The organism is Neisseria sp. (assembly GCF_030530745.1).
GTDB lineage: Bacteria > Pseudomonadota > Gammaproteobacteria > Burkholderiales > Neisseriaceae > Neisseria.
In genome coordinates this window covers 44,961-100,097 of record NZ_JAUMUI010000001.1, presented here as the reverse complement: position 1 = coordinate 100,097, position 55,137 = coordinate 44,961, and the positions used below count along the sequence as shown (strand labels likewise).

At 57.0% G+C, this 55,137-nt stretch carries 58 protein-coding genes and 1 pseudogene (1 of these 59 cut by a window edge); 35 read left to right on the top strand and 24 right to left on the bottom strand.

Annotated elements, in window-relative coordinates:
- Positions 1-120, top strand: partial view of an amidase family protein gene (locus Q3970_RS00490; protein WP_303098655.1) — the final stretch only. Its footprint begins 1,257 nt before the window's first position; only the last 120 of its 1,377 coding nucleotides appear in the window; its start codon lies beyond the left edge, outside the window; it ends in the stop codon at positions 118-120.
- A gap of 140 nt (positions 121-260) precedes the next feature.
- Here the strand turns inward: Q3970_RS00490 and Q3970_RS00485 are convergent, their stop codons facing one another.
- Together Q3970_RS00485 and dinB are read right to left on the bottom strand one after the other, a co-directional pair.
- Positions 261-1,163 carry an NAD(+) kinase gene (locus Q3970_RS00485; RefSeq protein WP_303098654.1) on the bottom strand — a complete coding sequence of 301 codons (903 nt, stop codon included), beginning with the start codon at positions 1,161-1,163 and terminating at the stop codon, positions 261-263.
- A gap of 124 nt (positions 1,164-1,287) precedes the next feature.
- Complete coding sequence (dinB, locus tag Q3970_RS00480) at positions 1,288-2,349, bottom strand: DNA polymerase IV (RefSeq protein WP_303098653.1); 1,062 nt, start codon at positions 2,347-2,349, stop codon at positions 1,288-1,290.
- 181 nt (positions 2,350-2,530) lie between these two features.
- Between dinB and rpsF the strand changes: the two genes are divergently transcribed.
- Genes rpsF through rplI form a run of 4 tightly spaced genes read left to right on the top strand, consistent with a single transcriptional unit; the run spans position 2,531 to position 3,920 of the window.
- Positions 2,531-2,908: a 30S ribosomal protein S6 gene (rpsF, locus tag Q3970_RS00475; RefSeq protein WP_303098652.1), complete on the top strand. Its 378-nt coding sequence runs from the start codon at positions 2,531-2,533 to the stop codon at positions 2,906-2,908.
- A gap of 8 nt (positions 2,909-2,916) precedes the next feature.
- A complete protein-coding gene (priB, locus tag Q3970_RS00470; RefSeq protein ID WP_303098651.1) occupies positions 2,917-3,213 on the top strand; it encodes a primosomal replication protein N in 297 nt (98 codons plus the stop codon).
- Positions 3,214-3,218: 5 nt separating this feature from the next.
- Positions 3,219-3,449 (top strand): 30S ribosomal protein S18, encoded by a 231-nt coding sequence (rpsR, locus tag Q3970_RS00465; RefSeq protein ID WP_003678863.1) that lies wholly within the window; start codon positions 3,219-3,221, stop codon positions 3,447-3,449.
- An 18-nt stretch (positions 3,450-3,467) separates the two neighbouring features.
- Positions 3,468-3,920: a 50S ribosomal protein L9 gene (rplI, locus tag Q3970_RS00460; protein ID WP_303098650.1), complete on the top strand. Its 453-nt coding sequence runs from the start codon at positions 3,468-3,470 to the stop codon at positions 3,918-3,920.
- Positions 3,921-4,180: 260 nt separating this feature from the next.
- Here the strand turns inward: rplI and Q3970_RS00455 are convergent, their stop codons facing one another.
- The gene (locus Q3970_RS00455; RefSeq protein ID WP_303098649.1) at positions 4,181-4,951 is read right to left on the bottom strand and encodes a TSUP family transporter; all 771 of its coding nucleotides are present in this window, start codon (positions 4,949-4,951) and stop codon (positions 4,181-4,183) included.
- Positions 4,952-5,582: 631 nt separating this feature from the next.
- Between Q3970_RS00455 and Q3970_RS00450 the strand changes: the two genes are divergently transcribed.
- From Q3970_RS00450 to Q3970_RS00440, 3 genes are all read left to right on the top strand, one after another.
- Positions 5,583-6,047: a Fur family transcriptional regulator gene (locus tag Q3970_RS00450; protein WP_303098648.1), complete on the top strand. Its 465-nt coding sequence runs from the start codon at positions 5,583-5,585 to the stop codon at positions 6,045-6,047.
- Positions 6,038-6,961, top strand: coding sequence for a GTP-binding protein (locus Q3970_RS00445; protein WP_303098647.1), 924 nt, complete (start codon positions 6,038-6,040; stop codon positions 6,959-6,961). Before Q3970_RS00450 ends, Q3970_RS00445 begins: the two co-directional genes overlap by 10 nt.
- A 180-nt stretch (positions 6,962-7,141) precedes the next feature.
- A complete protein-coding gene (locus Q3970_RS00440) occupies positions 7,142-7,468 on the top strand; it encodes a YegP family protein (protein WP_303098646.1) in 327 nt (108 codons plus the stop codon).
- A gap of 198 nt (positions 7,469-7,666) precedes the next feature.
- Here Q3970_RS00440 and serB read toward each other — a convergent pair whose 3' ends face one another.
- The 4 genes from serB to hpnD all read right to left on the bottom strand — a co-directional run bounded on the left by serB (position 7,667) and on the right by hpnD (position 11,713).
- On the bottom strand, positions 7,667-8,503 hold the full coding sequence (serB, locus tag Q3970_RS00435) for a phosphoserine phosphatase SerB (RefSeq protein ID WP_303098761.1): 837 nt from the start codon (positions 8,501-8,503) through the stop codon (positions 7,667-7,669).
- Between the two features lie 111 nt (positions 8,504-8,614).
- A complete protein-coding gene (locus Q3970_RS00430; protein ID WP_303098645.1) occupies positions 8,615-9,334 on the bottom strand; it encodes an SDR family oxidoreductase in 720 nt (239 codons plus the stop codon).
- Positions 9,335-9,539: 205 nt separating this feature from the next.
- On the bottom strand, positions 9,540-10,865 hold the full coding sequence (hpnE, locus tag Q3970_RS00425; RefSeq protein ID WP_303098644.1) for a hydroxysqualene dehydroxylase HpnE: 1,326 nt from the start codon (positions 10,863-10,865) through the stop codon (positions 9,540-9,542).
- Entirely contained in the window at positions 10,862-11,713 is an 852-nt protein-coding gene (gene hpnD, locus Q3970_RS00420) for a presqualene diphosphate synthase HpnD (RefSeq protein ID WP_303098643.1), read from the bottom strand. Before hpnD ends, hpnE begins: the two co-directional genes overlap by 4 nt.
- A 164-nt stretch (positions 11,714-11,877) precedes the next feature.
- On the opposite strand from hpnD, the gene hscA reads away from it, so the two are divergent.
- The 3 genes from hscA to Q3970_RS00405 all read left to right on the top strand — a co-directional run bounded on the left by hscA (position 11,878) and on the right by Q3970_RS00405 (position 15,191).
- Entirely contained in the window at positions 11,878-13,740 is a 1,863-nt protein-coding gene (gene hscA / locus Q3970_RS00415) for a Fe-S protein assembly chaperone HscA (protein WP_303098642.1), read from the top strand.
- Between the two features lie 200 nt (positions 13,741-13,940).
- Positions 13,941-14,282, top strand: coding sequence for an ISC system 2Fe-2S type ferredoxin (gene fdx, locus Q3970_RS00410; RefSeq protein ID WP_303098641.1), 342 nt, complete (start codon positions 13,941-13,943; stop codon positions 14,280-14,282).
- A 141-nt stretch (positions 14,283-14,423) separates the two neighbouring features.
- Complete coding sequence (locus Q3970_RS00405) at positions 14,424-15,191, top strand: TatD family hydrolase (RefSeq protein ID WP_303098640.1); 768 nt, start codon at positions 14,424-14,426, stop codon at positions 15,189-15,191.
- A 161-nt stretch (positions 15,192-15,352) separates the two neighbouring features.
- Here the strand turns inward: Q3970_RS00405 and hemE are convergent, their stop codons facing one another.
- The 5 genes from hemE to cysG all read right to left on the bottom strand — a co-directional run bounded on the left by hemE (position 15,353) and on the right by cysG (position 21,502).
- Entirely contained in the window at positions 15,353-16,417 is a 1,065-nt protein-coding gene (gene hemE / locus Q3970_RS00400) for a uroporphyrinogen decarboxylase (protein ID WP_303098639.1), read from the bottom strand.
- 81 nt (positions 16,418-16,498) lie between these two features.
- On the bottom strand, positions 16,499-17,725 hold the full coding sequence (locus Q3970_RS00395) for a heme biosynthesis HemY N-terminal domain-containing protein (protein WP_303098638.1): 1,227 nt from the start codon (positions 17,723-17,725) through the stop codon (positions 16,499-16,501).
- The gene (locus Q3970_RS00390; protein ID WP_303098760.1) at positions 17,722-19,002 is read right to left on the bottom strand and encodes a uroporphyrinogen-III C-methyltransferase; all 1,281 of its coding nucleotides are present in this window, start codon (positions 19,000-19,002) and stop codon (positions 17,722-17,724) included. Before Q3970_RS00390 ends, Q3970_RS00395 begins: the two co-directional genes overlap by 4 nt.
- 266 nt (positions 19,003-19,268) lie before the next feature.
- Positions 19,269-19,982, bottom strand: a complete 714-nt coding sequence (locus Q3970_RS00385; protein WP_303098637.1) for a uroporphyrinogen-III synthase — start codon at positions 19,980-19,982, stop codon at positions 19,269-19,271.
- Between the two features lie 116 nt (positions 19,983-20,098).
- Positions 20,099-21,502 (bottom strand): siroheme synthase CysG, encoded by a 1,404-nt coding sequence (cysG, locus tag Q3970_RS00380; RefSeq protein WP_303098636.1) that lies wholly within the window; start codon positions 21,500-21,502, stop codon positions 20,099-20,101.
- Between the two features lie 141 nt (positions 21,503-21,643).
- Between cysG and Q3970_RS00375 the strand changes: the two genes are divergently transcribed.
- Positions 21,644-22,291: a fumarylacetoacetate hydrolase family protein gene (locus Q3970_RS00375; protein WP_303098635.1), complete on the top strand. Its 648-nt coding sequence runs from the start codon at positions 21,644-21,646 to the stop codon at positions 22,289-22,291.
- 259 nt (positions 22,292-22,550) lie between these two features.
- Positions 22,551-24,539 (top strand): transketolase, encoded by a 1,989-nt coding sequence (gene tkt, locus Q3970_RS00370; RefSeq protein WP_303098634.1) that lies wholly within the window; start codon positions 22,551-22,553, stop codon positions 24,537-24,539.
- A gap of 281 nt (positions 24,540-24,820) precedes the next feature.
- Here tkt and nusB read toward each other — a convergent pair whose 3' ends face one another.
- The 4 genes from nusB to Q3970_RS00350 form a co-directional block, all read right to left on the bottom strand.
- Positions 24,821-25,246: a transcription antitermination factor NusB gene (nusB, locus tag Q3970_RS00365; protein WP_303098633.1), complete on the bottom strand. Its 426-nt coding sequence runs from the start codon at positions 25,244-25,246 to the stop codon at positions 24,821-24,823.
- Positions 25,247-25,342: 96 nt separating this feature from the next.
- Entirely contained in the window at positions 25,343-25,819 is a 477-nt protein-coding gene (gene ribH / locus Q3970_RS00360; protein WP_303098632.1) for a 6,7-dimethyl-8-ribityllumazine synthase, read from the bottom strand.
- Positions 25,820-25,890: 71 nt separating this feature from the next.
- Complete coding sequence (locus Q3970_RS00355; RefSeq protein ID WP_303098631.1) at positions 25,891-26,214, bottom strand: DUF2185 domain-containing protein; 324 nt, start codon at positions 26,212-26,214, stop codon at positions 25,891-25,893.
- A 57-nt stretch (positions 26,215-26,271) separates the two neighbouring features.
- Complete coding sequence (locus Q3970_RS00350) at positions 26,272-27,153, bottom strand: DMT family transporter (protein ID WP_303098630.1); 882 nt, start codon at positions 27,151-27,153, stop codon at positions 26,272-26,274.
- Between the two features lie 192 nt (positions 27,154-27,345).
- On the opposite strand from Q3970_RS00350, the gene Q3970_RS00345 reads away from it, so the two are divergent.
- From Q3970_RS00345 to Q3970_RS00325, 5 genes are all read left to right on the top strand, one after another.
- A complete protein-coding gene (locus Q3970_RS00345; protein WP_303098629.1) occupies positions 27,346-28,125 on the top strand; it encodes an FKBP-type peptidyl-prolyl cis-trans isomerase in 780 nt (259 codons plus the stop codon).
- A gap of 115 nt (positions 28,126-28,240) precedes the next feature.
- The gene (locus Q3970_RS00340) at positions 28,241-28,930 is read left to right on the top strand and encodes a Sir2 family NAD-dependent protein deacetylase (protein ID WP_303098628.1); all 690 of its coding nucleotides are present in this window, start codon (positions 28,241-28,243) and stop codon (positions 28,928-28,930) included.
- Positions 28,931-28,943: 13 nt separating this feature from the next.
- Complete coding sequence (locus Q3970_RS00335; protein ID WP_303098627.1) at positions 28,944-29,555, top strand: thermonuclease family protein; 612 nt, start codon at positions 28,944-28,946, stop codon at positions 29,553-29,555.
- 183 nt (positions 29,556-29,738) lie between these two features.
- Complete coding sequence (pssA, locus tag Q3970_RS00330; protein WP_303098626.1) at positions 29,739-30,494, top strand: CDP-diacylglycerol--serine O-phosphatidyltransferase; 756 nt, start codon at positions 29,739-29,741, stop codon at positions 30,492-30,494.
- 35 nt (positions 30,495-30,529) lie between these two features.
- On the top strand, positions 30,530-31,339 hold the full coding sequence (locus Q3970_RS00325) for a sulfite exporter TauE/SafE family protein (protein ID WP_303098625.1): 810 nt from the start codon (positions 30,530-30,532) through the stop codon (positions 31,337-31,339).
- Positions 31,340-31,456: 117 nt separating this feature from the next.
- On the opposite strand, the gene Q3970_RS00320 is transcribed toward Q3970_RS00325, so the two are convergent.
- Positions 31,457-32,089 (bottom strand): hypothetical protein, encoded by a 633-nt coding sequence (locus tag Q3970_RS00320; protein ID WP_303098624.1) that lies wholly within the window; start codon positions 32,087-32,089, stop codon positions 31,457-31,459.
- Positions 32,090-32,204: 115 nt separating this feature from the next.
- Between Q3970_RS00320 and Q3970_RS00315 the strand changes: the two genes are divergently transcribed.
- On the top strand, positions 32,205-32,561 hold the full coding sequence (locus tag Q3970_RS00315; protein ID WP_303098623.1) for an arsenate reductase: 357 nt from the start codon (positions 32,205-32,207) through the stop codon (positions 32,559-32,561).
- Positions 32,562-32,856: 295 nt separating this feature from the next.
- Here Q3970_RS00315 and Q3970_RS00310 read toward each other — a convergent pair whose 3' ends face one another.
- Both Q3970_RS00310 and rclC read right to left on the bottom strand, forming a co-directional pair.
- Positions 32,857-33,231 carry a rhodanese-like domain-containing protein gene (locus Q3970_RS00310; protein WP_303098622.1) on the bottom strand — a complete coding sequence of 125 codons (375 nt, stop codon included), beginning with the start codon at positions 33,229-33,231 and terminating at the stop codon, positions 32,857-32,859.
- Between the two features lie 86 nt (positions 33,232-33,317).
- Positions 33,318-33,893, bottom strand: coding sequence for a reactive chlorine resistance membrane protein RclC (rclC, locus tag Q3970_RS00305; RefSeq protein WP_303098621.1), 576 nt, complete (start codon positions 33,891-33,893; stop codon positions 33,318-33,320).
- A 235-nt stretch (positions 33,894-34,128) separates the two neighbouring features.
- Between rclC and Q3970_RS00300 the strand changes: the two genes are divergently transcribed.
- The 4 genes from Q3970_RS00300 to argF all read left to right on the top strand — a co-directional run bounded on the left by Q3970_RS00300 (position 34,129) and on the right by argF (position 38,579).
- The gene (locus tag Q3970_RS00300; RefSeq protein ID WP_303098620.1) at positions 34,129-35,070 is read left to right on the top strand and encodes an AraC family transcriptional regulator; all 942 of its coding nucleotides are present in this window, start codon (positions 34,129-34,131) and stop codon (positions 35,068-35,070) included.
- A 119-nt stretch (positions 35,071-35,189) separates the two neighbouring features.
- A complete protein-coding gene (fabI, locus tag Q3970_RS00295; protein WP_257066876.1) occupies positions 35,190-35,984 on the top strand; it encodes an enoyl-ACP reductase FabI in 795 nt (264 codons plus the stop codon).
- Between the two features lie 379 nt (positions 35,985-36,363).
- Positions 36,364-37,470 carry a class I SAM-dependent methyltransferase gene (locus Q3970_RS00290; protein ID WP_303098619.1) on the top strand — a complete coding sequence of 369 codons (1,107 nt, stop codon included), beginning with the start codon at positions 36,364-36,366 and terminating at the stop codon, positions 37,468-37,470.
- Between the two features lie 116 nt (positions 37,471-37,586).
- Positions 37,587-38,579: an ornithine carbamoyltransferase gene (argF, locus tag Q3970_RS00285; RefSeq protein WP_303098618.1), complete on the top strand. Its 993-nt coding sequence runs from the start codon at positions 37,587-37,589 to the stop codon at positions 38,577-38,579.
- Between the two features lie 45 nt (positions 38,580-38,624).
- Here argF and Q3970_RS00280 read toward each other — a convergent pair whose 3' ends face one another.
- Positions 38,625-38,987: a helix-turn-helix domain-containing protein gene (locus tag Q3970_RS00280; RefSeq protein WP_303098617.1), complete on the bottom strand. Its 363-nt coding sequence runs from the start codon at positions 38,985-38,987 to the stop codon at positions 38,625-38,627.
- Positions 38,988-39,161: 174 nt separating this feature from the next.
- Here Q3970_RS00280 and Q3970_RS00275 point away from each other — a divergent pair, with 174 nt between their 5' ends.
- Together Q3970_RS00275 and Q3970_RS00270 are read left to right on the top strand one after the other, a co-directional pair.
- Entirely contained in the window at positions 39,162-39,395 is a 234-nt protein-coding gene (locus Q3970_RS00275) for a DUF896 domain-containing protein (RefSeq protein WP_257066870.1), read from the top strand.
- 52 nt (positions 39,396-39,447) lie between these two features.
- A complete protein-coding gene (locus Q3970_RS00270) occupies positions 39,448-40,320 on the top strand; it encodes a pirin family protein (RefSeq protein WP_303098616.1) in 873 nt (290 codons plus the stop codon).
- 177 nt (positions 40,321-40,497) lie between these two features.
- Here the strand turns inward: Q3970_RS00270 and Q3970_RS00265 are convergent, their stop codons facing one another.
- On the bottom strand, positions 40,498-41,748 hold the full coding sequence (locus Q3970_RS00265; RefSeq protein ID WP_368494360.1) for an FAD-dependent oxidoreductase: 1,251 nt from the start codon (positions 41,746-41,748) through the stop codon (positions 40,498-40,500).
- 49 nt (positions 41,749-41,797) lie between these two features.
- Here Q3970_RS00265 and surE point away from each other — a divergent pair, with 49 nt between their 5' ends.
- The 7 genes from surE to Q3970_RS00230 all read left to right on the top strand — a co-directional run bounded on the left by surE (position 41,798) and on the right by Q3970_RS00230 (position 49,084).
- A complete protein-coding gene (gene surE / locus Q3970_RS00260) occupies positions 41,798-42,550 on the top strand; it encodes a 5'/3'-nucleotidase SurE (protein ID WP_303098615.1) in 753 nt (250 codons plus the stop codon).
- Entirely contained in the window at positions 42,550-43,209 is a 660-nt protein-coding gene (locus Q3970_RS00255) for a protein-L-isoaspartate(D-aspartate) O-methyltransferase (RefSeq protein WP_303098614.1), read from the top strand. Before surE ends, Q3970_RS00255 begins: the two co-directional genes overlap by 1 nt.
- Before the next feature lie 114 nt (positions 43,210-43,323).
- Positions 43,324-44,292, top strand: a complete 969-nt coding sequence (locus Q3970_RS00250) for a peptidoglycan DD-metalloendopeptidase family protein (RefSeq protein ID WP_303098613.1) — start codon at positions 43,324-43,326, stop codon at positions 44,290-44,292.
- Between the two features lie 339 nt (positions 44,293-44,631).
- A complete protein-coding gene (locus Q3970_RS00245; RefSeq protein ID WP_303098612.1) occupies positions 44,632-46,419 on the top strand; it encodes a Na/Pi cotransporter family protein in 1,788 nt (595 codons plus the stop codon).
- A gap of 57 nt (positions 46,420-46,476) precedes the next feature.
- On the top strand, positions 46,477-47,826 hold the full coding sequence (gene tilS, locus Q3970_RS00240) for a tRNA lysidine(34) synthetase TilS (RefSeq protein WP_303098611.1): 1,350 nt from the start codon (positions 46,477-46,479) through the stop codon (positions 47,824-47,826).
- A gap of 77 nt (positions 47,827-47,903) precedes the next feature.
- Positions 47,904-48,503 (top strand): RNA polymerase sigma factor RpoE, encoded by a 600-nt coding sequence (gene rpoE, locus Q3970_RS00235; protein WP_303098610.1) that lies wholly within the window; start codon positions 47,904-47,906, stop codon positions 48,501-48,503.
- A gap of 2 nt (positions 48,504-48,505) precedes the next feature.
- On the top strand, positions 48,506-49,084 hold the full coding sequence (locus tag Q3970_RS00230) for a sigma-E factor negative regulatory protein (RefSeq protein WP_303098609.1): 579 nt from the start codon (positions 48,506-48,508) through the stop codon (positions 49,082-49,084).
- A 523-nt stretch (positions 49,085-49,607) separates the two neighbouring features.
- On the opposite strand, the gene Q3970_RS00225 is transcribed toward Q3970_RS00230, so the two are convergent.
- The 3 genes from Q3970_RS00225 to cmk form a co-directional block, all read right to left on the bottom strand.
- On the bottom strand, positions 49,608-49,919 hold the full coding sequence (locus Q3970_RS00225) for an integration host factor subunit beta (RefSeq protein ID WP_303098608.1): 312 nt from the start codon (positions 49,917-49,919) through the stop codon (positions 49,608-49,610).
- Positions 49,920-49,930: 11 nt separating this feature from the next.
- The gene (gene rpsA / locus Q3970_RS00220; protein WP_303098607.1) at positions 49,931-51,616 is read right to left on the bottom strand and encodes a 30S ribosomal protein S1; all 1,686 of its coding nucleotides are present in this window, start codon (positions 51,614-51,616) and stop codon (positions 49,931-49,933) included.
- Between the two features lie 157 nt (positions 51,617-51,773).
- Positions 51,774-52,433, bottom strand: coding sequence for a (d)CMP kinase (gene cmk / locus Q3970_RS00215; RefSeq protein WP_303098606.1), 660 nt, complete (start codon positions 52,431-52,433; stop codon positions 51,774-51,776).
- Positions 52,434-52,533: 100 nt separating this feature from the next.
- On the opposite strand from cmk, the pseudogene Q3970_RS00210 reads away from it, so the two are divergent.
- The 3 genes and pseudogenes from Q3970_RS00210 to mutY form a co-directional block, all read left to right on the top strand.
- Positions 52,534-52,720 (top strand): annotated as a pseudogene (locus tag Q3970_RS00210) (lipoprotein signal peptidase).
- 125 nt (positions 52,721-52,845) lie between these two features.
- A complete protein-coding gene (locus Q3970_RS00205) occupies positions 52,846-54,081 on the top strand; it encodes a uracil-xanthine permease family protein (RefSeq protein WP_303098605.1) in 1,236 nt (411 codons plus the stop codon).
- A gap of 180 nt (positions 54,082-54,261) precedes the next feature.
- Positions 54,262-55,137 (top strand): A/G-specific adenine glycosylase (gene mutY / locus Q3970_RS00200; RefSeq protein WP_303098604.1); only part of this gene is annotated, 876 nt, incomplete at its 3' end.

Genomic DNA, 55,137 nt, shown 5'->3' with positions numbered 1-55,137 from the left:
GCCATGATGGTATCGGCGCCCTACGGGTGCGACGAAACGGTTTTGGCGGCAGGCAAAGCGCTTGCGCAATTGTTGACGGGCGATGAAGTTTTGAATGCCGTGAGGCTTCAAGGCGGCTGAAGCCGCGCACGGCAGGCGGCACAATAAAAAGCCGGATTCTGCTGCATACGGGATCCGGCCCGGACAGGCTGTTTGAAAAAAGGTTTTAAATTGTCCGAGAATTGGGGGCGGTTTAACTTTTTTCAGACGGCCTTCTCCGTTTAACGGAGTGTTTGAACCAATTGTTCGCCCCAATGCAGCTTCTGGCGCAAGGTTTTGTAGTATTGGTAATCGGTGGGGTGCAGTACGCGCAGCGGATGGCGGTAGCGGTGGATTTTGATGCGGTCGAAAGTCTGGATGTCGATAAACGACTGGCCGTCGAAATGGGCGCGGGCATCGCCGCCTTTGGTAACCAATATTTCGATTTCGCAAGTGTCGGCGACGGCAATCGGGCGGTTGGTCATGGATTGCGGGCAGATGGGCACCAACGTGAACGCGCGCAGGCTGGCCTGCATAATCGGGCCGCCGGCGGCGAGCGCATAGGCGGTGGAGCCGGTGGGGGTGGAAACAATCAGGCCGTCCGAACGCTGGGTGTAAACGAATTCTTTGTTGATAAACACTTCGAATTCAATCATCTGACCAGCGCCGCCGCGCGACAGTACCACGTCGTTCAAGGCCAGTGAAGCGGTAACGGCCTCTCCGCCGCGTATCAGGGTGGTTTCGAGCAGAATGCGTTCTTCGGGCAGGTATTTTCCCGAGAGCATGCCGTTGAGTACCGGGGTCATGTTTTCGCGCGGCACTTGGGTGAGAAACCCCAAATGCCCTTGGTTGACACCGATAACCGGCACGCGGAAAGGAGCGATGATGCGCGCCACCGACAGAAATGTGCCGTCGCCGCCCAACACAATCACCAAGTCGCATTTTTTACCGAGGCTGCCCTTATCGAGAATATGGCAGCGTTCCGCATCTTCGGCGCAGGCAGAACCGTCGCGCAGGCTGGCTTCGTCGAGGTAGATATCCAGTTTTTTTTCGTGCAGAAAATCCACCAGCGTGTGCAGGGTTTCCTGAATATGCGGCGTTTGGGGGCGGGTAACGACGCCTATATGTTTGAATTGGCTGATCATGGCACAGTGCGGACTGAGTAAGAACTTCGGATTATATCGGGTTTTGCCGCTGCGCTGAAAGTGCGTGTAGTTTCAAACGGCAATCTGCGTTGCGGCAGGTTTGCCAAAGGCCGTCTGAAAAGGGTTAATCGTTCCAAAGCTGCCGTTGCTGCCCCTCGGGCGTCAAATGGCCGACACCGATACCGATCATGCGGAACGCATCATCGGCTTGCGGCGGCACCCGCGCCAGCAAGGTGTGTGCCGCCTGCAAAAGCGCGGCAGGGTCGGGCAGGGCGGAGGAATAAGTCAGCGAACGGGTAATGATGCGGAAATCCGCCGTTTTCAGCTTGAGCGTTACGCTGCGGGCCGCCACTTTTTTGCGAACAATCTGCCGCCATAAATCTTCGGCCAGGTGCGGCAAATGCCCGGCCGCTTCAATCAGCGGCAAATCTTCGGGCAGCGTGATTTCGGTAGAAATCTGCAAACGCTCGCGGCCGGGCTTGACTTCGCGGTTGTCGTTTCCGCGCGCCAAATCATATAAGCGGTAGCCGTAGCGGCCGAAATGGTGCAGCAGTTCGCCGCGCTCGAAGCGGCGCAAATCACCGGCGGTGCGCATGCCCAGCGCATGCATTTTATGCAGCGTTACCTTGCCCACGCCCGGAATTTTTTCCAACGGCAGCGTTTCCAAAAAAGCCGCCACCTTCTGCGGCGGCAGCACGAACTGGCCGTCGGGTTTGCGCCAGTCGGAAGCGATTTTGGCCAGAAATTTGTTAGGCGCCACTCCCGCAGAGGCGGTCAGCCCAGTTTCCTGCCTGATTTCGGCACGGATCATGCGTGCCACCTCGCCGGCATAAGGGATATTTTGGAAATTCCGGGTAACATCGAGATAGGCTTCGTCGAGCGACAACGGCTCGATTAAATCGGTATGGCGGGCAAAAACCGCATGAATCTGCTGCGAAATGCGGCGGTATAAATCGAAATGCGGCGGAATATACACCGCCTGCGGGCAAAGCCGCTTGGCCGTCGCCACCGCCATCGCCGAACGCAGGCCGAACTGCCGCGCCTCATACGAAGCCGCGCAAATTACCGAGCGCGGCCCCTCCCACGCCACCACCACGGGCTTGCCGCGCAGGTGCGGCTGTTCGCGCAGTTCTACCGAAGCATAGAACGCGTCCATATCGATGTGGATGATTTTTCGGGTTTCCATGAGTTTTATAGTAGGCGGCGGCCGGAGAATAAAGCCGTCTGAAAAAATATGGTAGGCGCTATTGTAATCTTTTTACCGTGGCTTGCTTTGTCTTTGCAAGCCCGTTATAATTTCGCGTTTTCCAACCTTGCCTTCTGCTTTTCGCATGGCCGAAGGCTGTTTTAAACCGTAAGGAGATAACATGCGTCATTATGAGGTTGTGTTTATCGTTCACCCTGACCAAAGCGAGCAAGTGCCCGCCATGGTTGAACGTTATAAAACCATGATTACCGAAGCCGGCGGCAAAATCCACCGCCTTGAAGACTGGGGCCGCCGCCAACTGGCTTACCCGATCAACAAAATCCACAAAGCGCACTATGTTTTGATGAACATCGAAACTTCGCCTGAAACGGTTGATGAGCTGGAGACCGCTTTCCGCTTCAACGATGCCGTTCTGCGCCACCTGACCATCAAAACCAAACACGCCGTAACCGAAGCCTCTCCGATGCTGAAAGACGAAAAGTCTAAAAACCTGCTCGAAGGCGGTAACGCGGCTAAAGAAGAAACTGCCGAAGCGTAATTTAAGGATTGGATAATCTTTTTACCCTTACCGCACAGATTGCCCGATGCGGCGAACTGCGATATACGCCCGCCGGTATCCCCGTTTTAGACATTGTGCTGGTGCATGAATCTTGGCAGCGGGAAAACGGGCAGCAATGTTTGGTGAAGCTCGAAATGCCCGCCAAAATTATCGGTAAGGATGCGCTCAGTTGGCAGCACCGCGAACAAACCGTAGTAGAAGCAAGCGGTTTTCTGGCACAAAAAAGCCGGCGTTACAGCAAACCGGTGCTGCGGATACAAAACATTAAAGAATATAAAGGTTAAACGACATGGCCCGTCAATCATTCAAACGTAGAAAATTCTGCCGTTTCACGGCTGAAAAAATCCAAGAAGTCGATTACAAACAAGTAGATTTGCTGAAAGACTTCATTTCTGAAAACGGCAAAATCATTCCGGCCCGCATCACCGGCACCAAAGCGCACTACCAGCGCCAATTGGCTACCGCTGTGAAACGTGCCCGTTTCCTGGCTTTGCTGCCTTACACCGACCAACATAAATAATTTACGGAGATTCACACCATGCAAATTATTCTGTTAGAAAAAATCGGTGGCTTGGGCAATTTGGGCGACGTTGTAACCGTGAAAAACGGTTATGCCCGCAACTTCCTGATTCCTTCTGGCAAAGCCAAACGCGCTACCGAAGCCAATATGAAGGAATTCGAAGCGCGTCGCGCCGAGTTGGAAGCCAAACAAGCCGAAATTTTGGCCGATGCCAGAGCCCGTAAGGAAAAACTTGACGGCCAAACCGTTACCGTTGCCCAAAAGGCCGGTGTCGACGGCCGCCTGTTCGGTTCTGTTACCAATGCCGATATTGCTGCCGCAATTGCTGCCTCAGGGATCGAAACCTCTAAGTCTAACGTACGCCTGCCTAACGGTCCGCTGAAAGCGGTGGGCGAATATGAAGTGGAAGTGGCCCTGCATACCGATGCCGTTGCAACCATTAATGTTGCCGTGGTGGCTGCCACCGAATAAACTGCCCGGCTTCATATTGAGGCTGTCTGTCTGACAAAACTTGAACCGCACCTTTCATTAAGTTGTCTCGTCCCAACTTAGAAAGGTGCAGTTTTTATGGGTGAGTGGATTAGAGGCTGTCGACATTCAACGTAACGGCGGAGACCTTTGCAAAACCCCCGTCTGCGGCTTTGCCGCCTTATCCTCTTTTGAATTTAGCAACTATAATTAGCCACTATAAAATTTCCCGAGGCTCCGGTTTTTTTGCGTTGCTAAAGCGGTTATGCCGCATACAGTAAATCCCAACCGAATTTTCCGATCAACACGCACAGCAGAGCCATAAAGCCGTAGCGCAGAAAGCGGCTGCCGCCGCGTATGGCCAGATATGTACCGGCCAGCCCGCCGCACAGGTTGGCTGCGGCCAGTGGCAGTGCCCAAGCCCAGACAATATGGCCGTTGGGTACGAAAAACGTGAGTGCGGCCAGATTGGTGGTGAGGTTGATTACTTTGGCCGAGGCGGTGGCGGTAAGGAAGTCGTAGGCGAAAAAGCGTACAAATACGAATGCCAGCAGGCTGCCGGTGCCGGGGCCGAACAGGCCGTCGTAAAAACCGATAAGCGCACCGAAAAACAGCCCACAAGCGGTTTCTTTCCGGCTGAGCTGCGTGGTGCGGGCGGTCTGTCCCAAATCTTTTTTGAAGAACGTGTAAACAAACATTACCGCCATAATTGCGAGCATGGCCGGTTTGATGTGGTGTACGGGCAGATAGGCCACCAGTTTGGCACCGCTGTAGGAAGCCAGGAAAGCCAGAATGGCGGCGGGCAGCAGCATTTTCCACGGTACGCGGATTTTGCGGACAAACTGGGCCGAGGCAGTAACTGTGCCGCTGAACGAGGCGAATTTGTTGATGCCCATCACCGAAGTAACCGGTACGCTGTTGGGCAGGAGGTTGAACAGGGCGGGAATCTGCAACAGGCCGCCGCCGCCAACGGCAGCATCCATCAGGCCGGCCAGAAAACCGATGCCTAGAAGTGGAATAAGATAGAAATCCATGGTATTTCCGGTTTTGTTGTTATGGTGCGGGGGAGATACGACGCAGGATCTGCCGGCATAACGCAACGGCGGTTTTTTTGGCTGAAATCCCCGTCTGCGGCTTTAGGCTGCGTAGCGGATTTGCGAAGCTAAAATGCCCGCAAGGTGTTCGATCCTGCTGCGTTCTTGCCTTGCATACGCGGTTTTTGCCTCAAAAAACCGCTTCGTCGGTTAAATGTCGACAGCCCCTAGGCAAACGGCTGTTTCTGATGCGTAGGGCGGGAGGAGTATAGCAGAATTCAAAACAACGATACGGGCGGACAAACTTGTTCTGCTGCGCCGTTGTTGGGTTTTAGCCTGAATCAGCTTGAAGGGAACGGTTTTGTAAGTTGGCGAAGGAGCAGAACCTGCCCCGTATTGTATTGCCGTTCCTGTATCAAAGTAATTTTTTTATCCGCTACAAAACCCGTTTTACCCGCTATTTAGAGGCAGTTGACGTTCAGACGGCCTTTCGCTTCCGGGCAAGGTAGTTATAATAACCCGCTTCCTTAAGATTAAGGCCGTTTTTTGCAAACACAGATGTGCTTCGGTTTGCACGTTTTTGATTTTATCGGCAGTATTGCAAAGGCCTCTGGCCGTATGAAAGCCGCTTATGACCACGAAACAGAAAATCCTTGCCCAAGCCCGGCGCGACGGCGTGCAGGTAACCGCGTTGCGCGAACAGGTGCTGGATATTATTTTGCAGCAAACCGGCGTGATTAAAGCCTATAACGTGCTTTCGCAAATGCAGCAGCAGAGCGAAAGCGTAGTTGCCCCGCCCACCGCCTACCGCGCCTTGGATTTTTGGGCGGAGCAGGGCGTTTTGCACAAAGTGGCGGCGGTAAACGGTTATGTATTGTGCAGCCACGCGCAGCACGATTGCAGCGACCACTGCCACGGGCACAGTGAAGCCGCACACCACAGTGCCTTTATTTTAGTGTGTACCGAGTGCGGCGCAGTCGACGAACAAACCCTCAGCCAAGAATGGGCGGCCCTGCGGGCAGGTGTGGCCGCCAGCGGCTTTGCATTGAAAGAAGAACACGTTGTTTTAACAGGAACCTGTAAAAAATGCCAGTAAACAAAACCAAAGTGCACCTGATTTCGGGCTTTCTGGGCACCGGTAAAACCACCGCCCTCAAAAGTCTGATGGAGCAAAAAGACCCTAACGAAAAATGGGTGATTATCGTGAACGAGTTCGGCGAAATCGGCATCGACGGCGCCGTATTGAGCGATAACGGCATTCCCGTAGCCGAAATCGCCGGCGGCTGCTTATGCTGCACCGCCGGCGCACAATTGGGCACCACCGTGCAGAAAATGCTGCGCGACGCCCAACCCGCCCGCCTGATGATAGAAGCCAGCGGCCTGGCACACGCCGCCAGCGTGATTGACGATTTGAAAGTCAAACCCCTGCAAGATCAGCTCGAAATCGCCACCGTGTTTACTGTGGTCGATCCGCGCCAGTTCATCAATCCCGATTATGCGCAACAGGCGCTTTATAAAGACCAAATCGGTGTGTGCGACGTTTTGGTGGCGAGCAAAACCGATTTGTGCACCCCCGAAGAACTGGAGCAGTTCCGCGAAAATGCCGCCAAGCTGTTCCCGCCCAAAGCCAAAGTGGTGGAAGTGGAAAATGCCCGCATGGACATTGCCTGGCTCGATATTCCCGTTATCGAAAAACCGCGCTACCGCATCAAAGCACTGCCCGACAATACCATGGGTTTTCAGTCGCAAGGCTTTACCCTTCCCGCCGGAAAAGATTTCGACGGCGAGAGGCTCACCAATTTCTTCAACGACTTGCCCAAATTCACCGAAGGCTTGGTGCGCGCCAAAGGCGTGTTTCAGGTGATGGGCACCTGGGTGTGGCTCAACTGGGTGGACGGCAAATGGGGTGCCAGCCAGGTTTCGTGGCGGCGCGACAGCCGTTTCGAGCTGATTGCCAAATCGTTTGATGCCGATTTAATCGAAAAAAAACTGAACGAAGCGCTCGAATAAGTTTTCAGACGGCCTCTCGGAAAACAGGGAAAGGCCGTCTGAAAGAAGCGGCCCGAACCTACGCAGCATGGGGTGCGGCAAGCGTATTGACAAGCGGGCAGGGCGCTAATTATAGTAAGCGCCTAAAAGCATTTACCCTAACCCCAAAACTCTTTGATCCGAATAAAGAAGGAGACTGCAATGGCAATTTTTGAGTTGAAAAAAAGCGGTTCCGGCGAATTCCATTTTAATTTTGTGGACGGCAGCGATAAAACCATTTTGCGCAGCGAGCAATACGGCAGCAAGGCTTCGGCACAGAACGGTATCGAATCCGTGCGCAACAACGCAGGCAACGATGCCCGCTACGAGCTGAAAACCGGCGCTTCGGGCAAACTTTATTTCAACCTGAAAGCCGCCAACGGCCAGATTATCGGCACCAGCATGATGTATGCCGACGAAGCCGGCCGCGAAGCCGCCATTGCCGGCCTGAAAAGCAGTGCTGCCCAAGCAAGCGTGGTGGAGGGCTAACGGGCCGGCCGCGTTTTAAAAAGCCGAATAATAGAAAAACCGCACTTTTTCCGAATCGGATGAAAGTGCGGTTTTTCTTTCAGACGGCCCGAGACCTTTGCAAAACTATCTTAAAGGCCGTCTGAAATACCAACCGTCGTCAAGCCCGGGTATGACGATTCGGGGTGAAAGTACGGGCTTTAACCCGCCGTCCTCCCGTCAGCGGAACCAGCCGCGAACGGCTTCGAGGCCGCCGAAATTGATGCAGGCGTCGGCGTGTTGCTGTGCTTTCGGTTTGGCGTGGTAGGCAATGCCCGTGCCGGCCTCGAGCAGCATGGGAATATCGTTGGCACCGTCGCCCACCGCAACCACCTGGTGCGCGGCCAGCCCCAGTTTTTCGCGGTATTCGGCCAACAGTTCGGCTTTGGCTTGGGCATCAATGATTCTGCCGGTAAGTTTGCCGGTTAAGAGGCCGTCTGAAATTTCCAATACGTTGGCGTGTTGGTATTCAAAGCCCAGCCGCTGTTGCAGGCGTTCGGTGAAAAATGTGAAGCCGCCCGACACCAGCAAAAACGCCACGCCGTGTTTTTTGCATTCGGCCAGCAGGTATTCGGCTCCGGGCGAAAGTTGCAGTATTTGCTCATAAACCTGCTGCAAAACCTGTTCGTTCAAACCCTCCAGCAAAGCGACGCGGCGGCGCAGCGACTGCTCGAAATCCAATTCGCCGCGCATAGCCTGCTCGGTGATTTCTGCCACCTGTGCTTTGAGGCCAATTCCGGCGGCGATTTCGTCCACGCATTCGATGGTAATCAGGGTGGAATCCATATCGCTCACAATCAGCCCCAAACCGGCAAAGGCCAAGTCGGGCAGAACGGCATGGTCGATGCGTTGGCGGTTCAGCTCTGCGGCGGCGGATTCGGGCAGCCGGAAAGTTTCGGAAACGGGAATACGCAAAACGCTGCCGTTTACGGCGGCAGGCGGCAGCCCCAGAGTGTTTAAAACGCTTAAATCGCATTGGGAAAGGGCAGGGTGCTGGAGAACGAGTACGCGCGGCATCATGGTTTGGAGAGGTGGTTGGCGGAAAGCGGGATTATAAAAGAAATCGCAGCGGCCGTCTGAAAAGCGGGCGGCGTTCAGACGGCCTGTGCGGCAGCAAGCCGGGCACGGCTACAGATACACGATTTCGCCGCTGCGGCTTTTGCTCTCTCGGCTGCTCCACCACACGAACTGCGGCATGATGTCTTCGTAGTTTTTGCGCTCGCTGCGGGCTTCGCCGGGGTGGGTTTTCATGCGCTGGGGCGAGTTGACGGCGCCGGGCACCAGCACGTTGGCGCGCAGGTTGGGAAAGCGCGACCATTCGTCGGCGGCCACTTTGCACAAATAGTTCAGCGCGGCTTTCGACGCGCCGAAACCGCCCCAATAGGCTTTCGGGTCTTCGCCGTGGCTCTCGCCCACGAAAATCACCGAAGCGTCGGGCGATTCTTTCAACAGCGGGAAAAAGGCGCGGGTCAGCCCCATCGGGGCGACGGTGTTGATGCGGTATTGGTTTACCCATTCGGCCACGGTTTGGAAGTCGAGCGGCGAGAGGGCGTAGAAATAGCTGGCGCAATGAACGATGCCGTCGAGACGGCTGCCGGTGGCATCAGCAATGGTGGCGGCGAAACGGTCGAACTCGGCTTCTTCGGCGGTGAGCAGGTCGAAGCAGATGGCAAACGGCTCGGGGCCGCCGGCAGCAACGATGTCGTCGTATACTTTTTCGAGTTTTTTCTGGTGGCGCGCCACCAGCACGACGGTGGCGCCGGCGGCGGCATAGGCTTTGGCCACTTGCTCGCCTATGCCTTGCGATGCGCCGGTTACCAGAATGATTTTGTTTTGCAAGGGGTTCATGCGGAATCCTTTTTTGTTCGGGTGTTGCGGTATTTTTCAGACGGCCTGCGTTGGTTTGGCCAGTTGGGCGTTTCAAAGGGGTTAGGGTTAGGGCGTCAAACCGAAGGTTTGTACAGCCAATTTTTGTTTCATTCTAAGTGTAGCCGCTGTAACACGCCCGCACAATTATCAAATCCGTTAAGGCCGTCTGAAAAACAGCGTTAAGTTAAAAAGCGTGTTTGCCGCCGCAGCAATCGGTGTAGCACACATCTGCCGCGCTCAAGCCAGACTGCACGGCGGCTTCGAGGGTGGAAGGGTAGCGCGGGTGCAGGTAGTCGCCGGCGGGATAGACGCGGCGGCGGTGCAGCCACGATAAATCGGGCAGGGTGCGGGCAACGGTTGCGGCGGCGGTGGCGCGCTGTTCGGTAATCACGCGGGCTGCCAGCGGTTCGCCGAGATAGGGGCAGAGCGTTTTCAAATCGGCGTGCACGCGCGCTGCCCATTCTTCGGGCTTCAGACGGCCGATAAGGTCGGACACGCTGATAACGGCCGCAGTTTCGTTGGCTGGCAGGCCGAGCGCGCCGCGGTGGATAAACCATTGCGCCGTACCTTCGGCCAGGCCGGTAAGCGGGGCGGGCAGGTGCACGGTTTCGGCGTAGCGCAGATAAACGGTGGTGATGGCGTGGTAGCGGATGGCATCGAAAGCCGACAGCACGACATCGGGTGTTTCAGACGGCATCAGCGCGGCGGCATGATATGGGGCGACGGCGAGCACGGCGGCATCGAAGGCTTGGCCGTTTACCGCTACCCGGCCGTCCGGCAGGTTGGCCAGCCGCGCCGCACGCGTTTCCAAATGTACGTTTGCACCGTGCGCATTTAGGAATTTCAAGGCGGGTTCGGCGATGATGCCGCCCAAATCCTGCTTCGGCAGCAGGTAGTCGCTGCCCGCTTTGCCTGCCCATACGCCGTCTTGCAGCACATTGCACAGTGTACGCAGGCCGGCGTGTTCGAGCGGGGTGTTGAGCGCGCCCCACACCAGAGGCTGCCAGAAGTTGCCGGTAAGTTTGCGCGAAACGTTGCGTTCGCGCAGCCACTCGGCCGTGCTGATGTCGGGCAGTGGCGAGGCGTGGTATTGCTGCAAAGCATGCATGTCGTTGATCAGCCTGATTTTTTCGCCGAAACGCAGGTTGCGGGCTTTGAGCAGGCCGAAGGCGATATGCAGCGGGGCAGGCAGGGAGGCCGCCTGAAACTGCAAGCCGTCGGCCAGATGCCATTGCAGCGGCAGCCGTAAAAAGGCATCTTGTTCGCGCATGCCGATCAATTTCATCAGCGCGAACACGCCGTGATAAGCGCCGATCATGATGTGCTGGCCGTTGTCGAGGAAGCTGAACCCGGCTTGGCTGCCCGCGAGCATACGCGCCCGCCCGCCTGCCTGTTTGCCTGCTTCAAACAGGCTCACGTCGGCACGGCCGGCCAGCCGGGCGGCGGCGGAAAGGCCGGCCCAGCCTGCGCCGATTACGGCGATTTTCGGGCAGTGTGCAGCGGGCTTCATGGGTTAAATCCGAACAGCCAGGTTTTCAGGGCAATGCGTTTTTTGCGCGGCGAAGGGATAGTGATTTTGTATTGCAATACGTGTTGGGCACCGTCGCGCTCGATTTCGTTCAGTAAAGCAAAGTAAATGCTGCCCATCACCAGGCCGACCTTCTGGTTTTTGCGCTCTTCGCGAGGCAGCAGCGCCACGGCTTCGCGGTAGGTTTGGCGGGCGCGCGCGATTTGAAACGCCATCAGCTCGGCAAATTCGGGCGTGGGTGTGCCTTGCAGAACGGTTTGGGCGGGCACGTTGAAGCGCTGCAATTCTTCTGCGGGCAGGTAGATGCGGCCGTTGCGTGCGTCTTCGCCCACATCGCGGATGATGTTGGTCAGTTGCAGGGCGAGGCCCATTTTGTCGGCATAATCCAGCGTTTCTGGGCGGGAAAAGCCGAGTATGCGTGTAATCAGCCGCCCCACCACGCCCGCCACGCGGTAGCAGTAAAGCTGCAAATCCTCAAAGCGCCCGTAGCGCGCCTGCTCCAAATCCATCTGCATGCCGTTGATGATTTCTTCCAGCTCGCCGTGCGGCAGCGAAAAATCATACGCCACGGTTTTCAGGGCCCGGCAGACGGGGTGTTCGGGCGTTTGGCCGTCTGAAAAAACTTTTTTTAAATCGGCCCGCCACCAGTTGAGCGTGGTTTGGGCAACGTGCGGCTCGGAGCAGCCGTCCGCCACATCGTCAAGCTCGCGGCAGTAGGCGTATAAAACCGTCATCGCGTTTTGCTTGGGCTGCGGCAGAAAACGGAAACCCGCCAAAAAGCTGGATTTACTCTCGGCGGCTTTTTGGCGGCAATATTCAAGCGGCTGCACGGCGGTTCCTGATTGGTTATTCGAATAAGGCGGGATTGTAGCGGGAAACAGGGGGGAGAACAATTTAAGCACCCGTATTCCCGACAAAATCACTCAACTACCCGCGCCAAATCTGCTAAAATACGCGCCGATTAAAAATAGATTACTCAAAAGGCACACAAAACATGGCACTTCTGCAAATCGCCGAACCCGGAATGTCGGCCGCACCGCACCAGCACCGTTTGGCCGTTGGCATCGATTTGGGCACCACCAACAGCCTGGTCGCCACGGTAAAAAGCGGCAGCGCCGCGTGCATTGCCGACGAACAAGGCCGCGTAACCCTGCCTTCGGTGGTGCGCTATTGCGAAGAAGCGCGCACCGAAACCGGCTACGACGCGCTCAAAGCCCAAAAAATCGACCCGCTCAACACCATTTCGTCGGCCAAACGCCTAATCGGCCGCACGCTGGCCGATCTGAAGCAAGACAGCCATTATCTGCCTTACCGCTTCGGCAGCAACGAACGCATTATCGAAATGCAAACCCGCCAGGGCGCGAAAACGCCGATAGACGTTTCCGCCGAAATTCTGCGCGCCCTCAAAACACGCGCCGAAAATGCCCTCGGCGGCGAGCTTACCGGCGCGGTGATTACCGTGCCCGCCTATTTCGACGACGCCCAGCGCCAAGCCACCAAAGATGCCGCGCGCCTGGCCGGTTTGAACGTTTTGCGCCTGCTCAACGAGCCGACCGCCGCCGCCATCGCCTACGGTTTGGACAACGCCTCCGAAGGCACGTTTGTGGTGTACGACCTCGGCGGCGGCACGTTCGACGTATCCGTGCTGCAATTGTCGAAAGGGTTGTTCGAAGTGAAAGCCACCGGCGGCAACAGTGCGCTGGGCGGCGATGATTTCGACCACCGCCTGTTCTGCCACCTGCTCGAACAAAACAAGCTCTCGCAGCTCAACGAGCAAGACAGCCAACTGCTGTTAAGCCTCGCCCGCGCCGCCAAAGAAGCCCTAACCACCGACAACAGCACCACCATTCAGGCAGCACTTTCAGACGGCCGCAAGGTCGACAGCACCATTACCCGCCAAGAATTCCAAAACCTTACCCAACACTTGGTGGCCAAAACCATCGAGCCGGTGAAACAGGCGCTGAAAGATGCGGGGGTAAGCAAAGCCGGCATCAAGGGCGTGATTATGGTGGGCGGCGCCACCCGCATGCCCCATGTGCAGCAGGCCGTCGCCACCTATTTCGGCCAAACCCCGCTCAACAACCTCAACCCCGACGAAGTGGTGGCGCTGGGCGCCGCCATGCAGGCCAACGTGCTGGCGGGCAACAAAAACGACGGCGAATGGCTGCTGCTCGACGTTACCCCCTTGTCGCTCGGCCTCGAAACCTACGGCGGATTGGTTGAAAAAATCATTCCCCGCAACAGCACCCTGCCCACCGCCCGCGCACAGGAATTCACCACCTTTAAAGACGGCCAAACCGCCATGACCATCCACGTGGTGCAGGGCGAGCGCGAGCTGGTGGCCGACTGCCGCAGCCTCGCCAAATTTACCCTGCGCGGCATTCCGCCGATGGTGGCGGGCGCCGCGCGTATCCGTGTAACCTTCCAAGTGGACGCCGACGGCCTGCTTTCCGTGTCTGCCCGCGAACAATCCACCGGCGTGCAGGCGCAAATCGAAGTGAAACCTTCCTACGGGCTGGACGACGAAACCATCACCCGTATGCTGAAAGAGAGCATGGCCAACGCTTCCGACGACATGGCCGCCCGCGCCCGCGCCGAAGCCGTGGTGGAAGCCGAAGGCTTAACCGCAGCGGTGAAAGCCGCGCTCGAACTCGACGGCGACCTGCTCGACGAAAACGGCCTGCACGCCGTTCAGACGGCCGTTGCCGAGCTGGAAAACCAAATGCAAACCGGCAGCGCCGAAGCCATCCGCGCCGCCGTATCAGCCCTCGGACACGCCACCGACGACTTTGCCGCCAAGCGCATGAACCGCAATATCCGGCGTGCGCTGGCGGGTAAAAACGTAGAAGAGCTTTGACGGTTTCAGACGGCCTCGAAAGAAATATAGTGAATCCGCTTACTCCGTTACGGCGTTGCCGCGCCTTGCCGTACTATCTGTATTGTCTTCGGCTTGCTGCCTTGTACCGAAGTAAGCGGATTCACTATATCATTAAGCCTTTACAGGCCGTCTGAAAACCTTATTTAATCAAAAATATCATCAGAAAGAACCGACACACCATGCCGAAAGTAACCGTACTCCCCCATGCCGAACTCTGCCCCGAAGGCAAAACCATAGAAAACGCTCCCGAAGGGCAAACCATCTGCGACCTGCTGCTTAGCAACGACATCGAAATCGACCACGCCTGCGAAAAATCCTGCGCCTGCACCACCTGCCACGTTATCGTGCGCAAAGGTTTCGACAGCTTGGAAGAACCGGGAGAAATCGAAGAAGACCTGCTCGACCAGGCATGGGGCTTGGAGGCCGAGTCGCGCCTGAGCTGCCAGGCTAAAGTGGCGGGCGAAGATTTGGTGGTGGAAATCCCGAAATACACCATCAACCACGCCCGCGAACATCATTAACTGATACCTGCGTCATACCCGGGCTTGACCCGGGTGTCTTTTTGTCTGTTATAAAAATAACAAATGCTCAGGCCGTCTGAAAGATTTTGCCGCTTTCAGACGGCCTGATATGATTGCCGCAGTTATTTGAAAGTTGTTGCCATGCAGTTAACCGACACCCACTGCCACCTTGCCGATTCCGCCTTGCTCGGCAGCCTGCCGCAGGTTTTGGCCGCCGCCCGCGCAGCCGGTGTGTGCCGCTTTATCGTGCCTGCCACGCAGCGCGGGGATTTTGCCGACGTGGCGGCTTTATCGGCCCTGCCGTCGGTGCATATTGCGTTCGGCATCCACCCGTGGTTTGCCGATGCGGCTGCGGAAAGTGATTTTGCAGATCTTGAGCAGTGGTTGGCGCAACACCCGCAGGCGTTGGCGGGTGAAATCGGTTTGGATTACGGCAGGGCGCAAACGCAGGAACAGCGGCTGCGGCAGGTTGCGGTGTTCGAGCGGCAGCTTGTTTTGGCGCAGCGGCTGCGCCGTCCGGTGATTATCCATAACCTGAAAGCCACGGCTGCCGTGGTGCGGTCGGTGAAAAACTGCCGTTTCACGCAGGGCGGTATCGCCCATGCGTTTTCCGGCAGTTTGGAAGAGGCGCGGGCACTCACGGGCTGCGGGTTCAAAATCGGCATAGGCTCGCTGCTGCTCAACCCGGCCGCGCGCAAAGCCCGCAGGGCGGCGGCCGAACTGCCGCCGGAAGACATCGTGTTGGAAACGGACAGCCCGTTTATGCTGAAAAACACGGTGAACACACCGGCCAACGTGCGTGAAATCGCCGTTATCACCGCGCAGCTGCGGGGTATTGCGCCGGAAGAGGTGGCGGCGCAAACCGAACGGAATGTTAATGCTTTGTTGGAAAAGGTCGGCGGGTTTTGACGGGGTTGGATAGCTAACCAACTTAAGAAAATTTACATACGTCATACTCGGGCCTGGCCCGAGTATCTTTTTGGCTTTCATGAATTTTTTAAGAAAGTGAGATACTCGGGTCAAGCCCGAGTATGACGCAGGTGTTTTGTTTTGCAGGTGTTTAAGTTTTCTTACGGTTGGTGATACGGGTGCGACAATTCGTGCACGGCGTCCACCAGTATCTTGGCGTGTTCGGGGTCGGCGTGTTGGTTGATGCCGTGGCCGAGGTTGAACACATGGCCGCTGCCGCTGCCGTAGGCGGCCAGAATGCGCGAAACTTCGGCGCGGATGCTCTCGGGCGTGCCGAAGAGGGCGAAGGGGTCGAAATTGCCTTGCAGGGCAACTTGGCCGCCCACGCGCCTGCGGGCTTCGCCGATGTTGCACGTCCAATCCAAACCCAGTGCGTCGGCGCCGATGGCGGCCATTTTTTCCAGCCACAGGCCGCCGCCTTTGGTGAACACAATCAGCGGCACGCGGCGGCCTTCGCTTTCGCGCTTGAGGCCGTCTGAAATCTGTTTCATATAGCGCAGGCTGAACTCTTCAAAGGCTGCGTCGCTCAATACGCCGCCCCATGTGTCGAAAATCTGCACGGCTTGCGCGCCGGCGTCGATTTGGGCGTTGAGATAGGCGGTAACGGCCTGCGCGTTGGTGTCTAAGATTTTGTGCAGCAAATCGGGGCGCGAATACATCATGGTTTTGACGGTTCGGAATTCTTTGCTGCCGCCGCCTTCCACCATATAGCAGGCCAGTGTGAACGGGCTGCCGGAAAAGCCGATTAGGGGCACGCGGCCGTTTAAGGCGCGGCGGATGGAAGATACGGCATTGAACACATATTGCAGCTTGGCCATGTCGGGTACGGCAAGTTTGGCGATGTCGGCTTCGTGCTGCAGCGGCCGCTCGAATTTCGGGCCTTCTCCTTCGGCAAAATACAGGCCCAAGCCCATGGCGTCGGGCACGGTGAGAATGTCGGAAAACAGAATCGCGGCGTCCAAATCGAAACGTTCCAGTGGCTGTATGGTTACTTCGGTGGCCAGTTCGGTGTTTTTGCATAAATCGAGAAAGCTGCCGGCGCGCGCGCGGGTGGCTTTGTATTCGGGCAGGTAGCGGCCCGCCTGGCGCATCATCCACACGGGGGTGTATTCGACGGGTTGTTTGAGCAGGGCGCGCAGGAAGGTGTCGTTTTTCAAAGTGGGCATATCTATCTTTCGGTTGTTCGGGATAAGGCCGTCTGAAGGAGTTTCAGACGGCCTGTACGGGTGGTTCGAACAGTGCAGAGTTTATTTGTGTGCGGGCAGAAGCGCGGTTTCGTCTTCGTCGTGCATCATGCTTTCCAGCGCCAGCTTGCGCTGCGTTTCGGCTTTTTCAGGCTCTTCGGCGGCATCGAACACTTTGGCCAGCGCCAGGCGGGCGGGCACTTCGGGTTTGAGGGCGATGCTGGCTTCGAGGTAGCCCTGCGCTTTGCCCCATAACTGTTTGTCGTAGGCAAGCCGGCCGAGATACATCAGCAGGGGGGCGTTGTCGGGGTGGGCCTGCAGCCAGCCGTCGGCGGTATCGATGGCGCGGCGCTGTTCTTTGTCGCCCAAAAAGCGCACACTTTCAACCAGCGGTTCCAAAAGCTCGGTTTGCTGCGTTTTCGGGTAATACACGCTCACCCATTTCACGGCTTGGGCATACATGCCCAAACGCTGGTATTTTTCGGCAACCGGCACGCACAAACCGCCTGCTTTGAGGCTTTCGGGAATGCGTTTCAGGCAGGCTTTCAGGCCGCCCGCGTCGGAGGCCTGCGCCAGCAGGCGGCGGTAGGCCCAGCCTTGGTACCGTTCGGCTTCGTAATCGCTGATTGCGCCGGCTTTAACCAGTTTGTCGGCTTTGTCGAGCACATCGGGCGCATTGCCTTTGTCGAAGGCGTAACGCAGTTGCAGGCGCACCAGGCGGGTGAGGCCGGGGTTGGTTTGCGCGGCGGCGGCAAGGTGGTTTTCGGCGGCGGGGTAGTCGCGGCGGCCGAGTGCGGATTCGGCCAAAAGCAGATGGCGCGAAAGCTGCTGTTTGGCGGGCAGCGGTTCGATATCTTTCAGATAACGGTCGCGCAGGGCGGTGTCGTCCATCTGGTCGGCGGCGTGCGCGCCCAGCATCAGCGCCAGCGTGCGGTTGTCGCCCGCTTCTTTGTTGGCCAGCACTTTGGCGGCTTCCTGTTCGGCTTTTTGGAACTTGCCTTCGAAATATGCTAAACCGGCGTTGTTGAGCGCGTGGGCGGCCTGGCGGCCTTTGCGCGCGGTGCCGAAGCGCTGCATACGGCCAGGCACGTTGAGGATGGCGGCAATCAGGCGTACCAGCAGATACAGCACCACCACCAGCGCAATCAGGCCGAGAATGAAGGCGTGCAGGTTAATGCGCAGCAGGGTTTGATCCACCACCACATACACGTTGCCGTTATAAGAGCCGGCGGCAACCGCCAGGCCCACGGCGGCGGCGAACAATACGATAATCCAAATCAGCCCCCTCATGCGCGTTCTCCTTTCACTTCAGCCTGATCAGCCGCAGGTTTGCGCACACCCGGCACGGTGGCCGGTTTTACGGGTTTGGATGCTTCTTCGGGTTTGGGGGTGAGAGTGGAAGGGGAGGAGGGCGTAACAGGCCCGGGTGCGGATGCCTGCGCCGGTCCGGCGGGGGCGGAAGCCGCCGCTGAGGCGGCTGGGGCGGATGAGGCTTCAGGCAGCACGGCGGGGCGGCTGGGGCGCACGGTTTCCTGATAGCTGCGCACGGCGGCAAGGCTGTTTTTCAGTGCATCGTCGGCCACGGCGCGCAAATCGAGCGCTTTCAAATCGCCCGCTTCGCGCAGCCAGGATTGGGTGGCGGGCGAAGAAGTGTCGAAATACTGTTTTACGGCGGCTTCGGCGCTGTTTAAATCGTTGAGATACACTTCGCTGTTGTGCTGCAAGAGGGCGGTGCGCGCATCGAGCAGGCGCAGGCGCAGGTTTTCGCGCACGAAATAGGCTTGATCGGGCGCCATCAGCATGGCGTCGTTATTGTTCAGGCGGCGCACTTCCACCATGCCTTTCAGGGCGGCGAGCGATTTCTGCCAGGCGTTTTCCCACCACGAAAGGTTGGCGGCGGGTGCGGCGGCCTGCGGTGCGGCCCGGCCGGGTTTCAGGGTGCCGTCGACGGTGAGCGGCAGGCCGGCTGCGGCGGCTTCCAAACGGCTCAGGCGCAGCGAGGCTGCGGAAGTGTCGAGATAGGGGCGGTTTTTCAGTGCGGTCAAATCATTGGCTACGGCTTGTTTGACGGGCAGCAGCTCGGGGTGGTCGAAACGGCTTAAGCGGTTTTCGATATTTTCGAGCACGGTAACGGCGGCGGGCACGTTGCCGGTGAGCAGCAGCTGCTGCGAAGCCAGATTGAGCATGGTTTCGGTTTCATCGACCAGCCAGTCGGCGCGGCCTTTGAGCAGCTCTTGGTAGGCGCGGTTGGCGGCGGCGATTTTATCGGCGTTCTGCTTTTGGTTGCTGATAATCTGGTCTAACACCGCCTGGCTTTCGTTTTGTTTGCGCAGGGCGTCTTGAAGCATGGAAGCGTTGCCGGATTCGCCCAGCGCGGCTTTGTCGATTTTTTGGTTGAAGTCGAGCTCTTGGTTTTTCAGAAGATTCTGGCCCTGTACGAACAGAAAGCCGCCTGCGCCCAAAGCCAACACCGACAGGGCCAGCGCCACAACGGCTACGGCCCTGCCCGATGACTGCTTGATTACCACGGGGGTAACGAGGGGCTGGGGGTTTTTCGATTCAGACATAAGAAGGTTTCCTGCGGGTTCGGGGTTGTTGGGTGCGGCGGCGGCAAAACCTTTGTTGTTGTCGGAATATTTCGGAACTTTGGTTTTTTTGAGGCTGCCGCTTTCGGCAGGTTCGCCGTTTTCGGGATTTTCAGACGGCCTGACGGTGCCGTCTGAAGAAACCACCAGCAGCTGTTTGGGCTGCTCCGGTGTGTTTTCGGGGGTGTTTCCGTTGGGTTCGTTCATTCGTTGCTCCGTGAGGCGCATGGTTTAAAGCCTGTTGGCAATTAAATGGCAGCAGACACGAGTGAATGCGGGTTCAAGCGTTCGACCAGCTCGATTCGTTGCGCTCCGGCGCTGCGGAGGGCATCGGCGATGCGCGGGTGATGGGTGAAGTATAACAAGGTTCTTAAAACTTGGGTGATTCTGTCCGGCGCTTGGGCGAACAGTTCGCGCACCATTTCGACGGAAGTGATGTAGGCGGCTTGGGGCTTTTCGGCTTCGAAAACCTGCCAATCCAAAGGCTTGGGCCGTCTGAAATAAACTTCTGCCGTATTAACGGCAAAGCCGCGCCGGCGCAGTTCGTCTGCCAGCAAACCGCGTCCGCCGTGGCCGCGGATGACCAGCACTTCCGCACCCGCGGGCAGGCTTTCCCACACCGGCAGCGCCAGCACGGCTTCGCTGTCGTTGCCGGTTTCGGGGCTGATAACGGGGTGGGGGCAGAATTTTTCCAAGGCGTTGCGGCTGGCCCGGCCGACGGTAATCTGCACGATGCGCCCGTTGGAAAAATCGATATGCGGGGCGGCGGTGCCGACTGCGCCGGGGCTGACCCAGAACACGGCTTGCGCAGCTTGGAATTGTGCGTTGAGGCGGAGCAGGGCGCGGTTGTCCGGCTCGAGGCTTATCGGGCTGAACGGCAGCGCGCGCCAGCCTGCGGCTTCGCAGGCGGTGATGTCGGCGGCGGCTTGTGCTTCGGGGCGCACAATCAAAATGGTCGGCATGGTTTTCAGACGGCCTAAATAGATTCTTGCAAAAGTTCTAAATGATATATCGGTTGAGGCCGTCAGAAAAACAGATATTTTTCAGACGGCCTCAATTAAACGGCAAGCGGTGGTGTTCAGGCGGCTTGCCCAGGTTGGGTGGGAATCTCGCGGCCGCCATACCAGCGCAGGCTGTCGCGCAGGGATACGACTTCACCGATAACCATCAGGGCGGGGTGTTCGGCTTGCGCGGCCATGGCGGGCAAATCTTTCAGACGGCCTGTCTGCACGCTTTGGTTGGGCAGGGTGCCGTTGGAAACCACTGCTGCGGGGGTGTCGGCGCTGCGACCGTGTCCGATGAGTTTGGCGGTGATGTCGGCGGCTTTGAGCGTGCCCATATACACCACCAGCGTTTGGTTGCCGAGGGCGAGCGTGCGCCAATCGGGTTCTCCGCCGTTGCGGCGGCAATGGCCGGTGATGAACAGCGCGCTTTGGGCAGAATCGCGGTGGGTGAGCGGGATGCCTGCATAGGCGGTGGCGCCCAGCGCGGCGGTTACGCCCGGCACGATGCGGTAGGGGATACCGGCTTCGGCCAGCACTTGCGCTTCTTCGCCGCCGCGTCCGAATACGAAGGGGTCGCCGCCTTTGAGGCGCACCACGCGCCTGCCTTCACTGGCGTATTCCACCAGCAGGCGGTTGACGGTTTCCTGCTGCACATGGTGCGCGCCTGCGCGTTTGCCGACGCTGATTTTATCGGCGTCTTTGCGCACCATCGCCATGATTTCGTCGGAAACCAGCGCGTCATACAGCACCACGTCGGCGGCCTGTATGGCCTGCAAGGCGTGCAGGGTTAGCAGGCCGGCATCGCCCGGGCCTGCGCCCACCAGCACCACTTCGCCGCGGTTGGGCTGCCAATGGTTGAGCTGCGCCTGCAATTCGGCTTCGGCGGCGGCTTGGTCGCCTTGTGCCGCAAAGGTGCTGAAACGGCCTGCAAACAGGGTTTCCCAAAAGCGGCGGCGTTCGGCTGCGCTGCCGACGGCCTGTTTTACGCGCGTGCGCCATGCGCCTGCGATGGCGGCCATTTTGCCGGTGTGCAGCGGCACCAGCGTTTCTATGGCCTGCCGCAACTGCCGCGCCAGCACGGGCGAAGTGCCGCCGCTGGACACGGCGATTTTAATCGGGCTGCGGTCGACAACGGCGGGCACGGTAAACGAGCACAAATCGGGGTTGTCGACGGTGTTGCAAAACTTGCCGCGCGCTTCGGCGGCTTGGAAAACCTGCCAGTTGAGTTCATGGTCATTAGTGGCGGCCACGGCCAGGAATACGCCGTCTAAAAAGGCCGTCTGAAAAGTTTTGCCCAACCAGATAATGCGCTGCTGCCGCTGCCATTCTTCAAAGCGCGGGCTGAGTTTTTCTGCCGCCACCCGCACCTGCGCACCCGCCGCCAGCAGGCTTTCGGCCTTGCGTTCGGCAATATGCCCCGCGCCCACCAGCAAAACGGCGCGGCGGTTTAAATCGGCAAAAACCGGATAGTGGCTCATGGTTGTGCTTTCTGTTTTATCGTGCGCGCATCATAAGGCCGTCTGAAAAGAAACCAAAGGAACGGTTTTTGCTTTGTTTATGGTGTTTCGTTATATTGGGAGCGGTCGGCTCAGGCCGTCTGAAACCATAAGGAAACCGATATGACGCAGATTTATTTGGAAAACCAAGCCGTGCGTGTAAACAACATCTACTGCATCGGCCGCAATTATGTTGGCCATATCGCCGAACTGAAAAACGAAACCCCGACCGAGCCGGTGGTGTTTATGAAGCCGAACAACAGCATTCTGCGCAGCGGCGGCACCATCAGGCTGCCCGCGTACAGCGCTTCGGTGCATTACGAATGCGAGCTGGTTTTGCTGATCGGAAAAGATTCAGACGGCCCCGACGGCAGTTTTGACAGCATCGTGGCAGGCTACGGTGTGGGGCTGGATTTAACCGCCCGCGACATCCAGAGCCGCCTGAAAGAAAAAGGGCTGCCGTGGACGAAAGCCAAAGGCTTCCGGGGTGCGGCGTGCGTGTCGGATTTTGCGGCGGCCGGCCGGCTGGCGAACCCGCAAGACTGCACGTTCACGCTGGACATCAACGGAGCGCGCCGCCAGCAGGGGCAAACCGCATTGATGATTTATCCGATTGCCGCGGTTTTACAGGAGCTGGCCGCCACCTACGGCCTGAAAGCCGGCGATCTGGTGTTTACCGGCACACCCGCAGGCGTGGGCGAGCTGCATTCCGGCGACAAGGCAAAGCTGGATTTGGGCGGGCTGGTGCAGGCTGAATTTACTGTGGCTTGAGCGGCCGCTTCCGTTTCCCGCTATAGTGAATCCACTTACTTCGTTACGGTGTTGCTGCGCCTTAGCTCAAAGAGAACGATTTTGTAAGCCGCTAAAGCGGCAACAGAACCGGTTCCGTACTATCTGTACTGTCTGCGGCTTGCTGCCTTGTACCGAAGTGTGGATTCGCTATAGTACCCCGCCGCCGCATACCTTGAAAGCCCCCGCGAATCGGGCGATAATCAAAGCCGTTTTTACTCCAATCAGAAGAGGTATCCAAATGGCTTCACAACTGGCAAACGCCATCCGTTTTTTATCTGCCGACGCGGTGCAGAAAGCCAACTCCGGCCACCCCGGTGCGCCGATGGGCATGGCCGAAATGGCCGAAGTTTTGTGGACGAAATTCTTAAACCACAACCCTGCCAACCCCAAATTTTACAACCGCGACCGTTTTATTCTTTCCAACGGCCACGCCTCGATGATTCTTTACAGCCTGCTGCACCTCACGGGCTACAACGTTTCGATTGACGACCTGAAAAACTTCCGCCAGCTGCACAGCAAAACCCCCGGCCACCCCGAATACGGCTACACCGACGGCGTGGAAACCACCACCGGCCCGCTGGGTCAGGGCATTGCCAACGCCGTGGGCATGGCGCTGGCCGAAAAAATCCTGGCGGCCGAATTCAACCAAGACGGCCTGAATATTGTTGACCATCACACCTATGTATTCTTGGGCGACGGCTGCCTGATGGAAGGCGTGTCGCACGAAGCCTGCTCGCTGGCCGGCACGCTGGGTTTGGGCAAACTGATTGTCCTCTACGACGACAACAATATCTCCATCGACGGCAAAGTGGACGGCTGGTTCACCGAAAACATTCCGCAACGCTTCGAAAGCTACGGCTGGCATGTGGTGCCGAACGTTAACGGCCACGACACCGCCGCCATCGAAGCCGCCATCGGAGAAGCCAAGGCCGAAACCGGCAAACCCTCCATCATCTGCTGCAAAACCCTCATCGGTAAAGGCGCGGCCACCAAAGAAGGCAGCCACAAAACCCACGGCGCACCGTTGGGCGCGGAAGAAATCGAAGCCACCCGCAAACATTTGGGCTGGAATTACGGCGCGTTTGAAGTCCCGCAGGAAGTGTACGACGGCTGGAACGCCAAAGAAAAAGGCGCGAAGCTGGAAAACGGCTGGAATGCGCTGTTTGCCGAATATCAGGCCAAGTTTCCCGAAAAAGCCGCCGAATTCGTGCGCCGCATGAACAAAGAATTACCTGAAAACTTTGATGCCTACGTTCAGACGGCCTTGAAAGAAGTGTGCGGCAAAGCCGAAAAAATCGCCACCCGCAAAGCCAGCCAAAACAGCATCGAAATTCTGGCCAAAGTGCTGCCCGAACTGGTGGGCGGTTCGGCGGATTTAACCCCGTCCAACCTCACCGACTGGTCAAACAGCGTATCGGTTACGCGTGAAAAAGGCGGCAACTACATCCACTACGGCGTGCGCGAATTCGGCATGGCCGCCATCATGAACGGCATGGCGCTGCACGGCGGCGTGAAACCCTTCGGCGCCACGTTCCTGATGTTCAGCGAATACGCCCGCAACGCCCTGCGCATGGCCGCACTGATGAAAATCAACCCGATTTTTGTGTTTACCCACGACTCCATCGGTTTGGGCGAAGACGGCCCCACCCACCAGCCGGTAGAGCAAACCGCCACCCTGCGCCTGATTCCCAATATGGCCGTATGGCGCCCCTGCGACACCGCCGAGAGCCTGGTGGCGTGGGCCGAAGCCGCCAAAGCCGCAGATCACCCCAGCAGCCTGATTTTCAGCCGCCAAAACCTGCCGTTTATCCCGCGCAGCGAAGAGCAGTTGAGCAACATCAAGCGCGGCGGTTATGTAATCAGCGAAGCCAAAGAGGGCGCGGCGCAGGCGATAATTATCGCGACAGGCTCCGAAGTCGAGCTGGCTTTGAACGCGCAAACCGTGCTGGCCGAGCAGGGCGTGTTTGTGAATGTGGTGTCCATGCCTTCGACCAACGTGTTCGACCGCCAAGACGAAGCCTACCGCAACAGCGTGCTGCCGGCCGGCCTGCCGCGCATCGCCGTGGAAGCGGGCGTTACCGGCGGCTGGTATCAATATGTGGGCTTGAACGGCGCCGTGGTCGGCCTCGACCGCTTCGGCGAATCCGCCCCCGCCGAGCAGCTGTTCCAAGAGTTCGGCTTTACCGTGGATAACGTGGTCAATACCGTGAAAGCGGTTTTGCAGTAAAACCGTTCGGATAAACTTGAGGCCGTCTGAAAGTTTCAGACGGCCTCAAGTTTGTTTCGGGTTGAGGCCTTTGCAAAATTCGTTGGTATTTTAAAATCTCTGCGTCATGCTCGGGCTTGACCCGAGCATCTTATTGTTTGGAAAGAAATAGCAGATACTCGGGTCAAACCCGAGTATGACGGTGTTTGGGTTTTCAGACGGCCTTAAGTTATTTTGCAAAGGTATCAGGTTTTGTATTCCGTCATACCCGGGCCAAGCTTGGGTATGACGGAACGGTTGCGTCAGCCGCGTTTGGGGTCGTTCGGGCGCAACTGTGCGGCGAGTTTGTCGAGAATGCCGTTGACAAACTTGTGGCCGTCGGTGCCGCCGAAGGTTTTGGTTACCTCGATGGCTTCGTTGATAATTACGGGGTAGGGCGTTTCGGGCATGGCGGCAAGCTCGTGGCAGGCCATCAGCAGCACGGCGCGCTCGATGGGGCTGAGGTCGTTTTCGTCGCGGTCGAGCAGGGGGCGGATTTGCTGCATATATTCGCGCCGGTTGGCGTGTGCGCCGAAAAAGAGTGCGGTAAACAATTCGCCGTCGGCTTTTTTGAAATCGCTGCTTTCGCGGATGTTTTCGGCGGTTTCGGCGGCGGGGGCGTCGGTAAGCGCCGATTGGTAAAGTGCCTGCACGGTAAATTCGCGTGCGCGGCGGCGGGGTGTTTTCATGGTGTTTCCTTGCGTTTTGCGGTAGGGGTTCAGACGGCCTGATGCATTCGGGCAAAGCGGTGCAATCAGGCCGTCTGAAATAATATTTGAATAATATCAGGCTTCGTCGTCGAACTGCTCTTCCAGCAGCAGGTTCACGAGGTTGGCGCACTCAACGGCCACGATGGCGGCGTCGGCGGCTTTTTCTTCGATGCGCACATGCGCCTGTTCGTCGTTTTCGGTGGTGAGGATGGCGTTGGCGATGGGGATGTTGTAGTCCAAGCCCACCCGGGTAACGCCGGCGCCGGATTCGTTGGCCACCAGTTCGAAATGGTAAGTTTCGCCGCGGATAACGGCGCCGATGGCGATCAGGGCGTCATATTGTTGGGTGGCGGCCATGTTTTGCAGCACCAGCGGCACTTCGAGCGCGCCGGGAACGGTGGCTATGGTGATATCGTCGGTGTGGACGCCGAGGGCGGTGAGTTTGTCGGTGCACACTTTGAGCATGGCGCTGCCGATTTCGTTGCTGAAGCGGGCTTGTACGATGCCGATGCGCAGATTGGTGCCGTCGTGGTCGGGTTGGATGGTGTTCATAGGGCTTTCCGTGTTTGAGTGGTAAACGATAGAGAAAATAGCTTCAGGCCGTCTGAAAACTGATCTTGACACTAATTTTGCGGCTGCCAGTCGGCGGCGGGTCGGAATACGCCGTTTTCGTCAAGCTCCCATGCCGTGCCGGCGGGTTGGCTCAGCCATTCGGCCACGGCGGGGTGGTTGCGGGTGATGCCGCCGATGTCGTACACGCCGAAATTTTCGGGGTTTGCGGCAAATTCGTCGGTTTCGTCGCCGCTGAAAAAACGCCAGCCGCTGTCTTGCTCAAACACCGGCTCTTCGCGGTACATAAAACCGATGGGCGCGCCGTCTTCGCTCACGGCTTTGGAAACGATGCAGCGGCCGAGTGCGGCGGCGAGGGCGTCGGCAAACAGGTTCATGGTTAAAACGGCAAGATAAAGGTTGCAAATGCGGCTATTTTACACGATTCGCCGCCCTTACGCATGGCGGTCTTCAGACTGCGAACCCAGGTAAATCGCCGCCAGCGTTAAGAGTGCGCCGCCCCATTGCAGTCCGTTGATGGGTTTGTCGAGCCAGAAGTAGTCGATAACCAGGGCGGCCACCGGCTCGCTCAGCAGCAAGAGGCCGGTTAACGACAGCGAAAGCAGCGGAATCGCATAGGCAATCAGCCCCCATGCAAAACACTGCATCAGTGCGCCGTAAATCAGAATCAGGCCGGCATCGCGCAGGGTGGTGGGATAGAGGTTGCCCGAATCGAGCAGCAGCATGGGCAGCACCAGCGCAACCATGCCGCCCAGGCTCACCAGCAGCATCATCGGAAACAGTGCCGTGGCCTCGGCCTGATGGGTTTTGCGCACGAACACCATCGATAAAGCCAGCATCGCGCCCGACACAATCCCGCTCGCAAACCCCCAGCCCGCGTTTTGGTTGTGGCCGAATTCGGGGCTGGCAATCAGCGCCACACCCGCCACCGCCATTATCAGGCTTAACAATTGCATTTTGCCCAAACGTTCGCCGAAAAAGCAAAAGCCGATGGCCGAAAGAAAAAAGATTTGCAGGCTGTTGAGCAGGGTGGAAATGCCGGGGCCGACGGCATAAATGCTCTCGTGCCACAAAGCCAGGTCGAAGCCGAGAAACGCACCCGAAAGCAGGGCATAACGCAGCGCCTGCAGGCTTTTCGGCAGTTTCTGCCCGAAAAAGCGCGACAGCACCCAAAAAATCACCGCCGCCACCGCCAAACGCCAAAAAGCGATGGCATACGCGCCCACCGGCACGAATTTCACAATCAGGCTGCCGAGGCCGAAAATCACACAGCCCACAATCAGCATGGGCGCAGCACGGCGGTTGGGTTCGTGCATTTTTGAATGCCTGTATAAAGAAAGACTTGGGATTGTATAGCAGGCCGTCTGAAAAGAGAAGAAAGGCAGTGTGCGTGTTTCTTAACACAATGCCGTACGAAACTGGTTATTTTTCAGACGGCCTTAATTCCACTTAACCCAAACTCCGTTATAATCCACGCTTCCGTTAATATGTTACTCAGGACGTATATAATGAATAAAACCCTTAAAACCGCCGTGTTGGCCGCAACCGCCGCATTGGCATTGGCCGCCTGCAAACAGGAAGGCGGCAGCGCGGCAGGTGCCGCATCCGGCGAAAAAACCGCTTCCGCAGCAGCAGCGGGTGATTTCGGCAGCCCCGCCCAACGCGCCAGCTACGCCATGGGCATGGATATCGGCGCAACATTGAAGCGCATGAAAGACCAGGGCACCGAAGTAGATCTGAAAGTGCTTAACGAAGCCGTGCAAACCATGATAGAGGGTAAAGAGCCCAAGCTGAGCGACCAGCAGGCGCAGGAAGTGCTGATGGCGTTTATGGCCGAACAGCAGCAGAAAGCGCAGGCCAAAGCGGCCGAAGATGCCAAGGCCAATCTTGAAAAAGGCCAAGCGTTTTTGAAAGAAAACGGTGCCAAAGAAGGCGTGAAAACCACCGCATCCGGCCTGCAATACAAAGTGAAAACCGAAGGCACGGGCGCGCAGCCCAAAGCTGCCGACGTGGTAACCGTCGAATACGAAGGCCGCTTGACCGACGGCACGGTGTTCGACAGCAGCAAGCAGCACGGCGGCACGGCCACCTTCCCGCTCGATCAGGTGATAAAGGGCTGGACGGAAGGCATCCAGCTGATGAAAGAGGGCGGCGAATACACCCTGTTTATCCCTTCTGCGCTGGCCTACGGCGAAAATGCCGTGAGCGACAAAATCGGCCCGAACGCCACTTTGGTGTTCGACGTAAAACTGTTGAAAATAGAAAAAGCGCCCGCGCAAGGCAAATAAGCCGGGCAGTCAGTCAGGCCGTCTGAAAAATCTTTCAGGCGGCCTGCTGTTTTTGCGTAAAAAGCAGCGGTGGGATTCCGTGCCCTGCCGCTGCCGGACGAAGGAGCCGATTCCGATGAAAAAATGCGTGATTCTAACCGGTGCAGGCATCAGCGCCGACAGCGGCCTGAACACGTTCCGTGATGCCGGCGGTTTGTGGGAGGGACATAAAGTAACCGATGTGTGCACGCCCGAAGCCTTTGCACGCAACCCGCAGCTGGTTCTCGATTTCTACAATATGCGCCGCAGGCAGGCCAACGAAGCGCAACCTAACGCCGCCCATCAGGCTTTGGTGCGGCTGGAAGAGCATTATCGAGTGCAGATTATCACCCAAAACGTCGACAACCTGCATGAGCGCGCAGGCAGCCGCCGCGTGCTGCACCTGCACGGCGAGCTGAACAAAGCGCGAAGCTGTGCCGACGGGCGTGAGGTTTTAGATTGGACGGGCGATCTGAACATCGGCCACACCGACGGCAAAGGCCGCCAACTCAGGCCGCATATCGTGTGGTTCGGCGAAGAAGTGCCGCTGTTTGCGCAGGCGGTGGAAGAAATGCGCGATGCCGGCATCGTGATGGTGGTGGGCACCTCGCTTCAGGTTTATCCCGCCGCTTCGCTGCTGCATTTCGCCCCACCGCAGGCCGAATGTTTTTTGATTGACCCCAAACCGCAGCAGGCGGGCAGGGCGGTGGAAATCATCGCGCAAAAAGCCAAAGACGGCGTGCCCGCGCTGGTGAACGAATTAATCCGCCGCGCATCCTCTAATTAACCGTAGAAAATTTATGAAAAACATTATATTGCCGCTCTTGATTGCGCTGCTGCCGCTTAGTGCGCCCGCGCAGGCAGATGTGTTGGCGCAATGGCTGAAGCAGGGCAGTAAGGCAGTGCAGCAGGCAGGCCGGACTGTGCGCGCCGGCAAACAATACACGGGCCGCGTAACCTCCGTTGCCGACGGCGACACGCTGCGCGTTACCGACAGCCACGGAGCCAGACATAAAATCCGCCTGGCCTATATCGACGCACCCGAATTACAGCAGGCGCACGGCCAGGCATCAAAGCGGGCTTTGAGTGCCGAAGCATTGGGGCGGACTGTGAGCGTGGAAGTGTTTGAAACCGACCGCTACGGGCGCGAAGTGGCCAAAGTGAGCATCGACGGAAGGGATCTGAACCTGAACCAGATCAGGCAGGGACATGCTTGGCATTATGTATCGATTGCCAAACGCAGGCAGAATAAAACCGACTATGCGGCCTATGCTGATGCCGAAGCCGGAGCAAGGCAGGCGGCCGCAGGATTGTGGCGCAGCAGAAAAGCCCTGGCACCTTGGGATTTCCGCAGGCAGGAGCGGGAAAGGCAAAACCCGGGCACAGGCGGCACGCAACAGGGCCGCCGGTGATGCCGCAACCTGTTTTCAGACGGCCTGAGATCTTGTAAAGGCCGGGACTGCGAAACCTGATGGGCAGATTCTGCATAAAAAACGCGTGCCGCTTCCACAGGCCGTCTGAAACACACCGTACGGGGCTTGCGGTATAATCCGTACCAACCATATAACAGGCCGCCCGGCTGTTACGGAAAAGCGATGACGACACCACAAAACCCCACGCCGCGCTTCAGGGCGCTGCTGCGGCAGAACAGTATTTACCTGCTGCCCAATTCTTTTACCATCGCCGCGCTGTTTTCGGCATTCTTCGCCATCACGCAGGCCATGCACGGGCGTTACGAAACGGCGGCAATCGCCGTGTTTGTTTCGATGCTGCTCGACGGCATGGACGGTAGGGTGGCGCGCTGGACCAACAGCCAGAGCGCCTTCGGCGAGCAGCTCGACAGTTTGGCCGATATGGTCAGCTTCGGCGTCGCCCCCGCCTTAATCGCCTATAAATGGCAGCTTTGGCAGTTCGGCAAAATCGGCTATTCGGCGGCGTTTATCTATTGCGCCTGCGCCGCGCTGCGTTTGGCGCTGTTCAACACATTAATCGGCAAGGTGGACAAACGCTGGTTTATCGGCATTCCCAGCCCGACGGCGGCGGCGCTGATCGTGGGTATGATCTGGGTGAACCACAGCTACGAGCGGTTTCCGCAGGTGGCATGGGTATGCCTGATTATCACACTGTTTGCGGGGCTTTCGATGGTGGTGCAGATTCCGTTTTGGAGCTTCAAAGAAATCAACGTGCGCCGCAAAGTGCCGTTTTTCGTGATGATTGTGTTTATGCTGGTGTTGGCAGTGGCGGCATGGGAGCCTTCGCTGCTGCTGTTTCTGTTTTTCTTGGGATACAGCCTGTCGGGTTATGTGATGTTTGTTTGGCGGTGGTTGAAAAAGCGCAAGAAGGCCGTCTGAAAAAACGTTTGGAAATTTGAGAAGAAGAACAAACCATGTTGGACATACAGTTGGTGTCGGTTATGCTGGCGGTGGGTGCGTTTGCGGGCTTTATCGCGGGGCTGCTCGGCGTGGGCGGCGGCATGATTATCGTGCCGGTGGTGCTGTGGGTGTTGCAGATGCAGGGTTTGGACAATATCCCGCACGCGCAGCATTTGGCGGTGGGCACGTCGTTTGCGATTATGGTGTTCACCACGTTTTCGAGCGTGATGGCGCAAAACCGTAAAGGCGCGGTGGATTGGCAGGTGGTGCGGCGCATGGTGCCGGGCATGATTGCCGGCGTGCTGGTCGGCTCGTTTCTGGCCAAACACATTTCTAATGCGGCGTTGCAGATTTTCTTTATCGTGTTTACCGTGTTGGTGGCGCTGAAAACCCTGGCCGACGCTAAGCCCAAGCCTTCGCGTTCGCTGCCCGGTTGGGCGGGGTTGAACGGCGTGGGCACGCTGTTCGGCATTGCTTCGAGCTGGGTGGGCATAGGCGGCGGCTCGCTGTCGGTGCCGTTTTTGATGTACTGCAATGTGCCGGTGCACCGCGCCGTGGGCACGTCGGCAGGGCTGGCGTGGCCGATTGCGGTGGCGGGGGCGGCAGGTTACCTTTATTCGGGCTGGAATGTGGGCGGCCTGCCCGAAGGTTCGTTCGGGTTCTGGTATCTGCCCGCCGTGGTAGTGCTGAGTGTGGCAACGGTGGTGTTTGCGCCGCTCGGCGTGAGAACCGCACACAGGCTGCCGCCGGAAAAGCTGAAGCTGGCGTTCGGAATCCTGCTGCTGGCGATTGCGGGCAGAATGCTGTGGCGTTTGTCGGCATAAGGTTCGGTTCTGAAAATGTAGTTTGAAAGGCCTTGCATCCGCATATCAAGTGCAACACTCAAATACCGGCGCCGAATACCGGCAGCTTATTTGCAGCGGCGCAAACCGGGCGGGCGTTCAGCGCAGTTCGCGGATATCGCGCCAGCCGTCGTTGGTTTTTACCATCGTAGCCACCAGCGTGCGCGTGGTGTCGGGGTGTTTCCAGCCGCTGCCTTCGCGCATAAACTGCCCGACCCATTTGGCGGTTTCCAGCCGTGCTTCGTAAGACACTTTCGACACGGTTACGCCGTCGGCGGGTGTGGGTTCGGTAAACCAGTTGATTTTTTCCACTTTCAGCGAGCCGATGCAGAAGCGCGTACCGCCGGGGCCGGGGCGGGTTTGCGCCTTGCCTTTGTCGGTTAATTCGTAAACCTGCACTTTGATGTTGCGGCCGTTTTCGGGCGAGGGCACGGTTTCGGCGCGAGCCTGTTTGTAGAAGCCTTCTTTATCGAGCAGGCGCATTTGTTTGAGGGCGGATTCGTTGATTTTTCGGCCTTCCGAATCGCGCTCGGCGATTTTCACCAGCGGCTCGCCCACCACGGCCGCACCCGTTAACAGGCCGTTTTCCACGTCCAAAACCAAAGGCATACACACACCTTGTGCGGTCGAATATTGGTTGATGGCTTTTTCAAAAGTTGCCTTATCGGGCTGTGAACCCGAGCAGGCGGCCAGCAGCAGTGCGGCGGAAGCGGCAACAGCGGTTTTATACATAGTATGGCTCCATATCGATAACGCGGTTAAAAAAGCATAGTCTTTTTTTTGCCGCATGACAAACCCCCGCAGCGGTTTTACAATCAGGCCGTCTGAACATATTTGAGGAAAAACAATGACTGTGGTTTACGGCATTCCCAACTGCGACACCGTGAAAAAAGCCCGCGCGTGGCTGGCCGAAAACGGTGTGGATTACGAATTTTCCGATTTCAAAAAAACGCCGCCCGACGAAGCGCTGATTGAAAGCTGGCTGCAACACATTCCGCTCGAAACCCTGCTGAACAAGCGCGGCACCACTTGGCGCAAACTCAGCGGCGCCGAGCAGGACGCGGCAGATACGCAGGCGGGCGCGGTGAAGCTGATGGCGGCACACCCAAGTCTGATTAAAAGGCCGGTTTTGTGCCGCAACGGCCGCTGCCATGCAGGGTTTCAAGCGGCGATATATGCACAGGAATTCGGCAGGCAGGATTGAAAAGCAGCAGCATCCGTATGTTCCGTTTTACAGCCGCACCAATGCGGCCGGGGGGGCAAATTTCTGTCGAATGCTTCCGGCTTGAGGCCGTCTGAAAAAATGGTTTTCAGACGGCCTCAAGTAATAGAATAGGCGGATTAACTTAACTTTCGCTTCGGCGTTGCCACGCCTTAGCCCAAAGGGAACGGTTTTGTAAGCCGCTGAAGCGGCAACAGAACCTACTGCTTGTACTGCCTGCGGCTCGCTGCCTTGTATCAAAGTAATTGAATCCGCTACAGCATATTTTAAAGCAGATTTATTTCAAACCCTGTCTGATTAAATCGTCATAGCCGCCGTGGTTGGTTACGTTGGTGTAGCCCATTTTTTTCAACACCTGCAAGGCGGCTTCGGCACGCCGGCCGCTGCGGCAGTAGAGGTTGACAGGAGCGTTTTTGTCGGGGCTGGCAGCAGCGATTTCCGCACCGATTTTATCTGCGGGGATGTTCAGCGCCCCCTGAAGGTGGCCTTGGCGGTATTCTTCGGGCGAGCGTACGTCGATCCAGATGCCTGCCGCTTTGGCCGGGCGTACAGCGGATTGTGCCGCCGTGCTGCTGTTTGGAGCGGCGGAAGGCGCAGCGGCGGCAAAGGCTGCGGCCAGTGCGGCAAAGGTAATGAAAACGGCTTTTTGCATGTCGGTTCCTTTTCGTTGTAACAGGGTTTACGGGGGTTTCCGCCGGCTTTTGGTGCCGGCGGGAAAGGTTTTTCAGCAACGGCGCATTAGGCCTCAGCCTGCCCGCGTTTCAAAATTGCCCTTGCGGAATCGATCATGGCGATAAATCCCGCCGCAACCATCATGGCATCTTTCAGCACCAGTCTGCCCGCGCCCGAAAGATAGGGGAAACCGGTGTGCGCATCGGCACCGTGAACCCAGGTTTCGGGGGTGAAAATCAGAAAGGTGTAGGTAACGAAAGGCGTGAGAAAGCAGAGCGCCGCACCGATAAAGCCGATTTTCGGGTTGATATAGTGCGCCATAATCATAAAGGCAAACACCAGTTCTACTACGCCCAGGCCGTTGGAATAGCCGTAGGTGTTGTTCATCACGTGCCATGCGCGGTGAGCTTCGTTCAATACGCCCTCGGCGTTCATATATTGGGCATAATTGGCGGGGTCGTTGTACAGCCACGACATAAACGGGCTGTTGGCCACAAACGGCACGATGCTGTCGGCTTCGTAAGGAATAAATTTCAGCCAGCCTATCCAAGCGAACACGATAAAAATAGACAGTCGGCAGAGAAATACACCGAATTTGTCGGCACGGGCAATCTTTTCCAGAACATTTTGAAACAGGCTCATTTTATGCTCTCCTATTTGCAAGAAGGTTGGGGGTAGTCTGATTCAGTGCGTAAAACAGGGTATGGTGCCCCGATGCTGTTCCGTATTTTTCTTATATAGCGGATTAACTTAACTTCCGATACGTCGTTGCTGCGCCTTGCTTCCTTGTATCGAAGTAATTTAATCCGCTATAGCCTGATTTTTGCAAAAATCCGGCTATAATAATCTGCAAATCGTCTCATAATATGGTGGAAAAATGTCAAGTGTGCTCGACAGGCTGATCGAGCTGGCGCAGATACGCGGCAGCATTGATGTACGGTGCCGTTTTGAAGGCAGTTGGTATGTGCGGCACAAACCGGCTCGGCACAGCGGTATGGTGCATATCGTTACCGAAGGATCGGGCTATATGCAGATGGAGAGCGGGGATACCCTGCTGCTCAGGGCGGGCGACGTGGTGTTTTTTCCGCGCATTCCCGGCCATATTTTGAGCAGCGAATACGGATGCGGAAATGATGGCGATGTCCCGGAAATCCGCCGTGAGGGGGTATTTTCATTTAAAGGGCGCACCGGCAAAGGCGGCAGGTTGGATCTGTTTTGCGCACGTTTCGAATACGACAGCCGAGCCGAGCTGATTGCAGGCCTGCCCGATATGCTGCTGCTGAACCTGCCTCAAAATGCATTGCGCAGCCTGACCGGCCTGCTGCAGGAGGAAGCGGCGGATACGCAATACGGTTCGGCAGTGGTAACCGACGCACTGGCATCAGTGCTGCTGGTTTGGATTGTGCGCCACTATCTGCTTCAAAAAAAAGATGCGCTGCCGGCAGGCCTGCTGACCGCTTGGAATAATCCCAACCTGCACAAACTGGTGCAGGCTGTGCTTGATGCGCCGGAATATCCCTGGCGTGTCGGTGAAATGGCAGAAGCGGCCAATATGTCCCGTTCCGGCCTGATGCGGCTGTTTAAAGAAAAAACGGGCTTAAGCCCCCATGCCTTCGTCAACCGCATACGCCTGCAGCAGGCCGCAGTCCTTTTAAGGCGCAGCACGCAGCCGGTGCTCTCCGTTGCCTTATCGGTGGGTTTTCAGTCGGAAACCCATTTCGGAAAAGCTTTCAAGAAGCAATACGGTATCAGCCCCGGCAACTACCGTAAAAACAGCGGTGCTCAGGGCGGATTCAAACTGTGGCATTGGGAAATCTGAGTGGAAGAAAACGGCCAAGGCGCTGCGCGGTGTGTCTGCTTCCTATGCCGAAAGCAGGTGTTTTGATATAATGCGCCATTTTAAGCAAACCGCAAAACCTCTACTTAAGGATAACCGACATGGGCTTTCTGCAAGGCAAAAAAATCCTCATCACCGGCATGATTTCCGAGCGTTCCATCGCTTACGGCATTGCCAAAGCCTGCCGCGAACAGGGCGCGGATTTGGCGTTTACTTATGTTGTCGACAAACTGGAAGAGCGCGTGCGCAAAATGGCTGCCGAGCTGGGTTCGGAGCTGGTGTTCCGCTGCGACGTGCAGAGCGACGAAGAAATCGCGCAAACTTTTGCCGATTTGGGTAAAGCGTGGGACGGCCTCGACGGTTTGGTGCATTCCATCGGTTTCGCCCCGCGCGAAGCGCTCGACGGCGATTTTTTAGACAGCATCAGCCGCGAAGCCTTTAAAATCGCCCACGAAGTTTCCGCCTACAGCCTGCCCGCGCTGGCCAAAGCCGCCCGCCCGATGATGCAGGGCCGCAACGGCTCGATTGTCGCACTCACCTATCTGGGCGCGGTGCGTGCGATTCCGCACTACAACGTGATGGGCATGGCCAAAGCCAGCCTTGAAGCCGGCATCCGCTTCACCGCCGCCTGTTTGGGCAAAGAAGGCATCCGCTGCAACGGCATTTCCGCCGGCCCGATCAAAACGCTGGCCGCTTCGGGCATTGCCGACTTTAGCAAACTGCTCAACCATGTGGCTTCGCACAATCCGCTCGGCCGCAACGTAACCATCGAAGAAGTGGGCAATACCGCCGCTTTTTTGCTGTCCGACCTGTCTTCCGGCATCACCGGCGAAATCACTTATGTCGACGGCGGTTACAGCATCAACGCGCTTAACGACCCCGAAGAAAAGGCTTGATCCGGAGGTTGTTGCAAGCATCGGCAAAGGTTGAAACATTTGCAAAATTCTTTTCGATACCTGAAAACACTTGCGTCATGCTCGGGCTTGACCCGAGCATCTTTTTGTTTTGGAAGAAAAAGCAGATACCCGGGTCAAGCCCGGGTATGACGAGATATAAATAAATTCAGAATTAAAAAGTTTTTTGCAAAGGTCTGAGGCCGTCTGAAAACTGCAGCAGTGCAGATTCCGCATTGCCGCCGTGTTTTCAGACGGCCTTTATTGTTTAACCCGGCAAAAGTGCAAGAGCGCTTGAAATTCAAATATTCATTAAGCCAAACACCGCCGGTCAAATATAGTAAACTCCACTTCTTTAATTTTGCGTTCACACCAAACCGCCATGCCTGTTTTGATTCCCACCAGCCGCGAAACCGCCGCCGAATGGCGCAACGAAAGTACGCAAAAGCCGCCGCAGCGGGCGGTTTATCTGAACGAATGCGGCGCTGATGCGGTTTTGAAGCAGGCGTATGCGCACACCGCCACGGTGTGGACGGGCGATTTCCACAACGCCAAGCAGGTGCTGGCGGCAATGAAGAAGCGTGTGCGCAAGCCCGTTGCCAAGCAGGCGGATGTTCAGACGGCCTTTCACAACCACCGTATGCGGCAGGCGCAAACCAGCCGCGTGCTGAATATGCTGGCGGTGGAAATCGGCGCATGTTTTGCCCTTGATCTGCCGCGCGCGCCGGATGTGCGCGGTGCGCTGGCCGATGTGTACGGCGAACCGAACAGCAAACCTTTCCTGCTGCCGCTCAATCAGCTGCTGGGCTTTATCGGCGCGCACGAATGGCACAAAAAAGGCGTGTTCGTGCCGGAGCTGAATGCCGCCGTTCATGTGCCGTTCGGCGTGTTTTCGCCTTTGCGCGGCGAATACCTCGGCCTGATTGCCCGCGCGCCGCTGCCCGAACCTTGCGAAAGCGCGTTCGATATCGGCACGGGTTCGGGCGTGATTGCCGCCCTGCTGGCGGCGCGCGGTATTCCCCGTATCACCGCCACCGACACCAACCCGCGCGCCATCGCTTGCGCCCGCGCCAATATCGGGCGTTTGGGGTATGGCGGGCGCGTTCAGGTTGAAGAAACCGATTTGTTCCCGAAGGAGCGTGCCGATTTGATTGTCTGCAATCCGCCGTGGCTGCCCGCCAAGCCCACTTCCGCCGTTGAAGCCGCGCTTTATGACCCCGGCCACGCCATGCTGAAAGGTTTTTTAAACGGCGTACGCGAACGGTTGAACCCCAACGGCGAGGCATGGCTGGTGATGTCGGATTTGGCCGAACACCTGCACCTGCGCGAGCCGGATTTTCTGCGGCAATGTTTTCAGACGGCCTCGCTGGCCGTGGCGGGCGTTCTGCAAACGGCGCCCGCGCACCGCAAGGCCGCCGATGCCGCCGACCCGCTGGCATTCGCGCGCAGCAGGGAAACCACCAGCCTTTACCGTTTGAGGGCAGTTTAATTTCCATCACAAACCGTTGCGCAACGGTTTGTGGGAACGACAGAAATCCATTACTATCCGAAACAAAACGTTGCCGTTCAGAAGGCCGTCTGAAACCCACCAAGAAAGCAACCGCCATGAACCTCAAAAACCGCCATTTTCTGAAGCTGTTGGACTACACCCCCGAAGAAATCGAATATCTGCTCGACCTTGCCGCCGAATTGAAGGCTGCAAAGAAAAGCGGCCGCGAAGAACGCAGGCTGTGCGGTAAAAACATCGCGCTGATTTTTGAGAAAACCTCCACCCGCACCCGCTGCGCGTTTGAAGTGGCCGCCTACGACCAAGGCGCGAACGTAACCTATCTTGAACCGGGCGGCAGCCAAATCGGCCACAAAGAAAGCATCAAAGACACCGCCCGCGTGTTGGGGCGCATGTATGATGCCATCGAATACCGTGGCTTCGGCCAGGAAATTGTGGAAGAGCTGGCCAAATATGCCGGCGTGCCCGTGTATAACGGCCTCACCGACGAATTCCACCCCACCCAGATTCTCGCCGACATGCTCACCATGCGCGAGCATTGCCGCAAACCCCTGCGTCAAACCGCCTATGCTTATGTGGGCGATGCCCGTTTCAATATGGGCAATTCGCTGCTTTTGGGCGGTGCCATTCTCGGTATGGATGTGCGTATCGGCGCGCCCCGCCATCTGTGGCCGTCTGAAGAACTGATCGCCAAAGCCCGCGAAACCGCCGAAAAAAGCGGCGCGTGCCTGCTGTTAACCGAAAACCCGCAGGAAGCGGTTAACGGCGTCGACTATATCCATACTGACGTGTGGGTGTCGATGGGCGAGCCGGAAAGCGTGTGGAAAGAGCGCATCGAACTGTTGGCGCCTTATCAGGTGAACGCCGCGCTGATGGCGGCGGCGGGCAATCCTGAGGTGAAATTTATGCACTGCCTGCCCGCGTTCCACAACAGCGAAACCAAAATCGGCAATTGGATCAATCAAACCTTCGGCATGGACGGCGTGGAAGTAACCGAAGAAGTGTTTGAAGGGCCGGCATCGGTGGTGTTTGATCAGGCCGAAAACCGTATGCACACTATCAAGGCAGTGCTGGTGGCTACGTTGGGATAACAGGTAGTCAGGAAAAGCAGACCCTCAGGCCGTCTGAAAACCTTTTCAGACGGCCTGAGGGTCTGCTTTTTGATGTTTCGCGCATCCTGCGGCATATTCCTGCCCCCAACGGTGCATGGCTTCGATAACGGGCATCAGCGTGCGGCCGAATTCGGTGAGCGAATATTCCACCTTCGGCGGCACTTGCGGATACACTTCGCGGTGCACGATGCCGTCGTTTTCGAGTTCGCGCAATTGCAGCGTGAGCATACGCTGGGTGATGGCGGGCATCAGCCGCTGCAATTCGTTGAAACGGCGGGTTTGGGTGTTTAAATGATATAAAATCAGCACCTTCCATTTTCCGCCGATAATGTCGAGCGTGGCTGTTACGGGGCAGCAGGTTTCATATTCATGATTTTCGTGTTTCACGGCAGTTTCCTTTCCTGTCGGATTTTTTTATTTTCAGTATAAAAAATGTGCGTACTTGTATTAAGATTTGTACTGCGTATAATACGCCTAACGAAACAAAAAGCCTATAAAAAAATCCGACACAGGCCGTCTGAAACGGTTTCAGACGGCCAAACCGAACGAAAGGAGCGCATCATGCGTATCGCAGAATTAGACCGCATCAACGAACTGGCCCGCAAAGCCAAAACCGCCGGCTTAACCGAAGCGGAGCTGGCCGAACGCGCGGTTTTGCGCCAAGCCTATATCGGCAAAGTGTGCGGCCAGCTCACCAATATGCTGTCCACACTAACCGTTATCGACACCGAAGGCAACGACGTTACCCCCGCCAAGCTGCGCGAAGCACAGGCCGCCGGCATGCAGGTTCGGTAACCGCTGCCTGAATAATGAATTATTGATTATTAAACTATCGAGAGGAAACCAAATGCGTAACGTTAAACAAATCTACCGTGCCGACAGCCAACACTGGGTGGGCGACGGCTTTCTGGTGCAGCCCCTGTTTTCCCACATGGGCGAAGACCGCGGCACCGACCCGTTTCTGATGCTCGACTACGCCGCCCCGCGTGTGTTCGAGCCGGGCAGGGTTTCCAGCCCGCGCGGCGTCGGCCAGCACCCGCACAAAGGCTTTGAAACCGTAACCATCGCCTATCAGGGCGAGGTGGCGCACCGCGATTCCAGCGGCGGCGGCGGTGTGATCAAAGAAGGCGACGTGCAATGGATGACTGCCGGCGCAGGCATCATTCACGAAGAGTTCCATTCCGAAGCATTCAGCAAAAACGGCGGTATGTTTGAAATGGTGCAATTGTGGGTGAACCTGCCCGCCAAAGATAAAAACACCCCGGCCCGCTACCAGCATCTGGCCAAAGAAAATATCCCCGTGGCGGCGCTGCCCGACAACGCCGGCCACCTGCGCCTGATTGCCGGTGATTACGAAGGCGTGAAAGGCGCGGCCGAAACGTTCACCGAAATGAACGTGTGGGATGTGGTGGTGAACGCCGGCAAAGAAGCCGTTATCAGCGTGCCTGCAAACCACAGCCTTTCGCTGGTGGTGCTGCGCGGCAATGTAACCCTCAACGGCAAAGACCAAGCGGGCGCAGGCCGGCTGGTCGGCTTTGAAAACGGCGGCGGCGAAGTAAGCATTGCCGCAGGCAGTGAAGAAGTGAAAATCCTGCTGCTCTCCGGCGTGCCGATTGCCGAGCCGGTGGTGGGTTACGGCCCGTTTGTGATGAACTCCGCCGAAGAAATCCGCGAAGCCATCAACGATTTCAACAGCGGCAGGTTCGGCAGCATTCATTAATATTTGACAATCAAGGCCGTCTGAAAACAGATTGCGTTTTCAGACGGCCTTTTTATATCAGGCAGTTTTTTCAAGTGATTCAGCATCTTAAAAAAATCTGCGTCATACCCGGCTCAAGCCCGGGTATGACGGAACAGGTTTTGCAGCCGGTGTTGAATTTTGCAAAGGTTGCCGGCCCTACAAACCCATCGCGTGTTTGATCAAGCGGTGCTTCAGCAGCGGCGCGGCGTTAACCAGATTCAGCCCCGCATTGCGCAGCCAGGGCAGGGTGGGCAGGGTTTGCGTGCCGAACAGGCGGAACAGGCCGTCGCAGCCGAGCTGCATGGTGCGCACCAACCCCAAACGGTTTTGCGCATAGCGTTTCAGCAGTTGGTGCGCGCCTGCGTCGGGCGCATGGCGGCTGATGCGCGCAAACTCGATAACGTCGCCGAAGCCCAAGTTTACGCCTTGCCCGGCCAGCGGGTGGATGGTGTGGGCGGCGTCGCCGATCAGCATCACGCGCTGCGCCACGGTGGTTTCGGGGCGGCGCAACACCAAATTGAAGGCAAACGCGGGCGAGAGCGGCGAGAGTGCGCCGAGCACGCCGCCGCCTTTTTCGGTAACGGCGGCGGCCAAATCTTCGGGAGCGAGCACGGTTAGCCGTTCGGGTTCGCCGGTGCTCCAAACAATGGAGATTTTGCGGCCGGGCAGGGGCAGGTAGGCCAGCACGTCGCCACCTGCAAACCATTGGAAGGCCGTGCCGTCGTGGTCGAGTCCGGTGCGGAAATTCGCCACCACACCGTGCTGGGCGTAAGGCGTTTCCCTAACCGCAATGCCGGCCTGCGCGCGCACCCACGAACCGGCGCCGTCGGCACCGATAATCAGTTTGGCCGTGAGCACCGTGCCGCTTTGCAGCGTGAGTGAGGCCGTCTGAATATCGGTGGCGAGCGAAGCGGCGGCTTCGGTAACCACGGGAATGCCCAGCGCATGTATCTGCCGCCACAACGCCGCCAGCAGCCAGCGGTTTTCGATAATCGAAGTAAGGCGCGGCACGTCGGCATCGGCGGCGTTAAATTCGATGCGGCCGCCGTTGTCGCCGCGCACGTCCATACGGCGCACCGCCTGCACGCGGCTTTCAGACGGCCACGCGTCCAGCGATTGCAGAAAGGCTTGGTTGGCGGGGCTGACGGCATAAATACGCGCGTCCCAGCCGTTTTCGAGAAAGGTGGAGTCGGTTGCGGGCGGGCGGATTTCAACCAGCGCCACATTGCGCCCCTGCCGCTTGAGGGCAACGGCGGCGGCGGCGCCGACCAAACCGCCGCCGATAATCAGAATTTCGTAGTCCATTGAAGATGGGTGCAGATAGTGAAGTTGCCCGATTATACCCGTTTCAGACGGCCTGTCGGGTTTGCCGTAAACATCGGCGGGCGATGCCGGCGAAATAGACAACCCCCGAGCCTGCCAGTAAAATTGAGGCCGTCTGAAAATAAGGTCAACCATGAATATTCTGATTTGTAACGACGACGGCTACCTCGCTCCCGGCATCGCCATTCTGGCGCGGGTGGCGGCGGAATTCGCCAATGTGCGCGTGGTGGCGCCCGAGCGCGACCGCAGCGGCGTGAGCAACTCGCTCACGCTCGACCGCCCGCTGCATATGCGCGAAGCCGGCAACGGCTTTTATTATGTGAGCGGAACCCCCACCGACTGCATCCACCTCGCCCTGCACGCGCTGCCCGAGTTCAAGCCCGATCTGGTTTTATCGGGCATCAACAACGGCGCCAATATGGGCGACGACACGCTTTATTCGGGCACCGTGGCGGCGGCAACCGAAGCTTACCTGCTCGGCATTCCCGCCGTGGCCTTTTCGCTTAACGATTTCAGCGGCCGCTATTGGGAAACCGCCGAAAAAGCCGCTTGGATTATGTTGTCGCACCTGCTGAAAAATCCGCCCGAACAGCCGGTTTTATGGAATGTGAACATTCCCGCCGTCGCCCCCGAAGATATCCAAGGCTGCAAAATCACCCGTTTGGGCCGCCGCCACCATGTGCAGAGCGTGGTACCCGCGCGCAACCCGCGCGGCGAAGCGGTTTATTGGATAGGCCCTGTCGGCGATATTTCCGACCGTGAAAACGGCACCGATTTCGCCGAGAGCGGAGCTGGCTACATCACGGTTACGCCGCTGCAAATCGACCTGACCGACTACGACACCATGGCAGGCGTGGCAGGGTTTTGGCAGGGAGCGATGCCCTGATGCACACCAACTGGACAGGCTTTGAAAACCGCCGCCGCCGCATGACCGACCGCCTCGCGCAAATGGGCATCGGGCCGCTGGTGCTGCAGGCCATGGGCCGGGTGCCGCGCCATCTGTTTGTAGAAGAAGCCCTGCAAACCCGTGCCTACGACGAAATGTCGCTGCCGCTGGGCTTGGGGCAAACCATTTCCCAGCCCTACACCGTTGCCAAGATGACGGAACTATTATTGGGAAACACCCCGCAAAACATGCGTCGCGTGCTGGAAATCGGCACCGGCTGCGGCTATCAGACCGCCGTGCTGCTGGCGTTGGAATTGCCGGAAATCTTCTCGGTGGAGCGCCTGCGCCCGCTGCACGAACGCGCCAAACAGCACCTGCGCGCGGCCGGTTTGCCGCCCAAGGCGCGGCTGGTGTGCGGCGACGGCTATCTGGGGCTGCCCGAAGTGGCACCGTTCGACGGTATTCTCGTTACCGCCGCCCCCACCGAAATCCCGCTGGCGCTGTTGCAGCAGCTCGCCATCGGCGGGCGCATGGTGCTGCCGCTCGACGAGGGCGGCATCCAATATTTGTGGCTGATTGAAAAAACCCCGCAAGGCTACCGCGAAACTTGCGTTCAAGAAGCCAATTTCGTGCCGCTGGTAAGCGGCATGGATGTTTAAACCGGCCCTTCAGATGCTTCTTAACACGCAAAAACTTGTAGAGAGGGGCATAATTTGATTATGATATGCCCCGATTCCAAACTTAAACCAAACAAAACAGAAGGTAATACACATATGTTGAAAAAAACCGCATTCCGCACCGGCCCGGCAGCTTTGGTATTGATGCTGGGCGCGTGTTCATGGTTCCAGCAGCCTGCCGCCCCCGTAACCGCAGGCACGGCATCCGGCAGTGCTGCTTCCGGCACGTCGGCGCAGAGTAACCCCTACGGTGCTACACCTTATGATCCGAATGCGGCAGAAGCCGGGGCATCCGAACCTCAGGCACCGGCACCCTCCGCATCGCCTGCCGCTCCGGCGGGCGGCGGTGCTTATATTCCTTCTAATGCGCCCGTTGATATCAATGCCGCCACGCATACGGTTGTGCGCGGCGATACTGTTTACAATATTTCCAAACGCTACAACATCACCCAAGACAATCTGCGGGAGTGGAACAACCTCGGCCCCGACAACACTATCAGCGTGGGTCAAAGCCTGCGTGTGAAACCGGCCGGCTACTCCGCACCGGCTGCAACGGCGGCAGCGTCCAAGCCCGCTACGCCACCCGCATCTTCGGCTCCTTCAGCCCCCTCTAATGCCGGTTATGCCCCGGCACAGCAGCGCCCGCAGGCCAGCGGCCCCGCCAAAACCCCCACGGTATCGACCGGCGGCGTGCGCACGGTTTCCGGCATCACTTGGCAGCGCCCCACTGCGGGTAATATCATCACCCGGTTCGGCGGCAGCAGCAAAGGCGTAGATATTGCCGGCAATGCCGGGCAGGCCGTGGTATCCGCCGCCGACGGCAAAGTGGTGTATGCCGGTTCGGGTTTGCGCGGTTACGGCAATCTGGTGATTGTGCAGCACAACCAAACTTTCTTAACCGCTTACGGCCATAACCAAAACCTGCTGGTGAAAGAAGGCCAAACCGTGAAACGCGGCCAAACCATCGCCCGCATGGGCAACAGCGACGCAGACCGTACCAAGCTGCATTTTGAAGTGCGCCAAAACGGCAAACCGGTCAACCCGACCCAGTTTGTTGCTTTCTGACACAGCCGTATTGTCTGCCGTGGCCGTCTGAATATTTCAGACGGCCTTTTGTATGTTTCTGTTAAAATGCCGCATTTGAATGTATAGCGGCTTAAATTTAAAACAGTACGGCGTTGCCCCGCCTTAGCTAAAAGAGAACGATTTTGTAAGCCGCTGAAGCGGCAACAGAACCGGTTCCGTACTATTTGTACTGTCTGCAGCTTCGCCGCCTCGTCTTCTTTTAAATTTGAGTTACTGTATGACGGCTGCTCGGTGCTTGAGGCCGTCTGAAAACAAAGAAACCGCTTGGAAGTATCCTTAAAAAAACATAACAACATACCGTTTGTTTTCGGAGAAAACATGAAAAGCAATCTGTTCAAACCCGTGCTCACTGCCGTCCTGTCGGCGGCGCTGGCATACAGCTTCTGGTATAGCGCTCCGTGGTTGAAATTGTGCTACGGCTTGGCGCTGTTTCTGTTCGGTATGCAGTGTATCGAAGAAGGCCTGCGGAATGCGGCGGGCGGCACGCTGGAGCGCCTGATGGCAAAAAGCACGTCCACGCCCGCCAAAGGCTTGCTGTTCGGCATAGGCGCCACCTTTATCCTGCAATCAAGCACGCTGGTTTCGCTGCTGACCATCGCTTTTTTAAGCACCGGCCTGATTACGCTGGCAGGCGGTATCGCCGTGCTGTTGGGCACCAACCTGGGTGCTACCAGCGGTATCTGGCTGCTGGCTTTGGCGGGGCAGAGCATCAGTTTGAGCCCGGTGGCCGTGCCTATGCTGGTGTTCGGCATCTTGGCCGGTTTTTTTAATGCCAGGCTGAAAACGGTAGGGCGCGTTTTGGTAGGTATTTCCCTGATTTTTTTGGGGGTTGATGCGATTAAAGAGGGCTTTCAGTCTTTGGGCGGGCAGGTGGATTTCAGCAATATCCAAGTCAGTGGTGTGGCCGAAATTGCCATTTTCGGCGGTATCGGCCTGCTGCTTACGATGGTATTGCAATCCACGCACGCTACTCTGATTTTAACGCTGGCGGCATTGGCGGCCGGGCAAATCAGTGTGGCACAGGGTTTTGCCGTTGCCATTGGTTCTAATGTGGGCAGCAGTATCACTACTGCATTCGTGGGCATGCTCGGCAGCGAGCAAAGCGGCCGGCGGCTGGCTTTGGCGCATCTGCTGTTTAATGTGGTTACGGCGGCGTTGTCTGTGTTGTTGTGGCTGCCGCTCACCGGCCTGGTTATCCGGATTGCCGGCCTGACAGGTATGGGCGGTTTGCTGCAACTGGCTTTGTTTCATACCTTGTTCAATGTGCTGGGACTGGCAGTATTTTGGAAACTGCAGAAACGTTTGGCGCAGCAGCTTGCCGAATGGCTGCCTGAAAAAGAAGAAAACGGCCACCTGCTGCCCGACGGCCATCAGCCGGTGAAGGCTTTGTATTTAAACCCGAATATGCTGCGATCGGGCGATACCGCCATCCGTGCGGTATTTAAAGAAATAGGGCATTTGAACGCAGTGGGTTTGGAGGTGATATGCCATGCGCTGTTTATTCCGGCAGCCAGTCTTTATGAAGCCGGCATTGATGCAGATGAAGAACTGCCGCTGCCCCAAGCGCCGCTGAAGCTTGATGCTCAAGCATATTATGAAAGCCAAATCAAGCCCTTGTATAGCGATGTGCTGGATTTTGCCAGCAAAATCGACATAGAGGGCGAAGAGCAGCAAAAGCAGCTTTCCGCTGCGTATATGTCGGCTTTTCAAATGGTTGAAATTGTTAAAGAAAGTAAACACTTGCAAAAAAATATGCAAACGTATCTGCAACAGCCGGATTCTGTCGTGTTTAAAGATTATATGCGCCTGCGCCGCCATTTGTTTAAAACATTGGTGTTGTTCCGCCGTATTGCTGCATCGGCCGATCATTCTGCCGAACGGCCTGTGCAAACAGATTTACTGGAAAAACACATTGATTCCCTAGAAAGCTTCCGAGCCCGCACGCTGGTGAGGCTGCGCAAGAAAGAAATAGGCGGTTGGGAAACCACATCATTGATGAACGACATCAACTATGCCCGACGCATCGGTTTGGGCGTGTCGGAAATCGTCAATACCATGGATACGGAGCCTGCTCCGATAGAACAGAAAGAAAAAGCATTTGTGTAAAATAAAGGCCGTCTGAAACGTTCAGGCGGCTTTTATTTAATTTCGATTTGCCCCTTTATGAATAAATCACTTTCTTCAGGCTTTCCCCCTTTGCTGCAACGCTTAGCCGCATCCTGGCCATATGATTTTCCCGCCGGCATCCGTATTGAAGCGGGCTTGAGCGGCGGTTTGGATTCGGTGGTGCTGCTGCATGCCCTTGCCGCCCTGCAACAGCGTTTCAGCTTTGTGTTGGCAGCCGTGCACGTGCACCACGGTTTAAGCGATCAGGCCGACGAATGGGCAGACTTTTGCCGCAGACTGTGCCGGCAGCTGAACGTGCCGTTGCGGGTGGAAAAAGTAACCGTGGCAAACAGCCGTTTGGGCATAGAAGCGGAAGCGCGCAAGCAGCGTTACCGCGTATTTTCAGACGGCTTCTGTGATGTGCTGGCATTGGCACACCATCAAGACGACCAGGTGGAAACCTTTATGCTGGCCGCGTTGCGCGGCGGCGGCCTGCGCGCCCTGTCGGCCATGCCCGGGCAGCGGACGCTGAACGGGCAGATTCAGGTTTGGCGGCCGCTCTTGGCAGAGTCGCGCGAAACCTTGGAAAGCTATGCCGCCGAACACGGTTTGGCTTATGTGGAAGACGGCAGCAACCGCAACCCCGCATTTTTGCGCAATTGGCTGCGGCACGAGGCGCTGCCGCAATGGCGCAGCCGCGTGCCGCATTTAGACCGCCATATCGTTAGCAGCATCCGCTCGCTGCAAAACGAGCTGGCCGTGCTAAACGAGATTGTGGAGCAGGATTACGCCTATGTTTGTGAAACGGGCGCATTCAGCACCGCGCGCTGGAAAACCTTGAGCGAAGCGCGCCGCCGCCAGCAGTTGCTGCATTATGCCAAACTGCATGGTTTGGGCGTGCCCGCGCAGGAGAGCCTTGCCGACTTTTCACGGGTGTTGGGCACGATGCAGGCCGCATCGGCAGAATGGCCGCTGCCGCAGGGAAAAATCTACGCCTACCGCGACACCCTGTTTGCACAAAAAACAGGCTGGCAAAACGTGTTGCCGTGGTTGGCGCAGGAGGGTGTTTTGAAGGGTCGTCTGAAAAATATCCTGCCTGAAAACGGTTTTACCCTTAAACCGCATTCGTTTGGAATTTGTGAGGAATTGTTAAATGAAGAATGCGTAATCCGGGCTGCAAATGCCGATGATGTTATTCAAACTACCGTTGGTCGTAAAAGTGTTTGGAAAATTTTACAAGAATGCAAAGTTCCGCCGTTTGCAAGGCGCTGCTGGCCGGTGGTGGCCGACGGCAGCAACCGCTGCGCGGCTATTGCCAATATCCGGGTTAGCGTTCATCATGGCAGCCCGAACGGGGCTATCCCTGTTTTTGATAAATTTAATTGCTTTGTTTTGGAACCAAAGTGAAGGTAAAGTGTCTGAAGCATATAAAGTGCACGCTTTACCTTTTCTGTATTTGTAATCTGGTCATTTAAGGTTTGAGCATGAATGATCGTAAAATCGATCAGGCATTGGTAGAGCGGGCGCAAAAAGGCGAACATAAAGCATTCGAACTATTAATGTCGAAATACCAGTACCGTCTTACCCGTTTGTTGTCCCGCTTTGTCAAGGACGAGCACGAGTTAAACGACGTTACGCAGGAAGCTTTGATAAAAGCCTATCGGGCATTGCCGAATTTTCGCGGCGAGAGCGCGTTTTATACGTGGCTTTACCGCATCGGCATCAACACCGCCAAAAACTACTTGATTACTTCCGGCAGGCGGTCTTTTGTAAGTGCCGATGTTGCCAACCATGAAGGGGATGTTTTCGATTTGGCCGACCAGCTCGCCGACAACCATACGCCGGAGGCTGAGTTGATGAACCGGGAAATATTGGAAACGGTAGAGGCGGCAATCTCCACACTGCCCGACGATTTACGGAAAGCCATCTCCCTTCGGGAAATGGAAGGTTTGTCTTACGAGGAAATTGCTCAGATTATGGACTGTCCCATCGGAACCATACGCTCGCGCATTTTTAGAGCACGCGAGGTAATCGCCAAAGATTTAAGGCCGCTGTTGGACACGTCTGACGACCAAAGGTGGTAAAAATGAACCAAAACAAAGACTATGAATTTGTCTCTGCCGCCATGGATGATGATAGTTTGTCGGAAGAAGTATTGGATAAATTATTGTCTGACAGCGAAGCACAGCAAAGGTGGCATGAATATCATTTAATCCGGGACTGTCTGCAGCGGATGCAATCTGCCGCACGCCAAGAAAACGCAGAAGGCGCCAAAGCCGGCGTACAAACGGTTGTCGCGAAACCGTTCGGCAGCACGGAACATTCCTTCCGCCCTGCCGCCAACCATGCCTTTAAAGGTTTTGCCGTTGCGGCCAGCGTGTTGGCAGTAGCGGTAGGCGTATGGCAGTTTTGGCCGCAAAGCCACAACGGTGTGGCGGCAGTAGCTGAAAAAGCAGCTCCCTCAGGCCGATCGGGAATCGTTTCGGTGGGTGGCGGTAAAGCTGTGCCGGCCAAAAACGATGCGGTAGCCAATGCTGAAGCACAGGGCACGGTGGTGCCCAATGCGGCGCGCGCCGAGCAGGCCGCCGACGCGGCTAAAAGGCAAAGTGCCGTGAGGGTGGAAAAACTGCCCGAAGCCAAAGCGGCCAGCGCGGCAACTAAATAATCCGTTTGGAACAGGCCTCCGTATATGCCGTCTGAAAAATTTTTCAGACGGCATATTATATTGAAAATACCGGGAAGTTTTGAAAAGGCACGCAAGGTGTCAGGATCGGGTTCGGGGTTTTTGTGTTTGAAAAAGCCCGAGGCCTTTGAAAAAAAGCCGTTTTAGCCCCGAATTTATTTTGTCATACCCGGGTTTGGCCCGGGTATCTCTCTTTTTTCTAAAACAAAAAGATGCCCGAGCCAAACCCGGGCATGATGCAAGTGTTTTAAGATATCGAAAAAAATTTTGCAAAGGTCTCAGCCCCTAGGGTCTGTCGACATTTAACCGGCGAAGCGGTTTTTTGAGGCAAAAATCCGCGTATGCAAGGCAAAAAGCGCAGCAAGGTTGGACACCTTGCGAGCATTTTTAACGCCGCAGACGGGGGTTTTTGACCAAAAACACCGCCGTTGCGTTGTGTCAACAGACCCTAATCTGCCGCATAAAAAAACGCCGCATTTCTGCGGCGTTTGCTTCTTCGGTTTTATTATTTTGTGTTCAGCAGGGCTTGGTCGACGCGTTCGCGCAACTCTTTACCCGGTTTGAAGTGGGGAACATACTTTTCGGGCACTTCCACACGTTCGCCGGTTTTTGGGTTGCGGCCGACACGGGCCGGACGGCGGTTTAAATCGAAACTGCCGAAACCGCGGATTTCAATCCTCTGGCCTTTGGCCAGCGAGCGGGTCATGGTATCGATTAAAATCTTTACGCTGTATTCGACATCTTTAGCCATCAGCTGAGTGCCGTTTTTTTCGGCAAACACTTCTGCCAAACGAACCATTAATTCAGACTTGGTCATGTCTGCACCCGTTACCCTTGGTCGCCTGAAAGTTTGGCTTTCAGCAAATCGCCCAAGCTGGTGGTGCCGGCGCTGGCGGTTGCTGCGGCGTTAACCGAATTCAGGGCGTCGCGGTTGTCTTTGGCGTCTTTCGCTTTTACCGACAGTTTGATGTTGCGGTTTTTGCGGTCGACGGTGGCAACAACGGCTTCTACTTCGTCGCCTTCTTTCAATACGTTGCGCAGGTCTTCAACGCGCTCGCTCGACCATTCGGAGGCGGGCAGGTAGGCTTCTACTTCGTCGGACAGGGCAACTACGGCACCTTTGGCGTCTACGGATTTGGCCGTGCCTTTAACCAGCGAACCTTTGTCGTTCACACTGATGAAGTTGCCGAAGGGGTCGCCTTCCAGTTGTTTGATGCCCAAAGAGATGCGTTCTTTTTCTACATCGATGGCCAATACAACGGCTTGAACTTCTTCGCCTTTTTTGTATTTGCGCACGGCTTCTTCGCCGGCTTCGGTCCAAGACAGGTCGGAAAGGTGGACCAAGCCGTCGATACCGCCGGGCAGGCCGACGAATACGCCGAAATCGGTGATGGATTTGACTGCGCCGGAAATTTTGTCGCCCTTATTGTGGTTGGCGGCAAATTCTTCCCACGGATTGGCCTGGCACTGTTTCATGCCCAAGCTGATGCGGCGGCGGTCTTCGTCGATTTCGAGAATCATCACTTCAACTTCGTCGCCCAGTTGCACGACTTTGCTCGGGTGGACGTTTTTGTTGGTCCAGTCCATTTCGGAAACGTGTACCAAACCTTCGATGCCTTGTTCGATTTCAACGAACGCGCCGTAGTCGGTGAGGTTGGATACTTTGCCGAACAGGCGGGTGCCTTGCGGATAGCGGCGGGTCAGGCCGTTCCAGGGGTCTTCGCCCAACTGTTTCATACCTAGGGAAACGCGTTGTTTGTCTTGGTCGAACTTCAGTACTTTGGCTTCTACTTCCTGACCCACTTCCAGCACTTCGCCCGGGTGTTTCACACGGCGCCATGCCAGATCGGTGATGTGCAGCAGGCCGTCGATGCCGCCCAAGTCGACGAATGCACCGTAGTCGGTGATGTTTTTAACGATACCTTTAACAACCGAACCTTCCTGCAGGTTTTCCAGCAGGGCTTTGCGCTCTTCGCCCAAAGTTACTTCCAGAACGGCACGGCGGGATACCACAACGTTGTTGCGTTTTTTGTCGAGTTTGATCACTTTGAATTCGACTTCTTTGCCTTCAAAGTGAGAGGTGTCTTTTACGGGGCGCACGTCAACCAGCGAGCCGGGCAGGAAGGCGCGGATGCTGTTGATCATCACGGTCAGGCCGCCTTTGACTTTGCCGTTGATTACGCCTGAAAGGATGTCGCCGTTTTCCATAGCTTCTTCCAAGGCGATCCAGTCGGCGGCGCGTTTGGCTTTTTCGCGAGACAGTTTGGTTTCGCCGAAACCGTTTTCAACGGATTCGATGGTTACGGTAACGAAATCGCCTACTTTAACTTCAATCTCGCCCTGGGCGTTTTTGAATTCAGCCACGTCGATCAGAGATTCGGATTTCAAACCGGCGTTTACGGTAACGAAGTTTTGGTCGATGCCTACGACTTCGGCGGTAATCACTTCACCGGGGTTCATCTCTTGAAGGGTAAAGCTTTCTTCCAAAAGCTGGGCAAAATTTTCCATAGTCATAAATAACTCTTTTCAATACACCGCCAAGGGGTGCGGGGTGGGTTGTGAAAAACGCTTGCCGCCCTTGGCGCGGCAGACGTTTGCTGCAAACGGTTTTCAGACGGCCTTTCAAGATTCGGGGCCGTCTGAAAAAAGCTGGCGCGATTATACAGCAAGCCTAGATTTCTGCATACCAATCAAGCACTTTTTTTACCGATTCTTCGATGGTTAAGTGAGTGGTGTCAAGCAGCAGGGCGTCGGGCTGCTGTTTGAGCGGCGCAACGGCGCGGCGGCTGTCGGCTTCGTCGCGCGCTTCAATGTCGGCAAGAATGCGCTCGAACGCCACGCCTTCGGCGGGCACGCCGATTTGTTTGGCACGGCGTTCGGCGCGGGTGCGGGCGGATGCGGTGAGGAAGATTTTCAGCGCGGCATCGGGAAAAATCACCGAGCCCATATCGCGCCCGTCGCCCACCAAGCCTTTTTCGGTGAGGAAGGCACGCTGGCGCTGCAACAATGCTTCGCGCACTTTGGGCAGTTGCGCCACCGCCGATGCGCCCATGCCGATGGCTTCGGTGCGGATGGCGTCGGTAACGTCGCGGCCGTCAAGCAGGATGCGGCCGCCGTCGAACCCGGCGGGCAGTTGCTCTGCCAACGCGGCCACAGCGGCTTCGTCGCCCCAATCGGCGTTACGCTGCTGAGCGTAAAGAGCGGTCAGCCGGTAAAGCGCGCCCGAATCAAGATAATTGAAGCCGAGCGCGGCGGCAACGCGCGAGGCTACGGTGCCTTTTCCTGATGCGCCGGGGCCGTCGATGGCGATGATTTTGCGGTTTAAATTCATATCGGTATTCTCTTTGAACCCGCTGCAGCGGTGTTTTTCAGACGGCCTTTCGGGTTTGGCCGAACTGTTTGCTCAGGCCGTCTGAAATAATCTGAGACCTTTGCAAAACAGCCATCTGCGGCGCATTTCTGCGTTGCAGCGTTGCTCGCTCGCTTGCCTAACTCCATGTTATGTCTGCACTCGCTGCGCTACTGCGCCTTGAACTGCATCCACATCTGGCTGTTTTGCAGAGGTCTCAATCTATAAAACGAAAGCAGAATTATATAAGACTGAATATGGGCCTGTAACCCTTTTGTTGCCGTGCCGGCGTTGTTTACAGCAGTCTGAAAAGCATGTGCGGCAGCGCACACAAAACACTTTCGCAGCGTTATAATCCGTCCGTTTGACTTCAACCCGGATAACGGAACTTAACATGCAACAACTCAAATTAGCCGTTGCGGGCGCACAGATTCTGTTTGTGGCGTTCGGCGCGATGGTGCTGGTGCCGCTCTTAACCGGCCTGAACCCTGCGATGGCGCTCTTGGGCGCGGGTATCGGCACGCTGCTTTTCCAATTGGTTACCAAGCAGAAAGTGCCGGTTTTTTTAGGCTCGTCGTTCGCCTTTATCGCGCCGATTATTTACGCTGTCGGCGAATGGGGGCTGCCTTCCACCATGTTCGGCCTGTTTGCGGCGGGCTTTATGTATTTTGTGTTTGCCGCGCTGATTAAATGGCGCGGGCTGGCCGCCGTCAACCGCCTGCTGCCGCCGGTGGTTATCGGGCCGGTGATTATGGTGATCGGTTTGTCGGTGGCGGTGGTGGCCAGCCAGATGGCGATGGGGCAGGCCGGCGGCAGTCAGGCGGTGGATTATGCACAATCGCTGCTGCTTTCGGGTTTCACTTTCGCCGTTACCGTGGTGGTGGCGGTGTTCGGCAGCAGAATGATGAAGCTCGTTCCCATTTTAATCGGCGTGGGCGCGGGCTATATTGCCGCGTTGTTAATGGGCTTGGTGGACACGGCGCCGATTGCCGCCGCGCCGTGGTTTGCCGTGCCGCATTTTGAAACGCCGCAAATCAACTGGCAGGCCGCGCTGTTTATGCTGCCGGTTGCCATCGCCCCCGCCATCGAGCATATCGGCGGCGTGATGGCCGTCGGCAAAGTAACCGGCAAAGATTACGCCAAAGACCCCGGCCTCGACAAAACGCTGGCGGGCGACGGTTTGGGCGTGTGCGTGGCGGGCTTGATCGGCGGCCCGCCCGTAACCACCTACGGAGAAGTAACCGGCGCGGTGATGATCACCAAAAACGGCAATCCGAAAATCATGACCTGGGCGGCCGTATTCGCCATCTGCATGGCATTTTTCGGCAAGTTCAACGCTTTTCTGGCTTCGATTCCGCTGCCGGTGATGGGCGGGATTATGATTCTGCTGTTCGGCACCATCGCCTCGCTCGGCCTGAAAACGCTGATTGATGCCAAAGTGGATTTGATGCAGCCGAAAAACCTCGTTATCGTCAGCTCGGTGCTCACCACCGGCGTGGGCGGCATGATTATCAAACTGGGCAGCGTCAGCTTTGCCGGCGTGGGTTTGTGCGCGGTGCTGGCGGTTATCCTGAACTGGATACTGCCCGACGAAAAGCCGGCCGAAACCTTGCCGGGCCGCGAAATCTGACCGCTTGAGTCCGCCCTTGAGGCTTGGGCGTGCAGTCGGCCGCGTTGCGGCAACCGGTGCATTTTGCAGGCCGTCTGAAAATGTTCTTTCAGACGGCCTGCCATTTTTGCAAAACCGCAAAGATTCAAAAAGCCACATTCCGTTTACAATACGCCTTTTCTTCCCCGCCAACTGCCCGCCATGACCGACCTTTCTTTCGCAACCCGCCTGATACGCTGGCAGAAACAGCACGGCCGCCGCCACCTGCCGTGGCAGGTGCGCAACCCCTATAACGTATGGCTGTCGGAAATCATGTTGCAGCAAACCCAAGTGGCCACCGTATTGGACTACTATCCGCGCTTTACCGCCCGCTTTCCCGGCGTGGCCGATCTGGCGGCGGCAGAACAGGACGAAGTGCTGGGCCTGTGGGCCGGCTTGGGCTATTACAGCCGCGCCCGCAACCTGCACAAAGCCGCGCGGCAGGTGATGGAAACCTTCGGCGGAACGTTTCCGCAAGAACGCGAAGGGCTGGAAAAGCTCTGCGGCGTGGGCAGAAGCACGGCCGCGGCCATTGCCGCTTTCGCCTTCCACAAACGTGAGGCCATTTTAGACGGCAACGTCAAACGGGTGCTCTGCCGCGTGTTTGCGCTCGACGGAGACGCCGCCGACAAAAAATTCGAAAAACAACTGTGGGCGCTGGCCGAATCGCTGCTGCCCGAAAACGGCGGCGATATGCCCGCCTATACGCAGGGGCTGATGGATTTGGGCGCCACCGTCTGCAAGCGCGGCAAACCCTTGTGCGGTGCCTGCCCGATGAGCGGCATCTGCCAAGCCCGGGCGCAAAACTGCACGGCCGAGCTGCCGCGCAAAAAAGCCGCGCCGGCCGTGCGGACGCTGCCGCTGTTCTGGCTGGTGCTGCACCGCCCCGACGGCGCGGTTTGGCTTGAAAAGCGGCCGTCCGAAGGCATTTGGGGCGGCCTCTATTGCGTACCGTGTTTCGACAGTTTGGGCAGCCTCAACGAGGCCGCAGAACGCTTCGGCGTTTTTTCAGACGGCCTCGAAGAGCAGCCCTCACTC

Excerpts from the sequence above, each read along its gene's own strand:
- surE (WP_303098615.1), top strand. The coding sequence starts at position 41,798 with ATGAATATTCTGATTTGTAACGACGACGGCTACCTCGCTCCCGGCATC.
- Q3970_RS00230 (WP_303098609.1), top strand. The coding sequence starts at position 48,506 with ATGAACCAAAACAAAGACTATGAATTTGTCTCTGCCGCCATGGATGAT.
- Q3970_RS00375 (WP_303098635.1), top strand. The coding sequence starts at position 21,644 with ATGACGCAGATTTATTTGGAAAACCAAGCCGTGCGTGTAAACAACATC.
- Q3970_RS00355 (WP_303098631.1), bottom strand. The coding sequence starts at position 26,214 with ATGAACCTGTTTGCCGACGCCCTCGCCGCCGCACTCGGCCGCTGCATC.
- rclC (WP_303098621.1), bottom strand. The coding sequence starts at position 33,893 with ATGAGCCTGTTTCAAAATGTTCTGGAAAAGATTGCCCGTGCCGACAAA.
- Q3970_RS00385 (WP_303098637.1), bottom strand. The coding sequence starts at position 19,982 with ATGCCGACCATTTTGATTGTGCGCCCCGAAGCACAAGCCGCCGCCGAC.
- serB (WP_303098761.1), bottom strand. The coding sequence starts at position 8,503 with ATGCCGCGCGTACTCGTTCTCCAGCACCCTGCCCTTTCCCAATGCGAT.
- argF (WP_303098618.1), top strand. The coding sequence starts at position 37,587 with ATGAACCTCAAAAACCGCCATTTTCTGAAGCTGTTGGACTACACCCCC.
- cmk (WP_303098606.1), bottom strand. The coding sequence starts at position 52,433 with ATGAATTTAAACCGCAAAATCATCGCCATCGACGGCCCCGGCGCATCA.
- rpsA (WP_303098607.1), bottom strand. The coding sequence starts at position 51,616 with ATGACTATGGAAAATTTTGCCCAGCTTTTGGAAGAAAGCTTTACCCTT.
- Q3970_RS00340 (WP_303098628.1), top strand. The coding sequence starts at position 28,241 with ATGAAAAAATGCGTGATTCTAACCGGTGCAGGCATCAGCGCCGACAGC.
- Q3970_RS00310 (WP_303098622.1), bottom strand. The coding sequence starts at position 33,231 with ATGCAAAAAGCCGTTTTCATTACCTTTGCCGCACTGGCCGCAGCCTTT.
- Q3970_RS00440 (WP_303098646.1), top strand. The coding sequence starts at position 7,142 with ATGGCAATTTTTGAGTTGAAAAAAAGCGGTTCCGGCGAATTCCATTTT.
- tilS (WP_303098611.1), top strand. The coding sequence starts at position 46,477 with ATGAATAAATCACTTTCTTCAGGCTTTCCCCCTTTGCTGCAACGCTTA.
- Q3970_RS00445 (WP_303098647.1), top strand. The coding sequence starts at position 6,038 with ATGCCAGTAAACAAAACCAAAGTGCACCTGATTTCGGGCTTTCTGGGC.
- tkt (WP_303098634.1), top strand. The coding sequence starts at position 22,551 with ATGGCTTCACAACTGGCAAACGCCATCCGTTTTTTATCTGCCGACGCG.
- cysG (WP_303098636.1), bottom strand. The coding sequence starts at position 21,502 with ATGAGCCACTATCCGGTTTTTGCCGATTTAAACCGCCGCGCCGTTTTG.
- Q3970_RS00350 (WP_303098630.1), bottom strand. The coding sequence starts at position 27,153 with ATGCACGAACCCAACCGCCGTGCTGCGCCCATGCTGATTGTGGGCTGT.
- Q3970_RS00255 (WP_303098614.1), top strand. The coding sequence starts at position 42,550 with ATGCACACCAACTGGACAGGCTTTGAAAACCGCCGCCGCCGCATGACC.
- rpsF (WP_303098652.1), top strand. The coding sequence starts at position 2,531 with ATGCGTCATTATGAGGTTGTGTTTATCGTTCACCCTGACCAAAGCGAG.
- Q3970_RS00225 (WP_303098608.1), bottom strand. The coding sequence starts at position 49,919 with ATGACCAAGTCTGAATTAATGGTTCGTTTGGCAGAAGTGTTTGCCGAA.
- Q3970_RS00275 (WP_257066870.1), top strand. The coding sequence starts at position 39,162 with ATGCGTATCGCAGAATTAGACCGCATCAACGAACTGGCCCGCAAAGCC.
- pssA (WP_303098626.1), top strand. The coding sequence starts at position 29,739 with ATGACGACACCACAAAACCCCACGCCGCGCTTCAGGGCGCTGCTGCGG.
- Q3970_RS00270 (WP_303098616.1), top strand. The coding sequence starts at position 39,448 with ATGCGTAACGTTAAACAAATCTACCGTGCCGACAGCCAACACTGGGTG.
- hemE (WP_303098639.1), bottom strand. The coding sequence starts at position 16,417 with ATGCCCACTTTGAAAAACGACACCTTCCTGCGCGCCCTGCTCAAACAA.
- Q3970_RS00315 (WP_303098623.1), top strand. The coding sequence starts at position 32,205 with ATGACTGTGGTTTACGGCATTCCCAACTGCGACACCGTGAAAAAAGCC.
- Q3970_RS00395 (WP_303098638.1), bottom strand. The coding sequence starts at position 17,725 with ATGAGGGGGCTGATTTGGATTATCGTATTGTTCGCCGCCGCCGTGGGC.
- Q3970_RS00245 (WP_303098612.1), top strand. The coding sequence starts at position 44,632 with ATGAAAAGCAATCTGTTCAAACCCGTGCTCACTGCCGTCCTGTCGGCG.
- Q3970_RS00405 (WP_303098640.1), top strand. The coding sequence starts at position 14,424 with ATGCAGTTAACCGACACCCACTGCCACCTTGCCGATTCCGCCTTGCTC.
- Q3970_RS00300 (WP_303098620.1), top strand. The coding sequence starts at position 34,129 with ATGTCAAGTGTGCTCGACAGGCTGATCGAGCTGGCGCAGATACGCGGC.
- Q3970_RS00390 (WP_303098760.1), bottom strand. The coding sequence starts at position 19,002 with ATGTCTGAATCGAAAAACCCCCAGCCCCTCGTTACCCCCGTGGTAATC.
- Q3970_RS00325 (WP_303098625.1), top strand. The coding sequence starts at position 30,530 with ATGTTGGACATACAGTTGGTGTCGGTTATGCTGGCGGTGGGTGCGTTT.
- rplI (WP_303098650.1), top strand. The coding sequence starts at position 3,468 with ATGCAAATTATTCTGTTAGAAAAAATCGGTGGCTTGGGCAATTTGGGC.
- dinB (WP_303098653.1), bottom strand. The coding sequence starts at position 2,349 with ATGGAAACCCGAAAAATCATCCACATCGATATGGACGCGTTCTATGCT.
- Q3970_RS00455 (WP_303098649.1), bottom strand. The coding sequence starts at position 4,951 with ATGGATTTCTATCTTATTCCACTTCTAGGCATCGGTTTTCTGGCCGGC.
- Q3970_RS00430 (WP_303098645.1), bottom strand. The coding sequence starts at position 9,334 with ATGAACCCCTTGCAAAACAAAATCATTCTGGTAACCGGCGCATCGCAA.
- rpoE (WP_303098610.1), top strand. The coding sequence starts at position 47,904 with ATGAATGATCGTAAAATCGATCAGGCATTGGTAGAGCGGGCGCAAAAA.
- Q3970_RS00485 (WP_303098654.1), bottom strand. The coding sequence starts at position 1,163 with ATGATCAGCCAATTCAAACATATAGGCGTCGTTACCCGCCCCCAAACG.
- Q3970_RS00290 (WP_303098619.1), top strand. The coding sequence starts at position 36,364 with ATGCCTGTTTTGATTCCCACCAGCCGCGAAACCGCCGCCGAATGGCGC.
- Q3970_RS00320 (WP_303098624.1), bottom strand. The coding sequence starts at position 32,089 with ATGTATAAAACCGCTGTTGCCGCTTCCGCCGCACTGCTGCTGGCCGCC.
- Q3970_RS00345 (WP_303098629.1), top strand. The coding sequence starts at position 27,346 with ATGAATAAAACCCTTAAAACCGCCGTGTTGGCCGCAACCGCCGCATTG.
- Q3970_RS00450 (WP_303098648.1), top strand. The coding sequence starts at position 5,583 with ATGACCACGAAACAGAAAATCCTTGCCCAAGCCCGGCGCGACGGCGTG.
- hpnE (WP_303098644.1), bottom strand. The coding sequence starts at position 10,865 with ATGAAGCCCGCTGCACACTGCCCGAAAATCGCCGTAATCGGCGCAGGC.
- hscA (WP_303098642.1), top strand. The coding sequence starts at position 11,878 with ATGGCACTTCTGCAAATCGCCGAACCCGGAATGTCGGCCGCACCGCAC.
- Q3970_RS00335 (WP_303098627.1), top strand. The coding sequence starts at position 28,944 with ATGAAAAACATTATATTGCCGCTCTTGATTGCGCTGCTGCCGCTTAGT.
- ribH (WP_303098632.1), bottom strand. The coding sequence starts at position 25,819 with ATGAACACCATCCAACCCGACCACGACGGCACCAATCTGCGCATCGGC.
- fdx (WP_303098641.1), top strand. The coding sequence starts at position 13,941 with ATGCCGAAAGTAACCGTACTCCCCCATGCCGAACTCTGCCCCGAAGGC.
- nusB (WP_303098633.1), bottom strand. The coding sequence starts at position 25,246 with ATGAAAACACCCCGCCGCCGCGCACGCGAATTTACCGTGCAGGCACTT.
- fabI (WP_257066876.1), top strand. The coding sequence starts at position 35,190 with ATGGGCTTTCTGCAAGGCAAAAAAATCCTCATCACCGGCATGATTTCC.
- rpsR (WP_003678863.1), top strand. The coding sequence starts at position 3,219 with ATGGCCCGTCAATCATTCAAACGTAGAAAATTCTGCCGTTTCACGGCT.
- Q3970_RS00250 (WP_303098613.1), top strand. The coding sequence starts at position 43,324 with ATGTTGAAAAAAACCGCATTCCGCACCGGCCCGGCAGCTTTGGTATTG.
- Q3970_RS00205 (WP_303098605.1), top strand. The coding sequence starts at position 52,846 with ATGCAACAACTCAAATTAGCCGTTGCGGGCGCACAGATTCTGTTTGTG.